Genomic DNA, 49,953 nt, shown 5'->3' with positions numbered 1-49,953 from the left:
CAGGTCGTGGTGGACCTGGAGTCCAGGCCCGCGCAGGCCATCGAGGGCATCGCCTACTTCACGGTCTCCGAACTCCTCCAGAACGTGAGCAAGCACGCCAGGGCCACGCGCGCCTCGGTCGACGTGTGGAGGACGGCGGACCGGCTGATGCTCCAGGTCTCCGACGACGGGCGGGGCGGGGCCGGGGTCTCGGTGGGCAGTGGTCTGGCCGGGCTGACGGAGAGGCTGGACGCGGTGGACGGCATCCTCGTCGTCGACTCCCCCGCCGGCGGCCCGACGACGATCACGGCCGAGTTGCCCTGGCGGGGCTGACACCCCCGGCTCCGTACACGGGTGCCGCGTACGGAGCCGGCGGACGAGCCGGAGCCGCAGTGCCCCGGCCGCCATCACGGCGGCCGGGGCACTGCGGCGCGTCCGGGGGGACCGGAACCGCCGGCACGGCCCATCCGGGCCCCGATGCTGGAATGCTGGGTACACAGGGCGGCGCGCACATCGGCGTACGCGGCAACACCGACAGTGGGGGACACAAGGTCGTGGAGGAAAGAGTGCGAGTCGTCATCGCCGAGGACTCGGTGCTGCTCCGGGAAGGGCTCACCCGGCTGCTGACCGATCTCGGGCACGACGTCGTCGCGGGGGTGGGGGACGCGGAGGCGCTGATCAAGACGGTGCACGACCTCGCGGGACAGGACGCGCTGCCGGACGTGGTCGTCGCCGATGTGCGGATGCCGCCGACCCACACCGACGAGGGAGTCCGGGCGGCGGTGCGACTGCGCAAGGACTACCCGGACATCGGGGTGCTGGTGCTCTCGCAGTACGTCGAGGAGCAGTACGCCACCGAGCTGCTGGCCGGCAGCAGCCGGGGGGTCGGCTATCTGCTGAAGGACCGGGTCGCCGAGGTCAGGGAGTTCGTGGACGCCGTGGTGCGGGTGGCGCAGGGCGGGACCGCCCTGGACCCGGAGGTGGTGGCGCAGTTGCTGGGCCGCAGCCGCAAGCAGGACGTGCTGGCGGGGCTCACGCCGCGTGAGCGGGAGGTCCTGGGCCTGATGGCGGAGGGACGTACGAATTCGGCCGTCGCCCGGCAGCTGGTGGTCAGTGACGGAGCGGTGGAGAAGCACGTCAGCAACATCTTCCTGAAACTCGGCCTGTCACCCAGTGACGGGGATCACCGGCGTGTTCTCGCTGTTCTCACTTATCTGAACTCGTGACAAAGCGATGATCTACTCGCGATGATCTGGATGATCGGCCCGTAGTCGAGCGTGCCTCAGGACCAGGACGAAAGGGTGAGTGCCGAGGGGCTTCGTCCAGCGATCGAAGGGTCCGGAGAAATATGGCAGAACGGGATGCATTCATGTCTCACAAACGCGTCCACCATATGACCGGTCCGAGGAAGGCGACCCTTACAGAAGTAGGGTGGGGCCTGGACCGCCGGCGGGCCGGCCGGTCCCGAGCCGCCGCCCCGAGGGAGGTCCAGTTCAGTGACCAGCCAGGTCAGTAGCCCAGCCGGAAAGTCCGATGAGGCCAGCGAGGCTGTCGTCGGGGAACAGCGTCCCCCGCACGTCGAGCGTGCGGGCGCCGCCGAGAAGGAAATCCGCCGTCTGGACCGGGTGATCATCCGTTTCGCGGGTGACTCGGGTGACGGCATGCAGCTGACGGGTGACCGCTTCACGTCGGAGACGGCGTCGTTCGGGAACGACCTGTCGACGCTGCCGAACTTCCCGGCCGAGATCCGGGCGCCCGCCGGGACGCTGCCGGGCGTGTCGTCGTTCCAGCTGCACTTCGCGGACCACGACATCCTGACGCCGGGCGACGCGCCGAATGTGCTGGTCGCGATGAATCCCGCCGCTCTGAAGGCGAATATCGCCGACGTCCCGCGTGGCGCGGACATCATCGTGAACACGGACGAGTTCACGAAACGTCCGATGGCGAAGGTCGGATACGCCGAGTCCCCTCTGGAGGACGGTTCACTCGAGGCCTACAACGTGCATCCGGTGCCTTTGACGACCTTGACCATCGAGGCGTTGAAGGAGTTCGGTCTTTCCCGCAAGGAGGCCGAACGGTCGAAGAACATGTTCGCACTCGGCCTGTTGTCGTGGATGTACAACCGTCCGACGGAGGGGACGGAGGCGTTCCTGCGGTCGAAGTTCGCGAAGAAACCGGTGATCGCCGAGGCGAATGTGGCGGCGTTCCGGGCCGGCTGGAATTTCGGTGAGACGACGGAGGACTTCGCCGTCTCGTACGAGGTCGCGCCGGCGTCGCAGGCCTTCCCGACGGGTACCTACCGCAACATCTCGGGGAATCTGGCCCTGTCGTACGGGTTGATCGCGGCGGGCCGGCAGGCGGATCTGCCGGTGTACCTGGGTTCGTATCCCATCACCCCGGCGTCCGACATCCTTCATGAGCTGAGCCGGCACAAGAACTTCGGCGTCCGGACGTTCCAGGCGGAGGACGAGATCGCCGGGATCGGTGCGGCGCTGGGGGCGGCGTTCGGGGGTTCCCTGGGGGTCACGACGACCTCGGGGCCGGGGGTGGCGCTGAAGTCGGAGACGATCGGGCTGGCGGTGTCGCTGGAACTGCCGCTGCTGATCATCGACATCCAGCGGGGCGGGCCGTCCACGGGTCTGCCGACCAAGACGGAGCAGGCGGATCTGCTGCAGGCGATGTTCGGGCGCAACGGTGAGGCGCCGGTGCCGATCGTGGCGCCCAGGACCCCGGCGGACTGCTTCGACGCGGCCCTGGACGCCGCGAGGATCGCGCTGACCTACCGGACTCCCGTGTTCCTGCTCTCGGACGGGTACCTGGCCAACGGCTCCGAGCCGTGGCGGATCCCCGAGACCGACAGCCTCCCCGATCTGCGGACCCAGTTCGCGACCGGCCCGAACCACGAACTGGCTGACGGCACCGAGGTGTTCTGGCCCTACAAGCGGGACCCGCAGACCCTGGCGCGCCCGTGGGCGGTGCCCGGCACGCCGGGTCTCGAGCACCGGATCGGCGGCATCGAGAAGCAGGACGGCACGGGCAACATCTCCTACGACCCGGCCAACCACGACTTCATGGTCCGCACCCGCCAGGCGAAGATCGACAACATCGAGGTCCCGGACCTGGAGGTCGACGACCCGGCGGGCGCGAGCACCCTGGTGGTGGGCTGGGGCTCGACGTACGGGCCGATCACGGCGGCGGTCCGCCGGCTCCGCGCGGCGGGCGAGACCATCGCACAGGCCCACCTGCGCCACCTCAACCCCTTCCCCCGGAATCTGGGTGAGGTGCTCGGGCGTTACGACAAGGTCGTGGTCCCGGAGATGAATCTGGGCCAGCTGGCGATGCTGCTGAGAGCCAGGTACCTCGTCGACGCCCGGAGTTACAACCAGGTCAACGGCATGCCCTTCAAGGCCGAGCAGCTCGCCACCGTCCTCAAGGAGGCCATTGATGCCTGACGCCAACGAACTTCTCCAGCTGGTCCCCAGAGCCGAGGGCAAGCAGTCCATGAAGGACTTCAAGTCCGACCAGGAAGTGCGCTGGTGCCCGGGCTGCGGCGACTACGCGGTCCTCGCCGCAGTGCAGGGCTTCATGCCCGAACTGGGGCTGGCCAAGGAGAACATCACCTTCGTCTCCGGCATCGGCTGCTCCTCCCGTTTCCCGTACTACATGAACACCTACGGGATGCACTCCATCCACGGCCGCGCCCCCTCCATCGCGACCGGGCTGGCCACCTCCCGCCGCGACCTGTCGGTCTGGGTCGTCACCGGCGACGGCGACGCCCTGTCCATCGGCGGCAACCACCTCATCCATGCCCTGCGCCGCAACGTCAACCTCAAGATCCTGCTGTTCAACAACCGGATCTACGGGCTCACCAAGGGCCAGTACAGTCCCACCTCCGAGGTCGGAAAGATCACCAAGTCGACGCCGATGGGCTCGCTGGACGCACCGTTCAACCCGGTCTCCCTGGCCCTGGGCGCCGAAGCCTCCTTCGTCGCCCGCACCGTCGACTCCGACCGCAAGCACCTCACGAGCGTGCTGCGGGCCGCGGCCGACCACCCCGGCACCGCGCTGGTCGAGATCTACCAGAACTGCAACATCTTCAACGACGGCGCCTTCGAGGTGCTCAAGGACAAGGAACGCGCCGAGGAGGCGGTCATCCGCCTCGAACACGGCAAGCCCATCCGCTTCGGCGCCGGAGGGGCGAAGGGTGTCGTCCGCGACCCCCTCACCGGCGACCTGGCCGTCGTGGCGGTCACCGAGGACAACCAGTCACAGATCCTCGTCCACGACGCCCACAACCCCAGTCCCACCACCGCGTTCGCCCTCTCCCGCCTCGCCGACGCCGACACCCTGCACCACACGCCCATCGGCGTCCTGCGCAGCGTCGAGCGCCCTGTCTACGACGCCCTCATGTCCGACCAGCTCGACACCGCGATCGAACAGCAGGGCAAGGGCGACCTCAGCACCCTGCTGGCCGGCAACGACACCTGGACCGTCGTCGGCTGATCCGCCGTCACCCCTGGTGCCCGGGGCCCGGAGCCGATCGGCTCCGGGCCTCGTCGTATGCCGCGCGCGCCGACTCGACCTCGTCCACCCGGCGCTCGGACCACCGGGCCAGCGCCCAGACCCGGTCGGCGGCCTCCCTGCCGAGCGGGGTGAGCGAGTAGTCCACGCGGGGCGGTATCACCGGCTGCGCGTCCCGGTGGACGAAACCGTCGCGCTCCAGCGTCTGGAGGGTCTGGGCCAGCATCTTCTCGCTGACACCGCCGACCGTGCGGCGCAGCTCGCTGAAGCGGTACGAGCGTTCCAGCAGCGCGGCCAGCACGAGCACGCCCCACCGGCTGGTGACGTGTTCGAGGACGAGCCGGGAGGGGCAGTTGCGCTGGTTGACGTCAGGGCGGTGGCCGCCCACCTCGTCCAGGATGCTCACTGTCACACCAGTACCTTACTTCAAAGTGGGTACTTTCTAGAAGTTAGTACCCCTCTTAGGGTGAGTGCTGTTCCACTCGCGGATCAGCACCCCAGGAGAGAAACCCCATGAGCATCGTCGTCACCGGAGCCACCGGCGCCCTCGGCCGTCTCGTCGTCGAGCGGCTGCTCGACACGGTCCCGTCCGGCCAGGTCGTCGCCGTCGTCCGCGACAAGGAGAAGGCCGCCCCGCTCGCCGCCCGGGGCGTCGAGCTCCGCATCGCCGACTACGACCGCCCCGAGACCCTCGCCGGAGCCTTCCGGGCCGGCGACCGCGTGCTGCTGATCTCCGCCCACGAGGTCGGCAGGCGCGTACCGCAGCACACCGCCGTGATCGACGCCGCGAAGGCCGCGGGTGTCGCCCAGCTCGCGTACACCGGCGTACTGGGCGGCCCCGACGCCGACTTCCTGCTGGCCGCCGAGCACAAGGTGACCGAACAGCTCATCCTGGACTCCGGGCTCCCCCACACCTTCCTGCGCAACGGCTGGTACACCGAGAACTACACGGCGAACCTTGCGCCCGTCCTGGCGCACGGCACCGTCGTCGCGAACGCCGGCGACGGGCGCGTCGCCTCCGCCGCACGGGCCGACTACGCGGCCGCGGCGGCCTCCGTGCTGACCGGGGAGGGGCACCTCGGCGCGGTGTACGAACTGAGCGGCGATGTGGCCTGGTCGCTGGCCGAGTACGCCGCCGTGGTGTCCGCCGCGACCGGCAGGGAGATCACCTACAGCAGCGTCCCGGCTGCGGCGCACCACGGGATCCTCGTCGGAGCCGGCGTACCCGAGTCCTTCGCCACGATCCTCGTCGACGTCGACGAGGCCATCGGGCGCGGCCTGCTCGCGGGGACGAGCGGCGACCTGGCCCGCCTGACCGGCCGGCCGACCACTCCCCTGGCCGAGACGGTCGCCGCCGCGGTCGCGGACGCCTGAGCAGGGACGACCCGCGCTTGTCACGACCGTTCCCATGAGACGGCAATGACAGACGGGCCCCTCCGGCGCTACCTTCGTGCAGTCGGCCCAACGTCGACGCGGGAGTGCCGGGAGGGCCTGTGAAGGGGAAGAACGAACAGCGGGCAGGCCTGCTGTACGGAATCGGCGCGTACGGGATGTGGGGCCTCGTCCCCCTCTTCTGGCCGCTGCTGGAACCGTCGGGAGCGGTGGAGATCCTCGCCCACCGGATGGTGTGGTCTCTGGGCGTCGTCGGTGCCGCCCTGCTGTTCCTGCGCCGCTGGGCGTGGATCGGCGAGCTGATACGGCAGCCCCGGCGACTGGGACTGATCGCGATCGCCGCGACCGTGATCTCGGTCAACTGGGGCCTCTACATCTGGTCCGTCAACAACGGCCACGTCGTCGAGGCGTCCCTGGGCTACTTCATCAATCCCCTGGTCACGATCGCCATGGGTGTCCTGCTGCTCGGCGAGCGACTGAGGCCGGTCCAGTGGACCGCGGTGGCGACCGGCTTCGCGGCGGTGCTCGTGCTGGCCGTCGGCTACGGGCAGCCGCCGTGGATCTCCCTGGTACTGGCCTTCTCGTTCGCCACCTACGGCCTGGTGAAGAAGAAGGTCGGCATGGGCGGCCTGGAGTCCCTGGCCGCCGAGACCGCCGTGCTGTTCGTGCCCGCGCTCGCGTTCCTGCTGTGGCTCGGGGCGAGCGGCGACGCGACGTTCCTGGCCGGTGGCGCGGGGCACGGAGCACTCCTCGCGGCGACGGGACTGGTCACCGCGATCCCGCTCGTCTGCTTCGGCGCCGCGGCGATCCGGGTCCCGCTGTCGGTCCTGGGCCTGCTGCAGTATCTGGCGCCGGTGTTCCAGTTCGCGCTCGGCATCCTCTACTTCCACGAGGCGATGCCGCCCGAGCGGTGGGCCGGCTTCGCACTCGTCTGGGTGGCGCTGATGCTGCTGACCTGGGACGCCCTGAGGACGGCCCGGCGCACGCGGGCGGAGGCGCTTCGTCTGGCCGTACGGGCGGCGGAGGCGGCGGCACCCATCGGCACACCTTCCGCTTCCGCCCCGGGTGTGAACGCTCCGACCAAATAATTACCCAGTTGCTTTTTTGACTCGGTTACGTTTCCCTGAGGGGACGACACGGACCGAGGAGCACGCATGACCGACGTACTGATCGTGGGGGCGGGCCCCACCGGACTGACACTCGCCTGCGATCTCGCCAGACGGGGCATCGGCGTCCGCGTCGTGGACAAGTCGCCCGAGCACCCGCGCAGCTCGCGGTCCAAGGGCCCCAACCCCCGCTCCCTCGAGGTGCTGGAGGACCTGGGGGTCGTCGAGGCGGTGCTGGCGGCGGGTTCGCCGCCCCTCCCCATGCGCAAGTACCGCGACGGGGTGCGGATCGCCGACACCGACCCGTACGCCGGGTGCGCGCCGACGCCGGACGCGCCGTACGACCGGGGCCGGCTGATCGCCCAGTGGCGGCTGGAGGAGATCCTGCGGGACCGCCTCGCCGGGTACGGCGTGGCCGTGGAGACGGGCACCGAGGTCGTCGGCCTCACGGAAGGCGACGGGGCCGTGAGGGTCTCCTTCGCCGGCGGTTCCACCGCGGGCGCGAGGTACGTGGTGGGCTGCGACGGTGCGCACAGCCGCGTACGGAAGCTGCTCGGCGTCCCCTTCGACGGGGAGACGGACGAGGAACAGGTGATGGTCTGCGGCGACGTCGAGATCACCCCGGGAGTCCTGGACCGGGGGCTGTGGCATCAGTGGTTCGACGCGGACGGCGGGGTCATGCTCTGCCCGATCCCCGGCACCCGGGCGGGCTGGTGGTACCAGTCGGGCCCGGAGCGGGACGCCGGGGGCCGGCCCCTCCCGCCCTCCCTCGAAGGGTTCAGGCGGCTCTTCGCCCGGCACGCCCGCCTTCCCGCCGGGCACCTCACCCGGGCCACCCTGCTCTCGACGTACCGCGTCAACGTGCGCATGGTGGACCGCTACCGGGTGGGCAGGGTCCTCCTGGCCGGGGACGCCGCCCATGTGCACGCGATCGCGGGCGGCCTCGGCATGAACACCGGCATCCAGGACGCGTTCAACCTCGGCTGGAAGCTCGGCCAGGTGCTGCGGGGGCGGGCGGGCGCGGAGCTGCTGGACACCTACGAGGAGGAGCGGCTGCCGGTCGCCGCCTGGACGCTGGACCTCACCTCGGAGCGGCTGCGAGCCACGCTGGAGGCGATCAGGGTGCCGGGCGGCGGACTCGACACCGCGATCACCCCGTCGACGACGGGACTGGACCGCGGATACCGGTGGAGCCGCCTCGCCCGCCCCGGGGGCGGCGGCGCCGTACGGTCGGGCGACCGCGCCCCGGACGCCCCGTGCACCGAGGCGTCGACCGGTGCCCCGACCCGGCTGTTCCGGGTGTTCGCCGGTCCGCACATCACCGTGCTGGGCTTCGGGGCCGGCGCGGAGCAGGCCCTCGGGGAGGCGGCCGCGGCCCACGGCGACACGGTGCGGACCCTGCGGGTGTACGGCGCCGGGGACCCGGCGTCCGGGACGGCCGTCGCGGGCACGGGCGCCCTGCTCGACCGCGAAGGGCACGCCCACGCGGCGTACGGCATCACCGGCGACACGGTCGTCGTGGTCCGGCCGGACAACCACGTGGGGCTGATCGCGGACGCGGCCGACCACGCCGCGGTGAGGCGCTGCCTCGATGTCCTGGACAAGGCCGGGAAGCCGGATCCGATGAGGGGTGCAGACATGGTGGACGGCACTCGTAAAGGCTGATTGAGTGCCCGGGTGGGGACCATCCTGAAGGACATGAGGCACGTTCAGTGGCATGAGCTGCGCCATGCCCAGGGCTCCGCCTCCCGGGTCCCCGGGACGCTTTCGCGGATCGCCTGGGGCGACAGCGAGTCGGCCGAGGACGCGCTGAGCGATCTGGGGCAGTGGATAGGCGCCATGGCCGTGTTCGACGCGACCGTCGCCACGGTGCCGTTCCTGTGGGAACTCGCGGCCACGGAGACCGTGAAGGACCGCGCGGGAGTACTCGGGCTGCTGGGGACGATCCTCGCCCACGACCACGCGCACCACCCGGAGTGGGCCAGGGACGCGCATCTCGCGGTCCTGGCGGGCCGGGCGACGGCGGAGCGGCTGACGGCGGACGCCGATCCGGGGGTCAGCGCGGCGGCCGGGGCGCTCCTGGCCGCGTGCGGCGCCCACGTCTGCGGGGCGTGCCCGGTGCGGTGAGACGCGGGCCGGCCGGGCGTGGCCACCTGTGGCGTGCGAGGAATCAGCCCGGGTTCCGGCGTGCCCGTTGCCCCACCGTTCGGGTAACCAGTACAAACGGTTTTCATGACACTGCACTGGAAGGTCGTCATCGACGCCACCGACCCGCACGCCCAGGCGGACTTCTGGGCCGAGGCACTCGGCTATCTCGTCGAGGACAACAGCGCCCTCATCGAGGAACTGCTCACCGTGGGGGCGGTACCGGAGGCAGCCACGGTCGAGCCGCACGGCCGCCGCGCGTGGCGCGATCTCGCCGCGGTGCGGCATCCGGACGATCCGTACGAGGAGAAGAGCGGGACCGGCCTCGGGCGCCGCCTCCTCTTCCAGCGCGTACCGGAGCCCAAGACGGTGAAGAACCGCCTCCACCTGGACGTGCACACGGCGTCCGGGCAGCGCGAGGCCGAGTCGGAACGGCTGGTGGGGCTGGGGGCGAGCGTGCTGCGTGTCGTCGATGAGCCCGGCGGCTCGTGGCAGGTGCTCCTGGACCCGGAGGGCAACGAGTTCTGCGTGCACTGACCGGGGTGACCGGCCGCGCGGGCCGGCGGCGTACGGCGGGAGGGCGGTCTCTCTAGGCTGACCTCATGTTCACGCCACTCGCCGCTTACACCCTCGTCGCCACGGACCTGGACGGCACGCTCCTGCGTCCCGACGACACCGTGAGCCCGCGTTCCCGCACCGCGCTCGCCCGCGCCGCCTCGGCCGGAGCGCAGCACCTCATCGTCACGGGCCGGCCGGTGCCCGGCATACGCGCCCTGCTCGCGGACCTCGGTTACACCGGCCTGGTGGTCTGCGGGCAGGGGGCGCAGGTGTACGACGCCGGGGCGGCACGCATGCTGAGCTCGGTGACGCTGGACCGGGAGCTGGCCGACACCGCACTCGGCAAGATCGAGGCCGAGGTGGGGCAGGTGTTCGCCGCCGTGGACCAGGACGGCGCCGACGGCATGACCCTGATCGAGCCGGGGTACCGCATGCCGCACCCCTCGCTCCCCGCACAGCGGGCCGGGCGCCGCGCGGACCTGTGGGCGGCGCCGGTCATCAAGGTCCTGATACGCCACCCGCGGCTGACGGACGACGAACTGGCCACGGCCGCCCGCATGGCGGTGGGCGAACTGGCGTCCGTCACGATGGCGGGCCCGGGGACGGTGGAGCTGGCACCGTACGGCGTCGACAAGGGCACCGGGGTCTCCCTGGCCGCCGGACTGCTGGACCGTGACCTCGCCGGCGCGGTGGCGTTCGGCGACATGCCCAACGACCTGCCGATGTTCCGCCTCACGGGCCACCGGGTGGCGATGGCCGGCGCGCACGAGGAGCTGCGTGCCGCAGCCGACGAGATCACGCTCTCCAACAGCGAGGACGGCGTCGCGGTGGTCCTGGAGCGGCTCTTCACCTGAGCACCGGACGCCTTCGAGGGACCTGGCCGGAAACCGTCCCCCAAATTCCATGCACATGCATATGATGCATGCGCTGGTAAAAGTCGCACGCACACTGCTGGGGGACTCCATGGCCACACGCACCTTCCTCTTCCTGCTCGGCAGCAGCCGCGCCGACGGCAACACCGGGACGCTCGCCCGGCTCGCGGCCGAGCAGCTCCCGGCGGGCACGGAGCAGCGGTGGCTGGACCTGCGGGACCTCCCGCTGCCCGACTTCGAGGACCGGCGGCACGCGGACGGCCACACCGCTCCCACCGGTCACGCCGCGACCCTGCTGGAGGCGACACTCGCCGCCACCGACGTCGTCGTCGCCTCACCGCTGTACTGGTACGCGGTCTCCACCTCCACCAAGCGGTACCTGGACCACTGGTCGGGCTGGCTGGAGACCCCCGGGGTCGACTTCCAGCGACGGATGGCCGGCAAGACCCTGTGGGGTGTCACCGCACTCGCGGACGCCGACCCGGCGGCCGCCGAGCCCCTCGCGGGGACACTGCGGAATTCGGCGCGCTACCTCGGGATGCGCTGGGGCGGGGTACTGCTGGGCAACGGCAGCAAGCCCGGCGACGTGCTGTCGGACACCGGGGCCACGGCGAGGGCCAAGACGTTCTTCAGCTGACGCGCCCCGGAGCGGACGCCCCACCCGGAGCCGGGGCGGCGGCGGCGCCACCCGGGACGGAAGCGTCACCCGAGGTGGAGGCCTCACGCCGGACGGGGGCGCCACCCGCCCCGTCCGCCGCAGCCGCTCCCTCGTCGCCGGCGGCGAGGGACCGCAGGACGTGGGCGACCAGTGAGGCGATCGTCGCCTCGTCCTGGGCCGGCTTCCTCAGCACGTGCCGGTAGTAGACGGGGCCGTAGAGCAGCTCCACCGCGAGCGGCAGATCGGCGCCGGCCGGGATCTGCCCCTGCTCCTGGGCCTGCCGCAGGCGCCCGACGGCGGCCTCGAAGCGGGGCTGGACCAGCTGTTCGAGTACGGCCCGCGCCAGGTCGTCGTCGTAGTGCATCTCCGACAGGATCCCGGCGTAGGCCGGACCGTACGGAGGCGTGGAGACCAGCTTCACCGCGCCGTAAACGTGCGTCCGCAGATCGGCCGCGATGTCGCCGGTGTCCACGAACGGTGTCGCGCCGATGAACACCTCGGCGAACGCCTCGAGGATGACCGCGCCCTTCGACGGCCACCACCGGTAGATCGTCTTCTTGCTCACGCCGGCCCGCGCCGCAATCGCCTCGACGGTGACCCGGCCGTAGCCCTTCTCCGTACACAGCTCCAGGGCGGCGTCCAGCGTCGCCCGTCGCGACCTCTCGCTGCGGCGCAGGGAACTCGGCGATGTGATCATTCGGTGAGCATAGGGGGATTCCACCCACCGGTTGTTGACAGGGCGTCGCCAAAAGTCGAACAATGACCTGGCTGGAAACGGAACGTACCGTGTCGTCACGTTCCGTGCAGCAGACCGTTCGTGCCGTTCGTGCCGCGACGAGCCGATCGGGGGACGGCTCGACCGGCCGACGGTGCGGACGGCCCGTGTCGGCGCCCTCAGACGCTGATGTCCTTCGTCGTGAAGCGCGCCCAGGCCGCTGAGCCGAACACCGCCGCGTACACCGCCTGGAGTCCCAGGTTGCTGACCATCTCGTCCCAGCGGACCGGATCGCGCAGCAGGTCGGTGAAGGACAGCCAGTAGTGCGGGAAGAGATACGGATGGATTCCGTCGAGCTGCGGCATCGTGTCCAGGATCTGCACGGTGATCAGCACCCCGACCGTGGCGGCCATCGCGGCGATCCCGCTGTCGGTGAGCGTCGAGATGAAGAGGCCCAGCGCGGCGAAGCCGGTGAGGGACACCGCCACGGTGACCGCGATCAGGCCGGCCCGGAGCAGTCCCTCGCCGAACCCGATCCTGGTCCCCGAGATCGTCGTGACCTCGCCGACGGGGAAGAGCAGCGCCCCGGCCGCGAGTGCCGACACCGCCACGACCAGGGTGGCCACCAGGCAGAACACCAGTACCGACGCGTACTTCGCGCACAGCAGCCGGGTCCGGCCCGCCGGTGCGACCAGCAGATAGCGCAGAGTGCCTCCGCTCGCCTCACCCGCGACGGAGTCCCCCGCGATGACGCCGACGGCCATCGGGAGGAAGACGGGCAGCGTCGCGGAGATCGACGCGAAGACGAGGAACAGCCCGTTGCCGGTGATCTGGGAGAGGAACGCGGGACCGCCCCCGCCGTCGCCGGGCCCTCCCCCGGAGCCGTCGCCCGTCTCCACGCGGACGGCGATCCCGATGAGGACGGGCACGGCCGCCAGGACACCGAGCAGGGCCAGGGTGCGCCACCGGCGGAGCGTGGTGGCCAGCTCGGAGCGGAGGATGCCCAGGGCCCACAGCCGGCGCGGGGCGCGGGCGGCACGCACCGCCGTGAGTTCAGCCTGCGACATCGAATCCCTCTCCGGTGAGTGCGACGAAGGCGTCTTCCAGCGAGCCCCGCTCGACACCGAAGGCGCGTACGCGCACTCCGCCGCGCACCAGGGCGGCGTTGATGTCCGCGAGTTCCACCTCGCCCGGCGGCGCGTCCGCGCTCACCCGGGCCCCGTCCGTCATGAGGCCCGTCGCCCCGTGTGCGGTGAGGATCCGGGCGGCGTCGCCGGGATCGGGGGTGGTGACGGTGAGCCGTCCCCGCGCACCGGCGGCGAGCGTGGCCACCGGGCCCTGCACGAGGAGCCGGCCACGGGCCATCACCGCCGCGTGGGTGCAGACCTGCTCGATCTCGTCGAGCAGGTGGGAGGAGAGGAAGGCGGTGGTGCCCTCCGCCGCCAGCTCCCGGACCAGCGAGCGGATCTCGCGCATGCCCTGCGGGTCGAGACCGTTGGTCGGTTCGTCCAGTACGAGCAGTCTGCGCGGCCGGAGAAGCGCGGCGGCGATCCCGAGGCGCTGCTTCATCCCGAGTGAGTAGGCCCTGGCCTTCCTGCCGGCCGCCGCGGTGAGCCCGACCCGGTCCAGCGCGGCCTCCACCCGGGCGCGCCGGGTGCGCGGATCGGCGGCCGGATCGGCGGAGTCGAAGCGTACGAGATTGCCGCGGCCCGTCAGGAACCCGTACAGCGCGGGGCCCTCGATGAGCGCGCCGACCTGCGGGAGCACCGCGCGGGAGGCGGCCGGCATGGGGCGGCCCAGGACGTGTGCGGTGCCCGAGGTCGGTTCGACGAGCCCCATGAGCATCCGGATCGTGGTGGTCTTGCCGGAACCGTTGGGCCCGAGGAAGCCGAAGACACTTCCGGCGGGGACCGCGAGGTCGAGACCGTCGACGGCCGGCTGCCCGCCCCGGTAGCGCTTGGTGAGCCCGCGCGTTTCGATCACCGTGCCGGGCTCCGGCCCGGTGTCCGGCTCCGCCGCCGCGTCCGCTGTGTCGGTCATGAGCACTCCCGGTCCTGTCCCACCGTGTCCGGCCCCGCGTCGGGCCCCCACGTCCGCGCCACGCGTCCCTCCCCCGGGCGCGCGCCCCGTCGCACGGACCGCCCCGCCGTACGGAGCGTACGACGGGGCGGTCCGTGGGATGCGTCCTACTTGGCGGTGTCGGCCGCCTTCACCAGGGCGTCCTTGGTGACCGCTCCGACGTAGACCTTGCCGTCGTCCGTCAGCAGCGCGTTGACCAGCCGCGTCTTGAAGACGGTGCCCGAACCGAAGTCGCCCGTGACCTTGTCGCCGAGCGCGTCCAGGAACTGCTGCGCCTGCGCGGGCACGTCGCCGGAGCCCTGGGCGGGCAGTCCCGCACCTCCCGGGACGTCGATCTCGGCGACGGCGGTCCAGCCCTCGCCGATGACGTCGAGGCCCTTGAAGCCCTCCAGCGCGCTCAGGTCCTTGCGGGCCTCGTCCGCCGCGCCGTCCTTCTCCGCCCCGGCCTCGAGCTCGTCGGCCTCGGTCACCTCGGCACCCTTGGGCGGGGTGAACGAGAAGGAGGAGGCGTCGGGCTTCGCGAAGTCCACATCGGTGAATCCGGCGTCGACCGCGGCCTTGCCTCCGCTGCTCGGAGCCAGGGTGAACTTCAGGGGCACACCGGTCGAGGCGTCGACCGCGACCGTGACGGAGCCGACCGTCGAACCGGACTGCTTCGGCTTGATCACGAGCTTGTAGGCGTCGCGCCCCGCCACCTGGGCCGTGCCGCCGACGGTGACGGACGTGGTGTCGCCGGCAGCGGCGAGCGCCTCCTCGGCGAGTTCCTTCGGAGTGGCCGGCATGCCCTCGGGCGCCTTGTGCTTCCCGGCCTCCCCGTCCGCGCGCCCCTTCCCGTCGGACTTCGCGTGGTAGACCTCGTTGCTCTCGCTGTCGTATCCCCAGACGTCGTCCCCGTTGTGGACGAGGCTGTACTCGGAGCCCTCGCCGAGGATGGAGAGCCGCTGCTTGTCGGGGCCGTCCGCCGCGATCCGGAGCGTGTGCGTGCCGGAGGCGAGCTCCATCAGCTTGGCGTCGGGGGACGCGCTCGACTCCCCTGCCGCCGGTCCCTGTCCGGCGCCCGGGGCGAAGGAGCCCGCGAGTCCGCCGAGTGACGGGATACCGAGATCGGTGGTGATCTTCACCGTGCCGGAGAGCTGCTCCTCGTCCGACGCGGCGATCTTCTCGATGAGTTCCTGGGCGGTGATGTCCGGCAGTTCCGGGTCGCCGGAGTCCGCGAGGGCCGGGACGAGCCCGATCGTCGCCGCCGCCACTCCCGCCACCGCGAACGGGACGATGTAGCGTGCCGCCTTCCGGCGGCCCACGACAGTGCCCGTGGCCTCGCCGTTGGTCTCCGCGCTGTCGTTCGGTGCCATGTGTGCTCTACCTCCGTGGTCGGCGGCTGCCATCCCGTTGCACGTGCCCACTCCCCGCCGCCATTCTCACCCGATGTGGTCAGGAGTGGTTGTCATCCATCTGACCAAATCGGGCGGGGAGAAGCGTCAGCCCTCGGGAGCAACTGGGCGTACCTCTCCGGGATGACCCGGAGGGTCCGCGGTCCGCCGGGCCCTTAGGGGTCCGCCGCGTCCTGGCCGGGCCCCCGGGTCCGAACGGGTCAGCCGGCGCGGTGCACCACGGCGTCGCACAGCTCTTCCAGCGCGGCCTTCGCGTAGCACTCGGGCAGCGGGGCCAGCGTCGCCCGGGCCTCCTGGGCGTAGCGGACGGTGTCGCGGCGGGCCTGTTCGAGCGCCGGGTGGGCGCGGAGCCTGCGCAGGGCCTCCGCGAGCCGGGCGTCGTCGCCGAGGTCGCCGTCCAGCAGCTCCACGAGCTCCTGGTCCTCCCGGCGGCCCTCGGCCGCCGCCCGCGCGCGCAGGTGGAGGACCGGCAGGGTGGGAATGCCCTCGCGCAGGTCGGTGCCGGGCGTCTTGCCCGACTCGTGGGAGTCCGAGGCGATGTCCAGGACGTCGTCGGCGAGCTGGAAGGCGATGCCGAGGCGTTCGCCGTACTGGGTGAGGATGTCGACGACCGACTCGTCGGCCCCGGCCATCAGGGCGCCGAACCGTCCGGACACGGCGACCAGCGACCCGGTCTTGCCGCCCAGCACGTCCATGTAGTGGTCGACGGGGTCGCGTCCGTCGCGAGGGCCGGCGGTCTCCAGGATCTGACCGGTGACCAGGCGTTCGAACGCCTCCGCCTGGATGCGGACGGCCTCCGGCCCGAGGTCGGCCAGGATGTGCGAGGCGCGCGCGAAGAGGAAGTCGCCCGTCAGCACGGCCACGGAGTTGCCCCAGCGGGTGTTGGCGCTGTCCACCCCCCGGCGCACGTCCGCCTCGTCCATCACGTCGTCGTGGTACAGCGTCGCCAGGTGCGTCAGCTCGACGACCACGGCCGAGGGGACGACACCCGGCGCGTCCGGGTCACCGAACTGGGCCGCGAGCATCACCAGCAGGGGCCGGAAACGCTTGCCCCCCGCGCTGACGAGGTGCTGCGCGGCCTCTGTGATGAACGGGACCTCGCTCTTGGTGGCGTCCAGCAGCCCCGCCTCGACAGCGGCCAAACCGGCCTGGACATCGGCCTCAAGAGCCTGGTCCCGCACGCTCAGTCCGAACGGCCCGACGACGGTCACGAGGGGATCTCCTGTCTGCTGACGCTCACACGGATTGTCGATGTGTCGCTGTCCTCACTCAACTCAGCGTATCCGGTCCCCTTTGGATCACCGTGGGCGCCTTCCCGCCACCGCCGGTATGTTCGGCATCAGCTCATACGATCAGGAGTTGTCGCTTTGTCCCACGCCCCGGCCGGTACCGAACCGGCTCAGCCGCCGCCCGAAGACGATCACGCGTTCTTCGGCCAGCCCCGGGGTCTGATGACCCTGTCCGGACTGGAGGTCTGGGAACGCTTCTCGTTCCTCGGGATGCAGGCCATCCTGGTCCTCTTCTTCGCCGACACGGTCTCCGACGGCGGTATGGGCATGGACCCGGGCACCGCCGCCTCCGTGTCCGCCGCCTACGGCACCCTCGTCTACCTCGTCTCCGTCGCCGGCGGCTGGCTGGCCGACCGGATCCTCGGTTCCTACCGCGCGGTGCTGTACGGCGGCGTCCTCATCGCGTGCGGCCACTACGCCATGGCCGTGCCCACCGCCACGATGACCTGGGTGGGGCTGGGCCTGATCAGCGCCGGGACCGGCCTGCTCAAGCCCAACGTCGCCTCGATGGTCGGCAAGCTCTACCGCACCGAGGACCAGCGCCGCGACGCCGGCTTCGCGCTCTACTACATGGGCATCAACATCGGTGCCTTCGCCGGCCCGCTGGTCACCGGATGGCTCGGCGAGCACGCGAGCTGGCACTGGGGGTTCTCGGCCGCCGCCGTCGGTATGACGTTCGGCCTGATCCAGTACGTCGCCGGCCGCCGTCACCTGGCCGGGCGAAAGCACACGGCGGAGTACGCCCTGGCGCCCGGCCCGATGCGCCGGGCCGTGCTGACCATCGCGGCCGGCATCGCGGTGGCCGCCCTGGTGGCGACGGCCCTGGCGCTGGCCGGCTGGCTGACGATGGACCGGTTCGTCGACGTCCTGACCCTCGTCTCGGTGATCGCGCCCGTCGTGTACTTCGTCGTGATGTTCAGGAGCCCCCGGGTCACCCCGGAGGAGCGCGGCAGGCTCCGGCCGTACGTCGTGCTGTTCCTGGCCTCGGTCGTCTTCAACTTCATCCTCTTCCAGGCGTACTCGACGATGATGCTGCTCGCCTCGACGAACGCCCGTACGGAGATCTTCGGCTTCCACTTCCCGGCGAGCTGGTACGCCTCGGCGCTGGGGGCCTTCGAGGTCGCGCTGGCGCCCGTCGTCGCAGCCGTCTGGGCCCGGATGGGGCCCCGCCAGCCGCACGCCTCGAACAAGATCGCGATCGGGGTGATCCTCGGCGGGCTGTCCTTCCTCCTGATGGTCATCCCGACCTCGGGCCACGCCGACGACACCTACCGGATGGCCGCCTGGTGGATCGTCGGTTCGTACCTGCTGCTCGGCCTCGGCGACATCCTGCTGGAGACCTCCGGTATGTCCGCCACCACCAAACTCGCCCCCAAGGCGTTCGCCAGCCAGACGATGGCGCTGTGGTTCCTGTCCCTGGCTCTCGCCAACGGCATCCAGGCACAGATCGTGAAGCTCTACGGCGAGGTCTCCAACCCCGCCTACTTCGGTGTCAATGGCGCCATCGCGGTGGCGGCCGGTGTGGCCGTCATCGCCGCCGCTCCCTGGCTGAAGCGCACCATGCACCCCGTCCACTGAGGTACCGCCATGCACATCCGCACCGATTTCCCGTACGAGACCACTCACGAGGACCTCTACATCCCCCTCGCGGACGGCACCCAGCTGTACGCCAGGATCTGGCGGCCGGTCACCGACGAACCGGTGCCCGCGCTGCTGGAGTACCTGCCCTACCGGCTCAGTGACTGGACGGCGCCGCGCGACTGGCAGCGCCACCCCTGGTACGCGGGCCACGGCTACGCCTCCGTACGCGTGGACGTCCGCGGCCACGGCAACAGCGAGGGCATGCCGGGTGACGAGTACGACGCGACGGAGCTCGCGGACGGGGTCGCCGTCGTGCACTGGCTGGCGCGGCAGGAGTGGTGCTCCGGCCGGGTCGGCATGTTCGGCATCTCCTGGGGCGGCTTCAACTCGCTCCAGATCGCGGCGCTCGCGCCGGAGCCGCTGAAGGCGGTCGTCACCGTGTGCTCGGCGGACGACCGCTACGACAACGACGTCCACTACATGGGCGGCTCCGTCCTCGGTGTGGACATGCACGCGTGGGCCTCCACCATGCTGGCCTTCGTCTCCCGGCCCCCGGACCCTGCGGACGTCGGCGACGACTGGCGGGACATGTGGCTGCGCCGGCTGGAGAAGGTGGAGCCCTTCATCCACACGTGGCTGGCCCACCAGACGCGGGACGACTACTGGAGACACGGCAGCGTCTGCGAGGACTACGGCGCCATCGAGGCGAAGGTCCTCGCGGTGGGCGGCTGGCACGACCCGTACCGCGACACCGTCCTGCGCCTGGTGGAGCACCTGGATCCGGGGCAGGTGCGCGGGCTGATCGGCCCCTGGTCGCACCAGTACCCGGACCGGGGCCTCCCCCCGGGGCCCGCGATCGGCTTCCTCCAGGAGACGCTGCGCTGGTGGGACCAGCACCTCAAGGACCAGGACACCGGGGTGATGAACGAGCCCTTGCTGCGGTCCTGGATCAGCGGCTCGCACCGTCCCGCCACGGTCTACGAGACGCTGCCGGGCCGCTGGGTCGGTGACGCGAGCTGGCCGTCCGGGAACGTCGCTCCGGTCGCGTACGGACTCGAGGGCGGGCCGCAGACCGTCCGCTCACCGCAGCAGACCGGGCTGGACGCGGGCCGCTTCTTCCCGTTCGGCAACGACGCCGACCTGCCGCCCGACCAGCGGGACGAGGACGCCAAGTCGGTGTGCTTCGAGTTTCCCGTCGAGGACGCCCCGATCGAGATCCTCGGCCGTCCACAGGTGACACTCCTGATCCGGATGGACGTACCGCGCGGCCAGGTGGTCGCCCGGCTCTGCGACGTGGCCCCGGACGGGGCCTCCACCCTGGTGACCCGGGGGGCCCTCAACCTGGCCACCCGCCACGGGCGCGACCGCGCGGAGGACTGGCCCGTCGGGGAGACCGAGTACGTCACCTTCGAGCTGAACGGCATCGGGCACACCTTCCCGCCCGGCCACCGCATCAGGCTCGCCGTCTCCTCCTCGTACTGGCCGTGGATCTGGCCGCAGGCCGGTTCGGCGGGCTTCACGCTCGAGGCGGAGGGCAGCCTCGTCGAGCTCCCGGTCCGCCGGCACACCGAGGATCCCGCGATCACCTTCGGCGAACCGGAGCAGGCGGAGCCGCTCGGCGTCGTCTTCCCGGTCACGCTCGACGAGCAGCGCCCCGAGCGCCTGGTGGTCCGTGACGTCGCCAGGGGCGAGTGGCGTCTGGAGGTCGATCCGCGCTACGGCGGCACGCGGGTCTACCCCGACGGGCTGGAGTTCACCGAGGACGCGCTGGAGACGTACACGATCCAGGAGGACGACCCGCTGTCCGCCCGGGCGCGCTCGGACTGGACGATCCGGCTGCACCGGCCCGAGATGTCCTGGGACGTACGGATCGAGACGCGTTCGGAGACGAGTGCGGACGCCGACGACTTCATCACGTCCAACGAGGTCGTATGCAGGGACGGTGACGAGATCGTCTTCCACCGGACCTGGGAGAAGAGGATCCCCCGCACGGCGGGCTGACCGGGGTTATCACATAACTTTCCGGGCATTACGCCTACTTGAGGCACTGCCGCCGACCGGCGAAGCCGACGTAACGTGTTCCTCAAGCGACTGGAAAGGGGCAGCGACAGATGCCCGAGCAGAGCAGCCCGCTCGACCTGGCCGAGGGCGATCCCTTCGGTCCGCACAACCTTCCGTACGGAGTGTTCTCCATCCCGGGACACCCCGAGGACCGGAGGGTCGGAGTCCGTATCGGCGCACACGTGCTGGACGCCGGGGCGGCGGCACACGCCCTCGGTTCGCCGTACGCCAGACTGCTGGCGCAGCCGAGCCTGATGCCGCTGCTGGCGGCCGGCCGCACCGCGTGGCGGGATGTGCGCCGGGCACTGACGGCGTGGGTGACGGTGCCGTCCCACCGCCCGGACCTGGAACCGCTGCTGTACCCGCTCGACTCGGTGACCCTCCACCTGCCGTACGAGGTCGCGGACTACGTCGACTTCTACGCCAGCGAGCACCACGCCACCAACGTGGGGAGGATCTTCCGGCCCGACGGGGCGGCCCTCACCCCCAACTGGAAGCACCTGCCCATCGGCTACCACGGGCGGGCCGGGACGGTCGTCGTATCCGGTACGGACGTGGTGCGTCCCTCCGGGCAGCGCAAGGCGCCGTCCGACCCCGTCCCCGTCTTCGGCCCGTCGGTGAAGCTGGACATCGAGGCCGAGGTCGGCTTCGTCGTGGGCGTCCCCTCGGAGCAGGGCTCTCCCGTGGCGCTCGGTGACTTCCGCGAGCACGTCTTCGGGCTCTCCCTGCTCAACGACTGGTCGGCGCGGGACATCCAGGCCTGGGAGTACGTGCCGCTGGGCCCGTTCCTCGGCAAGTCCTTCGCCACCTCCGTGTCGGCGTGGGTCACCCCGCTGGAGGCACTGGAAGCGGCCCGCACGGCGCCGCCCGCGCGGGACGCCGAGCTGCTCCCCTACCTGGAGGACGCGGACGACGAGGAGCCGGGCGGCTTCGACATCCGGATCTCGGTGGCGATCAACGGGCAGACCGTCTCCGAGCCGCCGTTCGCCTCCATGTACTGGACCGCTGCCCAGCAGCTGGCACAGATGACGGTGAACGGCGCCTCGCTGCGCACGGGCGATCTCTACGGTTCGGGAACCGTCAGCGGCCCGGAGCCGGGGCAGCGCGGCTCCCTCCTCGAACTCACGTGGAACGGCCGCGATCCGCTGGACCTGGCGGAGGGCAAGCGGACCTTCCTGGAGGACGGCGACACCGTCACGCTGACCGCCTGGGCGCCCGGACCGCACGGCACCCGGGTGGGGCTCGGCGAGGTCACCGGACGGATCACGGCCGCGCCGTGAGCGACACCGGGCTCGCGCTCCCCGGGGAACTGCTGCTGCTCGCCCTGGATCCGGTCCGGGGCAAGCCGTACTGCCGGGGCAGGTCCCTGGAGTACGGCGTCGCCGGGGCCGTACTGGCGGAGCTGGAGCTGCGGGGGCATGTCGCCGGGGAGCGCGGCCGGGTGGTGGTCGTGAACCCCCTGGACCCGCCGGATCCGCTGCTCGCGGTGTTCCTGCGGAGCCTCCCGCCGCCGGGCAAGGGCAGGTCCGGCTCGGGGGTGGCGGCCCGGCGCTGGGTACGGCAGTCGGGGCGGAGGGCCGAAGGGCTGTATCTGGACGCGCTGACCGAGCGGGGTGTCCTGCGCAGGGAGACCCACCGCTTCCTCGGCCTGTTCCCCTACCACCGCCACCCGGCGGGCCCCGCCTCCCCGGCGCAGCTGGTGCGGCAGCGGTTCGAGAACTCGCGGGCGGCAGGCTTCCCCGACCGCCGGAGCCGGCTGCTCGCGGCCCTGGCCGCGGCGGTGGAACTGCCGTCGGTGGTGAGGCGGGGCGACCGCCGCTCGCGCGCGGCGGCGCGGGCCCTGGTCCGCGAGGAGTGGCCGGCGTCGGCCGTGCACCACAACGTGCGCCAGGACAAGGCCGCCGGGGCCGGGGGCGGGGACGGCGGCGGGGGCGGGGGCGACTGAGCCCTCCGGGTGTCCGAGGGGTGGTCGTACCGGGTGGCAGATCTTCGCACGTCGAGCGAGAAGTAGCTGGTCACAGGCGTGCGGCCGGTGTCCTCAGGTGGCGCAACACTGCGGCAACACCATCGCGCGGAAGCCGTCGGTATGGTCCTGCGCATGCCATCCGAACGCATCCGTGAGCACACCGTGCCCGTCGCCGCCGCCCGTCGGCGCCGGCTGCGCGCGGACCACGCACGGCTGCTGGCCGACCTGTTGCGCCATCAGGTGCGTACAGGGGGCTTCCCGGGTGGTGTGCTGCCCTTCGAGGACGCGATCGGCCGTGACTACCGCGTCTCGCGCAACACCGTCCGCCAGGCCCTGGACCTGCTGCGCGCCGAGGGCCTGGTGGAACGTCAGCCGGGCGTCGGCACCGTCGTCGTCAGCGAGAGGTACCCGCACCGCCTGGACCGGCTCCAGGGACTGGGCGAGACCCTCCGCGAACACGGCCGGGTCACCAACGAGGTGCGTACCGTCGGCCCCGTCCCCGCACCGGGGCCGGTGGCGCGGCGGCTCGGGATCGCTGAGCACACCGACGTGCTCTACATCGAGCGGCGCCGGCTGCTGAACGGGCTGCCGCTCTCCCTCGACCTCACCTACGTGCCCATGGACATCGGGACCGGCCTGCTCGGCTGCGACCTGGAGAACACCGACGTCTTCCGGCTGCTGGAGACCCTCACGGGGCAGCCGCTCGGCACGGCCGAGATCACCATGGAGGCCGTCAACGCCGACGCGCACTCCGCGGCCGTGCTGGAGACCCCGCGGGGCTCCGCCGTCCTGATGCTGGAAAGGCTGACCCACCTCGCGGACGGCCGGCCCGTGGACCTGGAGTTCATCCGGTTCCGTGGCGACCGCATCAGCATGAGCGGCCTGCTGCGCAGAGCCGACTGACCCCCTCCTCAGCCCACGACACCCCCCTCTTACCTGGAGACCGCCATGCCTCTGGCGCCCCAGCGGGCCGACGTGCCCGTGACCGTCGACGAGTCCAAGTGCATCGACGGCTGCACCCTCTGCGTCGACATGTGTCCGCTCGACTCGCTCGCCATCCATCCGGACAGCGGCAAGGCGTACATGCACGTCGACGAGTGCTGGTACTGCGGCCCGTGCGCCGCCCGGTGTCCCACCGACGCGGTCACGGTCAACATGCCCTACCTCCTCAGGTGAAAGGCCCCTCCTCCCATGCGACGCACGGCAATCCGTACCGCCGGGGCCCTGCTGGCCCCCGCCCTGCTCGTCCCGCTCACGGCGGGATGCGGCGGCGAGGCGGGCGCGGGTGACGGCGACACGGTCACGGTGACCGTCGGCTATCAGTCCAGGACCATCAACACCGTCACTGCGGGCACCCTGCTGCGCTCGCTCGGCTACTTCGAGGACGAGCTGCGCGCCCGGGGCGAGCGGGACGGCGTCACGTACGAGGTGAAGTGGCAGGACTACGCGACCGGGGCCCCGATCACCGCCCAGATGACCGCCGGGAAGATCGACATCGGCTCGATGGGCGACTTCCCGCTGCTGATCAACGCGGCACGCGGCACACAGCTGAACCGTCCGACCAAGCTGGTCTCCGTCACCGGTTACAACCTGCGCGGCGGTCTCAACACCGTGGTGACCGGCCCCGACTCGGGCCTCGGCTCCCTGGAGGACCTCCGGGGCAGGAAGGTCTCCACGAGCGTCGGCTCGGCCGCCGACGGAACGCTGGTCCGCGCGCTCCAGCAGGCCGGGCTCGATCCGGAGAAGGACATCCGCAAGCTCAACCAGCAGCCCGCGGTGGGGGCGTCGGCCCTCCAGGCAGGCAGCGCCGACGCCCTGTCGCAGTTCGTGGCGTGGCCCGGACTGCTGGCCTTCCAGGGCCGGGCGAAGGCGCTCTACGACGGGGCCGAGCTGAATCTTCCGACCTTCCACGGGGTCACCGTCGTCGAGGACTTCGCGAAGAAGCGGCCCGCCGCGCTGGAGGACTTCCTCCGGGCGCAGGGCCGGGCCACGGAGTACCTGCGCGCGCACCCGGTGGCGGCCTCCGAGTCGGTGGCGAAGGCGACGGGTCTGCCGGCCGAGGTCGTCCACCTCTACAACGGCGCCCAGGGCATCGCCACGTTCGACACGACACTGAAGCCCGCGCTGGTGGCCGCGCTCAGGAAGGACGTCCCGGTCCTGCGCTCGGCGAAGCTGGTGGGGGACGTGGACGTCGACTCGTTCGTCGACGAGCAGTACGTCAAGCGCGTCCACGGTTCCGCCTACGCGAAGGCACGGGCCGCCGGCCCGCCCGCCACCCGTGGCGGCGAGGTCTGGCTGAAGGGCCAGGACACCACGTCGGCGTTCGCGACCCCCGCCGAGGTCCTGCGGTACACAGCCGGGCACGAGGGCCGGGTCAGGGCCGCGTACGTCCCCGACGCGGGCACCGGGACCCTGTGGTTCGCGGACCGGGCGGTGTGGGTGGCGGACGGGCCCGAACTGAGGCCGTACGTCACCGGGTCCGCCGCCCGCGCGGACGTCGCCGCTCACCCCGGCGCACGGGTCGTCCCGTACGCCACCGCGCTCGAACTGGCCCGCGCGTCATGAGGGCACGGCGGTGGTCCCTCGCACTGCGGACGCTGTCCCTGGTGGCCGCGCTGGGCCTCTGGCAGCTGCTGACCTCCTACGACGTCAATCTGTGGCTGCGCTTCGAGCAGTTCCCGACGGTGACCGACGTGGCCCGGGCGTTCGGGGCCCGGCTCGGCAGTGACGCGTACTGGCAGGACCTCACGGACAGCCTGACCCGGATCGTCACCGGCTTCGCCCTGGCCGCCGTCCTCGGCATCACGGTCGGCACGGCCGTCGCGCGGTCCCGGATCGCCTCGGACCTGCTGGGGCCCGTCCTCGAGGTGGTCCGCCCGGTGCCGGCGATCGCCCTGGTGCCCGTGGCGATCCTGCTCTTCCCCAGCAACGAGCAGGGCATCGTCTTCATCACCTGCACGGCGGCGTTCTTCCCCGTCATGGTCTCCACCCGGCACGCGGTGCGGGCGCTCACCCCGGTGTGGGAGGAGGCGGTCCTGACCATGGGCGGCGGCCGGTGGCGGATCCTCGGCTCCGTCGTCCTGCCCGGCGCGCTCCCCGGCATCCTCGGCGGGCTCTCCGTCGGCATCGGGGTGTCGTGGATCTGTGTGATCTCCGCCGAGATGATCTCCGGCGAGTACGGGGTGGGCTACCGCACCTGGCAGGACTACACGGTCGTCGACTATCCGGGGGTCTTCGTCGGCATGGCCACGATCGGCCTGCTCGGCTGGATCACCTCGACGGCGGTGGAGGTGCTGGGCCGCCGGCTCACGCGGTGGCTTCCGCGTACGGAGGGCAGCCGTCCTCCGTCCCCCGTGCGGCACCGGCACCCGGTCGTCCTTCCGGCGGCGGCGCCGGTCCCCCTGACGAAGGAGCGGGTGCGCCCATGACCACGACCACTCCCCCGGGGCTCCGGCTGACCCTGCGCGGCGCGGTGCTCGGCCGGGCCGGGGCACCGGTGCTCGACGGCATCGACCTCGACGTCGTGCCCGGCGAGATCCTGGCGGTCGTCGGACCGTCCGGCTGCGGCAAGTCCACACTGCTGCGCACCCTGGCCGGGCTGCTGCCCGCCCTCGGCGGCGAGGTCACCCAGGACGGCGAAGCGATCACCGCACCCCGCGCGGAGCGGGCCCTCGTCTTCCAGGACGACGCGCTGCTGCCGTGGCGCACGGTGCGCGCCAACGTCGAACTCCCCCTGGCCATCCGGGGCGTCCCGCGCGCCGAACGCCGGGCGCGCGCCGAGCACTGGCTGACCGGGGTCGGCCTGGACGGCCACGGCGCGAAGCTCCCGCACCGGATGTCCGGCGGTCAGCGCCAGCGCGTCCAGCTGGCCCGTGCCCTGGCGGCCGAGCCGCGCGCGCTCCTGATGGACGAGCCCTTCGGGGCACTGGACGCCCAGACCAGGGCGGGGATGCAGCAGCTGCTCGTCGACGTCCTCGGCGGCACGGGCGCCACGGTCGTCTTCGTCACGCACGACGTGGACGAGGCGCTGTTCCTCGGCGACCGGGTCGCACTGCTGCCCACCGGGCGCGTCCTGGGCGTACCCCGTCCGCGCGTACGCGCCGCGCACACCGACCCGGCGACCGTCGCGCTGCGCCGCGAGGTCCTCGAATCGCTCACCCCCAACCCCTGAACTCGCCGCTACCCACGGATCTCTTCACCACCCACGGAAAGGCCCGACCGTGCAGATCCCCGCCCTCGCCGACGCCGAGGAACTCTCCTGCGACGTGCTGGTCGTCGGGGGCGGCACGGCCGGCACGATGGCCGCGCTCACCGCCGCCGAGCACGGCTCCTCCGTCCTGCTGCTGGAGAAGGCGCACGTCCGGCACTCGGGCGCCCTCGCCATGGGCATGGACGGCGTCAACAACGCGGTGATCCCCGGCCGGGCGGAACCCGACGACTACGTCGCCGAGATCACCCGGGCCAACGACGGCATCGTCGACCAGTCCACCGTCCGCCGGACCGCCGAACGCGGATACGCGATGGTGCGGCGGCTGGAGTCGTACGGGGTGAAGTTCGAGAAGGACGAGCACGGGGAGTACGCCGTCCGGCAGGTGCACCGCTCCGGCTCGTACGTGCTGCCCATGCCCGAGGGCAAGGACGTCAAGAAGGTCCTCTACCGGCAGTTGCGGCGCAGGGAGATGCGGGAGCGGATCCGGATCGAGAACCGGGTGATGCCGGTCCGCGTCCTCACCGGGGACGACGGCCGGGCCATCGGCGCGGCGGCCTTCAACACCCGTACCGGGTCGTTCGTCACCGTGCGCGCCGGGGCCGTCGTCCTGGCCACCGGGCCGTGCGGACGCCTCGGACTGCCGGCGTCCGGCTACCTCTACGGGACGTACGAGAACCCCACCAACGCGGGGGACGGCTACGCCATGGCCTACCACGCGGGGGCGGAGCTGACCGGCATCGAGTGCTTCCAGATCAATCCGCTGATCAAGGACTACAACGGACCGGCCTGCGCCTACGTGGCCAATCCCTTCGGCGGCTACCAGGTGAACCGGCACGGCGAGCGGTTCGTGGACTCCGACTACTGGTCGGGGCAGATGATGTCCGAGTTCGCGGCGGAGGTCGCCTCGGACCGGGGACCGGTCTACCTCAAGCTGAGCCACCTGCCCGAGGAGTCCGTCAGCGCCCTGGAAGGCATCCTGCACTCCACCGAGCGCCCGACGCGCGGCACGTTCCACGCGAACCGGGGCCACGACTACCGCACCCACGACATCGAGATGCACATCTCCGAGATCGGCCTGTGCGGCGGCCACTCGGCCTCCGGGGTCCGCGTCGACGACCGGGCCCGCACGACGGTGCCACGCCTGTACGCGGCCGGGGACCTGGCCTGCGTCCCGCACAACTACATGATCGGCGCGTTCGTCTACGGCGACCTGGCGGGCGCCGACGCCTCGCGGTACACGGCTCACGAGGGCGAACTGCCCGCGGACCAGCTGCGCGAGGCGCACGAGCTGGTCTACCGTCCGCTGCTCAACCCGGAGGGCCCGCCGCAGACCCAGGTCGAGTACAAGCTGCGCCGGTTCGTGAACGACTACGTGGCACCGCCCAAGTCGGGGGCGCGGCTCTCGCTCGCACTGGAGCACTTCGAGCGGATGCGTACGGACATCGCGGAGATGGGGGCGACCACCGCGCACGAGCTGATGCGGTGCGCGGAGGTGAGCTTCATCCGGGACTGCGCGGAGATGGCGGCGCGCTCCTCGCTGGCCCGCACGGAGTCCCGCTGGGGTCTGTACCACGAGCGCACCGACCATCCGGAGCGCGACGACACCGACTGGTTCCACCACCTCGACCTGCGCAAGTCGGCTACCGGAGCGATGGAGTTCACGGCCCGGCCGGTGGCGCCGTACCTCGTGCCGGTGGAGGGCTTCGACCCGGTCGGCGGTCCCTCCCGGGAGCTCGGCGAGGTCCAGGCGGAGCAGGTCGCGACGGCCGGGGCGCGGGAGTCGGCGCCTACGGGTTCCACGGCGCCCGTACGCTCCGGGGCCTTCACCACGGCTTCGTCCGGACCCTCCCCCCGCATCCTCGAACTCCTCGCGCTGGCCGAGGAACAGCCCGAGCTGCCGGACCTCGCACCGTACCTGGCCGACGCGGACCCCGCGGTCCGGCGGGCCGCCGTGGCCGCGCTCACCGAGTCGACGCCGGGGGGCGCGGGGCCCGCGCTGGCCGCCACGCTCGCGGACCCCGCCCCGTCGGTGCGGGCGGCGGCCGCCGCCTCCCTGCGGGAGCTGGTCGAGGTACTGCCGGCCGAACCGGCCCTGCGCGGACCGCTGGTGGCGGCCCTGGGCTCGGACGACCCCGTCGTACGGTCCACGGCGCTGGACACCCTGCGGGCGCTGCGGCTGGGGGACGCGGAACTGTTCGCGGGCACGCTCGGCGATCCCGACATCGACGTACGCGTCCACACGGTGAGCGCCCTGGTCTCCGTGGACGCGACCGGTCTGCTGGCCGGAGCCGCGACCGACCCGTCCCGGGAGGTCCGGGTGGCCGTGGCGAAGGGCCTGGCGGCCACGCGTGCCCCGGGCCCGGAACCGCTGGCCCCGCTGCTCGACGACCCCGACCCGCTGGTGCGGGCGGCGGCCCTGGGTGCGCTCGCGGCCACCGGGTGCCCTGAGCCGTACGCCGCTCAGGCCACCGCTGCGCTGGCGGACCGCGCGTGGCAGGTCCGGGCGGGGGCTGCGACGGCGCTCTCCTCGGCGGACCCGGCTTCCGCGGTCGGCCCACTGGCCGGAGCGCTCGCCGACGTGAACGCCGACGTACGCAAGGCGGCGGTCCTGGCTCTGCTCCACCACACGTCCCACGAGGCGGTCCGGGAGGCCCTTTCGGGCGTGCTCACGGACGCGGACGCGGATGTGCGCGCGTACGCGGCCAGGGGTGTGGGGGTCGACGACGCGTGACTCGCTCATACGTCTGAGCGGCCATGATCGGTTCTCGCCGGATACGCTGAACGGACCCGCGAGGCTTCGTCCCATGGGAGCACTGATGAGCCTCGAACCCGAGGCCCCCGAGCCGCGGTGGGCGGTCCCGCCCGTGGGCGGCTGGACCGCCGATGACCTGGACACACTCCCGATCTGTCGCGATCGAGGTCGTCTCCGACGAGTCCGTCACCCGTGACCGGGAGACCAAGCCCGTGAAGTACGCGCGGGCGAGGATCCCGCACTACTGGCGGGTGGAGAACCAGGACGGCCGGGCGGTCGTCTACGTCTTCGAGCTGGAGCCCGCGACCGGCGCGTACACCTCCACGGGGATCTTCCACGACCGGATGAAGGTCTCCACGCCCTTCCCCGTCGATCTCGACCTGACCACGATCGTCTCCCGCCGCAGGCCGGCGGACCCCCGATAACGCCCGCGCCACCCGGGCTCACTCGAACTCCGGCGGCTCCTCGTCCCAACCGAACTCGGGGTCCGCGTCCCGCACCGCCGGGCGGGCCGCCGGCACCGCGGCCCCGGCCGGTGCGGGGGTCGCTTCCCGAGCGGCGGCAGGGCCCGTGTCTCCCAGCCCCGCCAGCACCTCCAGCACGCCCTCGCCGTACGTCGCGAGCTTCTTCTCGCCGAGTCCGCTGACCCCGCCCAGCTCAGCCAGGGTCGTGGGGCGCAGGGCGGCGATCTCCCTCAGCGTCGCGTCGTGGAAGATCACGTACGCCGGGAGGCCCAGCTCCTTGGCCTGGGCGCCGCGCCAGGCGCGCAGCGCCTCGAAGACCGGGACGGCCTCCGCCGGCAGGTCGGCCACGGCCGCCGCCGGCTTCGCCTTGCGCTCGCCCGTCCCGCCGGACCGGGTCGTGGGCCGCTTCGGCTCCTTGCGGAGCAGCACCTCGCGCTCCCGGCGGAGCACCGATCCGGACTCCTCCGTCAGCACCAGCGTGCCGTACTCCCCCTCGACGGCGAGCAGCCCCTGGGCCAGCAGCTGGCGCGCCACGCCCCGCCACTCCGCCTCGGCCAGCTCGTCGCCGATCCCGAAGACCGAGAGCTGGTCGTGGTCGAACTGGATGACCTTCGCGGTCCTGCGCCCCAGCAGGATGTCGATGATCTGACCGGCCCCGAACTTCTGGTTCCGCTCCCGCTTCAGCCGCACGATGGTGGACAGCAGCTGCTGGGCGGCCACCGTGCCGTCCCAGGTCTCGGGCGGAGTGAGACAGGTGTCGCAGTTGCCGCAGGCCTGCTCGCCGGGCTCCTGGCCGAAGTACGTCAGGAGCTGGGCCCGCCGGCACTGCACCGTCTCGCAGAGCGCCAGCATCGAGTCGAGGTGGGAGGCCGCCCGGCGCCGGAACGCCTCGTCGCCCTCGCCGCCCTGGATCAGCTTGCGCTGCTGGACGACGTCCTGGAGGCCGTACGCCATCCAGGCCGTGGACGGCGCCCCGTCACGCCCCGCGCGACCGGTCTCCTGGTAGTAGCCCTCGACGGACTTCGGCAGGTCGAGGTGGGCGACGAAACGCACGTCGGGCTTGTCGATGCCCATGCCGAAGGCGATGGTCGCGACGACGACCAGGCCCTCCTCGCGCAGGAAGCGGGACTGGTGAGCGGCGCGGGTCCCCGCGTCGAGACCCGCGTGGTAGGGCACGGCCTCGATGCCGTTGCGGCAGAGGTACTCGGCGGTCTTCTCCGTCGAAGCGCGCGAGAGGCAGTAGACGATGCCCGCGTCACCCGCGTGCTCCTCCTTGAGGAAGGTGAGCAGCTGCTTCTTCGGGTCGGCCTTCGGCACGATGCGGTACTGGATGTTGGGCCGGTCGAAGCTGGCCACGAAGTGCCTGGCGTCGGGCATGCCCAGGCGCTGGGTGATCTCCCGGTGCGTGGCGTCGGTCGCCGTGGCCGTCAGTGCGATGCGGGGCACGTCGGGCCAGCGCTCGCCCAGCACGGACAGGGCCAGGTAGTCGGGGCGGAAATCGTGGCCCCACTGGGCGACGCAGTGCGCCTCGTCGATGGCGAAGACGGAGATCTCACCGCGTGCCAGCAGCGAGAGCGTCGAGTCGAGGCGCAGCCGCTCCGGGGCCAGGTACAGCACGTCGAGCTCACCGGCGACGAACTGGGCCTCCATCGACCTGCGCTCGTCGAAGTCCTGGGTGCTGTTCATGAAGCCCGCACGGACACCGAGCGCGCGCAGGGCGTCCACCTGGTCCTGCATGAGCGCGATCAACGGGGAGATCACGATGCCCGTACCCGGCCTGACCAGGGCGGGGATCTGGTAGCAGAGCGACTTCCCGCCACCGGTGGGCATGAGCACCACAGCATCGCCGCCCCCGACGACGTGCTCGATCACCGCCCCCTGCTCACCACGGAACGCCTCGTACCCGAACACCCGGTGCAGCGTCTGCTGCGCGGCGCTCTCGGTCGTCACACTCATCGTTCCGCCCGTCCCGTTCCGTCCTTCACTCATCCCCAGCAACCATAGGCGCCGCGTACGACAACGCCGGACGGGCCCGGTTTCGCGGCCCTTCCGGCGTCGTCGTCGCGCTGCTCCGTGCTACCGCACGAACACCCCCGCCTGCCCCGCCAGGTCGAGGAAGTACTGCGGGGCCAGGCCGAGCACCAGGGTCACGGCGACACCGACACCGATCGTGGTCATCGTCAGCGGGGACGGGACGGCGACCGTGGGGCCGTCCGCCTTCGGCTCGCTGAAGAACATCAGGACGATGACCCGGATGTAGAAGAACGCGGCGATGGCCGACGAGATCACACCGACCACCACGAGGCCGCCCGCGCCGCCGTCCGCCGCCGCCTTGAAGACGGCGAACTTGCCGGAGAAGCCCGAGGTGAGCGGGATGCCGGCGAAGGACAGCAGGAACACCGCGAAGACGGCCGCCGTCAGCGGCGAGCGCCGGCCGAGGCCGGCCCACTTCGACAGGTGGGTCGCCTCGCCGCCGGCGTCCCGTACCAGGGTGACGACGGCGAAGGCACCGACCGTCACGAAGGAGTACACCCCGAGGTAGAAGAGGACCGACGAGACGCCCTCCGGACTGGCCGCGATGACACCGGCGAGGATGAAGCCCGCGTGCGCGATCGAGGAGTAGGCCAGGAGGCGCTTGATGTCGGTCTGGGTGATCGCGACGATCGCCCCGCCCAGCATCGTGACGATGGCGACGCCCCACATGACGGGCCGCAGGTCCCAGGTGAGACCGGGCAGCACCACGTACAGCAGGCGCAGCAGCGCCCCGAACGCGGCGACCTTCGTGGCCGCGGCCATGAAGCCGGTGACCGGGGTCGGGGCGCCCTGGTAGACGTCCGGGGTCCACATGTGGAAGGGGACCGCGCCGACCTTGAACAGCAGGCCCATGAGGAGCATGGCCCCGCCGATCAGCAGCAGCGCGTCGTTGCCCATGGTGCCGGCGAGCGCCGGGTCGACCTGCTGTACGTCGCCGTCGACGACGTTCGCGATGCCCGCGTACGAGACGGTGCCCGCGTATCCGTAGAGCAGCGCGATCCCGAAGAGCAGGAACGCCGAGGAGAAGGCGCCGAGCAGGAAGTACTTCACGGCGGCTTCCTGGGACATCAGCCGCTTGCGGCGGGCGACGGCGCACAGGAGGTAGAGCGGGAGGGAGAAGACCTCCAGCGCGATGAAGAGCGTCAGCAGGTCGTTGGCCGCGGGGAAGACCAGCATCCCGGCGACGGAGAACAGGGCGAGCGGGAAGACCTCGGTCGTGGTGAAACCCGCCTTGACCGCCGCCTTCTCCCCCTCACTGCCGGGCACCGACCCGGCCTGCGCGGCGAAGGAGTCCACGCGGTTGCCGTGCGCGGCCGGGTCGAGGCGCCGCTCGGCGAAGGTGAAGACGGAGACCATGGAGACGAGCAGGATGGTGCCCTGGAGGAACAGGGCGGGACCGTCGACGGCGACGGCTCCCATGGCCGCGATGTGCGCGTTCTCCGTGGCGTATCCGTCGGCTGCGAGTCCGACGACCGCGGCGAAGGCGGCGGCGATCGCCACGACCGTCAGGAACACCTGGGTGGTGTACCGGGCCCGTCGCGGGACGAACGCCTCCACCAGGATCCCGAGGACGGCGGCGCCGACCACGATCAGGACGGGCGCCAGTTGGGCGTACTCGATGGTCGGAGCGGTGAACTTGTCGCCCGGTGCGGCCGATGTCACCCCGCCCGCCGTCGTCCACAGGCTGTGGACAGCTGTTGCGCTCACTTGGCGGCCTCCACCTCGGGCTGGGGGTCCTTCTTCTGTACGTCGTGCATGGTGTGCCGCACCGCCGGGTCGACGACGTCCGTGACCGGCTTCGGGAAGACGCCCAGGAAGATCAGCAGGGCGATCAGCGGAAGGGCCACGGCCAGCTCACGGACCTTGAGGTCGGGCATGCCCCCGATCCCCTCCCTGACCGGTCCCGTCATCGTCCGCTGGTAGAGGACCAGGACGTAGAGCGCGGCGAGCACGATGCCGACGGTGGCGATGACGCCGGCCACCGGGTAGGCGCTGAACACGCCGACCAGGACCAGGAACTCACTGACGAACGGGGCGAGACCGGGCAGCGAGAGGGTGGCCAGGCCGCCGATGAGAAAGGTCCCCGCCAGGACGGGAGCCACCTTCTGGACCCCGCCGTAGTCGGCGATGAGCCGCGAGCCCCGACGGGTGATCAGGAATCCGGCGACCAGCATCAGCGCCGCCGTCGAGAGACCGTGGTTGACCATGTAGAGCGTGGCGCCCGACTGGCCCTGACTCGTCATCGCGAAGATGCCGAGCACGATGAAGCCGAAGTGCGAGATCGACGCGTAGGCGATGAGCCGCTTGATGTCGCGCTGGCCTACGGCGAGCAGGGCGCCGTAGACGATGGAGACCAGCGCCAGGACGATGATGACCGGCGTCGCCCACTTGCTGGCCTCCGGGAACAGCTGGAGGCAGAAGCGGAGCATCGCGAAGGTGCCGACCTTGTCGACGACCGCGGTGATCAGGACGGCCACCGGCGTGGTCGCCTCCCCCATGGCGTTGGGCAGCCAGGTGTGCAGCGGCCACAGCGGGGCCTTCACCGCGAAGGCGAAGAAGAACCCGAGGAACAGCCAGCGCTCCGTGGAGGTGGCCATGTCCAGCGACCCGTCGGCCCGGGCCTCGGCGATCTCGGAGAGCGAGAAACTCCCCGCGACGACGTAGAGCCCGATGACGGCGGCCAGCATGATGAGCCCGCCGGCCAGGTTGTAGAGGAGGAACTTCACGGCCGCGTAGCTGCGCTGCGTCGCCGCGTTCTCGTCGCTGCCCGCGTGCGCCCGGTCCCCGAAGCCGCCGATGAGGAAGTACATCGGGATGAGCATGGCTTCGAAGAGGATGTAGAAGAGGAAGACGTCGGTGGCCACGAAGGACAGGATCACCATCGCTTCCACCATCAGGATCAGGGCGAAGAAGCCCTGGGTGGGGCGCCAGCGGGAGCTGTTCGTCTCCAGAGGATCGGCGTCGTGCCAGCCCGCGAGGATGACGAAGGGGATCAGCAGCGCGGTGAGCGCGAGGAGCGCCACCCCGATGCCGTCGACGCCCAGTTCGTAGCGGACACCGAAGTCCGCGATCCAGGCGTGCGATTCGGTGAGCTGGTAGCGGTCGCCGCCCGGTTCGAAGCGGGCGAACACGACGCCGGCCAGGACGAGCGTCGCCAGCGAGACGCCCAGGGCGAGCCACTTGGCGGCGGTGCGCCGCGCTGCCGGGACGGCGGCGGTGGCGATCGCGCCGATCGCCGGGAGCGCGGCCGTCACTGTCAGGAGGGGAAAGGACATGGGATCAGACCGCCCTCATCAGCAGGGTCGCGGCGATGAGTACCGCCGCGCCGCCGAACATCGAGACCGCGTAGGAGCGGGCGTAGCCGTTCTGCAGTTTGCGCAGCCGGCCGGAGAGCCCGCCCATCGAGGCGGCCGTGCCGTTGACGACGCCGTCGACCAGGGTGTGGTCGACGTAGACCAGGGAGCGGGTGAGGTGTTCTCCGCCGCGGACCAGGACCACGTGGTTGAAGTCGTCCTGGAGGAGGTCCCGGCGGGCCGCCCTGGTGAGCAGCGAGCCGCGCGGGGCGACGACGGGGACGGGCCTGCGCCCGTACATGGTCCAGGCGATGGCCACACCGATGACCAGTACCACCATCGTGGCGACGGTGACGGTGGTCGCGCTGACCGGGGCGTGCCCGTGGTCGTGCCCGGTGACGGGCTCCAGCCAGTGCACGAAGCGGTCGCCGATCGAGAAGAAGCCCCCGGCGAAGACCGACCCGAAGGCCAGCACGATCATCGGGATCGTCATGGACTTCGGTGACTCGTGCGGATGCGGCTCGTTGCCCTGGGCGTCCGGCTGCCAGCGCTTCTCGCCGAAGAACGTCAGCAGCATCACGCGCGTCATGTAGAACGCGGTGATGGCGGCGCCCAGCAGCGTGACCGAGCCGAGGATCCACCCCTGGGTGCCGCCCTTGGCGAAGGCCGCCTCGATGATCATGTCCTTGGAGAAGAAGCCCGACAGACCGGGGAAGCCGATGATCGCGAGATAACCGAGACCGAAGGTCACGAAGGTGACCGGCATGTACTTCCGCAGGCCGCCGTACTTCCGCATGTCGACCTCGTCGTTCATGCCGTGCATGACCGAACCGGCGCCGAGGAAGAGTCCGGCCTTGAAGAAGCCGTGCGTGACCAGGTGCATGATCGCGAAGACGTACCCGATGGGGCCCAGTCCCGCGGCGAGGATCATGTAGCCGATCTGCGACATCGTCGAGCCGGCGAGGGCCTTCTTGATGTCGTCCTTCGCGCAACCGACGATCGCACCGAAGAGGAGCGTGACGGCTCCGACGACCACGACGACCAGCTGGGCGTCGGGCGCCGCGTTGAAGATGGCGCCGGAGCGGACGATGAGGTACACGCCCGCGGTCACCATGGTGGCGGCGTGGATCAGGGCCGAGACCGGGGTCGGGCCCTCCATCGCGTCACCGAGCCAGGACTGCAGCGGTACCTGCGCCGACTTGCCGCAGGCGGCGAGCAGCAGCATCAGCCCGATGGCGGTGAGCTTGCCCTCGCCGGTGTCCCCCGTCGCTTCGAGCACCGGCCCGAAGGCGAACGTGCCGAAGGTGGTGAACATCAGCATGATCGCGATGGACAGGCCCATGTCGCCGACCCTGTTGACCAGGAAGGCCTTCTTGGCGGCGGTGGCCGCGCTGGGCTTGTGCTGCCAGAAGCCGATCAGCAGGTACGACGCCAGTCCGACACCCTCCCACCCGACGTACAGCAGGAGGTAGTTGTCGGCGATGACCAGGACGAGCATCGCCGCGAGGAACAGGTTGAGGTAGCCGAAGAAGCGGCGGCGCCGCTCGTCGTGCTCCATGTAACCGATGGAGTAGATGTGGATCAGGGTGCCCACACCGGTGATCAGCAGGACGAACGTCATCGACAACTGGTCGAGCTGGAAGGCCACGTCGGCCTGGAATCCCTCGACGGGGATCCAGCTGTACAGCGTCTGGTGCAGGGCCCGGTCCTCGGCGCCCTTGCCGAGCATGTCGGTGAAGAGCACGGCACCGATGACGAACGACGCGGCGGCGAGCGCCGTGCCGATCCAGTGTCCGGCCCGGTCGAGCCGGCGACCGCCGCAGAGCAGGACCGCCGCTCCGAGCAGGGGCGCAGCGACCAGCAGCGCAATCAGGTTTTCCACGAATCCGACCCCTTACAGCTTCATCAGGCTGGCGTCGTCGACCGAGGCCGAGTGGCGGGAGCGGAACAGCGACACGATGATCGCGAGCCCGATGACGACCTCCGCGGCGGCGACGACCATCGTGAAGAACGCGATGATCTGGCCGTCGAGGTTTCCGTGCATCCGGGAGAACGCGACGAGCGCGAGGTTGCAGGCGTTGAGCATCAGCTCGATGCACATGAACACCACGATCGCGTTCCGCCTGATCAGCACGCCGGAGGCGCCGATCGTGAACAAAAGGGCCGCGAGGTAGAGATAGTTGACCGGATTCACTTGGCGACCTCCTCCTCTTCCTCGGCGTGGTCACGAGGCCCGCCGTCGCGGCCGAGCCGCTCCTCGGAGCGCTGCTCCAGCGCCTTGAGGTCGGCGAGCGACTCACTGGAGACATCACGGATCTGGCCGCGCTGCCGCAGCGTCTGCATGACGGTGAGCTCGGACGGGGTGCCGTCCGGAAGCAGTCCCGCGATGTCCACGGCGTTGTGCCGGGCGTAGACACCGGGAGCGGGCAGCGGCGGCAGGTGGCTGCTGCGCACCCGCTCCTGGGACAGCTCACGCTGGGTCTTGGCGCGCTCGGTGCGCTCGCGGTGCGTGAGCAGCATCGCGCCGACGGTCGCGGTGATCAGCAGGGCGCCGGTGATCTCGAACGCGAACACGTACTTGGTGAAGATCAGGTTGGCGAGGCCCTCGACGTTGCCGCCGTGCCGGGCGTTCGCCGTCCCCAGACCGTTGAAGGTCCTCAGCGACGCCTGCCCGATGCCGGCGATCAGCAGGATGCCGAAGCCGAGTCCGCAGGCGGCGGCCAGCCAGCGCTGGCCCTTGAGCGTCTCCTTCAGCGAGTCCGCCGCCGTGACGCCGACGAGCATGACCACGAAGAGGAACAGCATCATGATGGCGCCGGTGTAGACGACGACCTGGACGATGCCCAGGAAGTAGGCGCCGTTGGCGAGGTAGAAGACCGCCAGCACGATCATGGTGCCGGCGAGTGACAGCGCGCTGTGCACCGCCTTCTTCATCAGGACGGTGGCGAGTGCGCCGATGACCGCGACGGTGCCGAGGATCCAGAACTGGACCGCCTCGCCCGTCGAGGTGGCGGTGGCCGCCGCGGCCAGGGTGGCGCTCACGCGTCCACCTCCTTGTCCGCTTCTCCCTTGGAGACGGCGGCCTGACGCTCCGTGCCGGGAGCCGCCTCGGTCACCAGGCCCCGGTAGTAGTCCTGTTCGTCCATGCCGGGGTAGATCGCGTGCGGACTGTCGACCATGCCGTCCTCGAGCCCCGCGAGCAGTTCGTCCTTGGTGTAGATGAGACTCTCGCGCGTGGTGTTGGCGAGCTCGAACTGGTTGGTCATGGTCAGCGCCCGGGTGGGGCACGCCTCGATGCAGAGCCCGCAGAGGATGCAGCGCGCGTAGTTGATCTGGTAGACGCGGCCGTAGCGCTCGCCCGGGGAGTAGCGCTCCTCGTCCGTGTTGTCCGCGCCCTCGACGTAGATCGCGTCCGCCGGGCACGCCCAGGCGCAGAGCTCGCAGCCGACGCACTTCTCCAGCCCGTCCGGGTGACGGTTGAGCTGGTGCCGGCCGTGGAAACGCGGCGCCGTCACCTTCTGCGTCTCCGGGTACTGCTCGGTCAGCCGCTTCTTGAACATGGCCTTGAAGGTCACGCCGAAGCCGGCCACAGGATTCTGGAACTTCTCCCCTGAGGGTTCTGATGACTCAGACACCGTCGGCCTCCCTTCCGTCACTCGAACTTCCGGTATCCACCTGATCGTCGCTCCGGGTGTCCGGCCCGCCACTGGCGACGAGCTCCCGCTCGCGCCGTGGACGGCGGCGCGGCACCGGCGGCAGGGTCTGGCCGGGCAGCGGCGGCACGGGGAATCCGCCCGCCATCGGGTCGAACGCCGGCTCGGGACCGGCCGCCTCCTCGGCGGCCTTGGCCTTCCGGTCCCGGAAGACGTCGACGACGAAGGAGAGCAGCAGGACCGCGATCACGGCACCGGCGACGTACAGCAGGATCCTGGAGTAGTCGTAGCCCTCGTTGTTCATGGCCCTGACGGTGGCGACCAGCATCAGCCAGACCACGGAGACCGGGATCAGGACCTTCCAGCCGAGCTTCATCAGCTGGTCGTAGCGGACGCGGGGCAGCGTGCCGCGCAGCCAGATGAAGAAGAAGAGGAGCAGCTGCACCTTGAGGACGAACCAGAGCATCGGCCACCAGCCGTGGTTCGCCCCCTCCCAGAAGGTGCTGACCGGGTACGGAGCCCGCCAGCCGCCCAGGAACAGGGTCACGGAGACCGCGGAGACGGTGACCATGTTGACGTACTCGGCGAGCATGAACATCGCGAACTTGATCGAGGAGTACTCGGTGTTGAAGCCGCCGACCAGGTCGCCCTCGGACTCGGGCATGTCGAACGGGGCGCGGTTGGTCTCGCCCACCATCGTGACGATGTAGATGATGAAGGAGACCGGCAGCAGGAGGACGAACCAGCGGTCCTCCTGCGCGGCCACGATCTCCGAGGTCGACATCGAGCCCGAGTAGAGGAACACGGAGGCGAAGGCGGCGCCCATCGCGATCTCGTAGCTGATCATCTGGGCGCAGGACCGCAGGCCGCCGAGCAGCGGGTACGTCGACCCGGAGGACCAGCCGGCCAGCACGATGCCGTAGATGCCGACGGAGGCGACCGCGAGGATGTAGAGCATCGCGATCGGCAGGTCGGTCAGCTGCATCGTCGTGCGGTGGCCGAAGATCGAGACCTCGTTGCCGGCCGGGCCGAACGGGATCACCGCGATCGCCATGAACGCCGGTGCGGCGGCCACGATCGGGGCCAGGATGTAGACCACCTTGTCGGCCCGCTTGACGACGACGTCTTCCTTCAGCATCAGCTTGATGCCGTCCGCGAGGGACTGGAGCATGCCCCAGGGGCCGTGCCGGTTGGGGCCGATGCGCAGCTGCATCCAGGCGACGACCTTGCGCTCCCACACGATGGAGAACAGCACGGTCACCATCAGGAACGCGAAGCAGAACACCGCCTTCACGACGACGAGCCACCAGGGGTCGGTGCCGAACATCGAGAGGTCCTCGGCCGCGAGGACGGTGCCCCGCGGCGCCGCGGCGAGTTGGGCGAGGCCGGTCACTCTCCTACCTCCGTTGTCATGACGTGGGAGCCCGGGGCGGCCGGACCGATCCGGACCAGTCCGCCCGGCTGGGCGCCGGTGTCGGCGGGGACGCCCCGGCCGACGGAGTTGAGCGGCACCCACACCACCCGGTCCGGCATGTCGGTGACCTCCAGCGGGAGTTCGGTGGTGCCGGCGGGGCCGGTGACGGCCAGCAGGTCGCCGTCCTTCACCCCGGACTCCGCGGCGGTGACCGGGGAGAGCCGGGCGACGGCCGCGTGCCTCGTACCGGCCAGCGCCTCGTCGCCCTCCTGGAGCCGGCCCCGGTCGAGCAGCATCCGGTGGCCCGCGAGGACCGCCTCGCCGTCGCCGGGCCGGGGCACCGGACGGGACGCGGCCCGCGGGTCCTCGGCGTGGCCGCCCTGCCATCCGCCGAGGCGGTCCAGCTCACGGCGGGCCGCCCTCAGGTCGGGCAGCGCGAGGTGTACGTCGAGTGCGTCGGCCAGCATGTGCAGCACCCGCGCGTCGGTGGGGCAGAGCGTCCGGGGCAGCTGCTCGGGCTTCAGCGCGGCCTCGAACATCCGTGCCCTGCCCTCCCAGTTGAGGAAGGTCCCGGGCTTCTCCGGCACGGCCGCGACGGGGAGGACCACGTCGGCGCGCTCGGTGACCGCGCCGGGGCGCAGCTCCAGCGAGACCAGGAAGCCGACCTCGTCCAGCGCTTCCAGGGCGCGGGCCGGGTCGGGGAGGTCCTCGGGGTCGACCCCCGCGACCAGCAGCGCCCCCAGTTCGCCGGTGGCCGCGGCCTCCACGATCTGGCCGGTGTCACGGCCGAAGCGCGCCGGGAGTTCGGCGACGCCCCAGACGGACGCCACCTCCTCCCGCGCCCGGGGATCCGTCGCGGGACGGCCGCCGGGCAGCAGCGACGGGAGCGCGCCCGCCTCCAGTGCGCCCCGCTCGCCGGCCCGGCGCGGGATCCACACGAGTGCGGCGCCGGTCGCCGCGGCGGCGCGCACCGCGGCGGTCAGCCCGCCGGGAACACCGGCGAGCCGCTCCCCCACCACGATCACGGCGCCCTCGCCGCGCAGCGCCTCGGCGGCGACCTCCCCGTGTCCTTCCAGGCCGACCCCGCCCGCGAGGGCGTCCAGCCATTCGGTCTCGGTGCCGGGGGCGGCGGCGAGGAGCGTGCCGCCCGCCTTCTCCAGGCCCCGGCTGGCGTGCGAGGCGAGCGCGAACGTCCGCTGCCCGTGCTTGCGGTGGGCCTTGCGGAGCCGCAGGAAGACGCCGGGCGCCTCCTCCTCGGACTCGAAGCCGGCCAGCAGGACGGCCGGCGCCTTCTCCAGCGCGGTGTACGTGATCCCGCCGCCGTCCAGGTCGCGTCCGCGCCCGGCCACCCGCGCGGCGAGGAAGTCGGCCTCCTCACCGCTGTGGACGCGGGCCCGGAAGTCGATGTCGTTGGTGCCGAGGGCGACCCGCGCGAACTTGCTGTACGCGTAGGCGTCCTCGACGGTCAGCCGGCCACCGGTGAGCACGCCCGTCCGGCCGTGCGCCGCCGAGAGGCCGGCGGCGGCGGCTTCCAGTGCCTCGGGCCAGCTCGCCGGCTCCAGCACCCCCTGCGCGTTGCGCACGAGCGGTGTGGTGAGCCGGTCGCGCTGCTGTGCGTAGCGGAAGCCGAAGCGGCCCTTGTCGCAGAGCCACTCCTCGTTGACCTCGGGGTCGTTGGCGGCGAGCCGCCGCATGACCTTGCCGCGCCTGTGGTCGGTCCGGGTCGCACACCCGCCGGCGCAGTGTTCGCACACCGAGGGCGTCGACACCAGGTCGAAGGGGCGGGAGCGGAACCGGTACGCGGCCGAGGTCAGGGCCCCGACCGGGCAGATCTGGATGGTGTTGCCGGAGAAGTACGACTCGAAGGGGTCGCCTTCGCCGGTACCGACCTGCTGGAGCGCGCCGCGCTCGAGCAGCTCGATCATCGGGTCGCCGGCCACCTGGTTGGAGAACCGGGTGCACCGTGCGCAGAGCACGCACCGTTCGCGGTCCAGCAGCACCTGGGTGGAGATGGGGACGGGCTTCTCGAAGGTGCGCTTCTTCCCGTCGAAGCGGGAGTCGGCGCCGCCGTGCGACATCGCCTGGTTCTGGAGCGGGCACTCACCGCCCTTGTCGCAGACCGGGCAGTCCAGCGGGTGGTTGATGAGCAGGAGCTCCATCACCCCCTTCTGGGCCTTCTCCGCGACGGGCGAGGTGATCTGCGACTTCACGACCATGCCGTCGGTGCACGTGATGGTGCAGGAGGCCATCGGCTTGCGCTGGCCCTCGACCTCGACGATGCACTGCCGGCAGGCGCCGGCCGGGTCGAGGAGCGGGTGGTCGCAGAAGCGCGGGATCTCGATGCCGAGGAGCTCGGCGGCGCGGATGACGAGGGTGCCCTTGGGCACGCTGATCTCGATGCCGTCGATCGTGAGCGTGACGAGGTCCTCGGGCGGAACGGCCGCCTCGCCGCCCCCGGAGGGCGCACTCGTGGTGACTGTCATGCGTTCACCCCCCGGTGAGCGTTCTTGTCGTCGTCGGCCCAGAGGGTCGACCTGGCCGGATCGAAGGGGCAGCCCCTGCCGGTGATGTGCTGTTCGTACTCCTCGCGGAAGTACTTCAGCGAGGAGAAGATCGGCGAGGCGGCGCCGTCGCCGAGGGCGCAGAACGACTTGCCGTTGATGTTGTCGGCGATGTCGTTGAGCTTGTCGAGGTCGGCCATCTGGCCGTTGCCCGCCTCGATGTCGCGGAGCAGCTGGACGAGCCAGTAGGTGCCCTCACGGCACGGCGTGCACTTGCCGCAGGACTCGTGGGCGTAGAACTCGGTCCAGCGGGTGACCGCGCGCACCACGCAGGTCGTCTCGTCGAAGCACTGCAGCGCCTTGGTGCCGAGCATGGATCCGGCGGCGCCGACGCCCTCGTAGTCCAGTGGGACGTCGAGGTGTTCGTCGGTGAACATCGGGGTGGACGAGCCACCGGGTGTCCAGAACTTCAGGCGGTGCCCGGCCCGGATGCCGCCGCTCATGTCGAGCAGCTGGCGCAGGGTGATTCCGAGCGGGGCCTCGTACTGGCCGGGGCTGGTGACGTGCCCGCTGAGCGAGTACAGCGTGAAGCCCGGGGACTTCTCGCTGCCCATCGACTTGAACCAGTCCTTGCCCTTGTTCAGGATCGCGGGAACCGAGGCGATGGACTCGACGTTGTTCACGACGGTGGGGCAGGCGTACAGACCGGCGACCGCGGGGAAGGGCGGGCGAAGCCGGGGCTGGCCACGTCGCCCTTCGAGCGAGTCGAGCAGGGCGGTCTCCTCGCCGCAGATGTAGGCACCCGCGCCCGCGTGCACCGTGAGTTCCAGGTCGAGTCCCGAACCCAGGACGTTCGTCCCCAGGTAGCCCGCCTCGTACGCCTCACGCACGGCCTCGTGCAGCCGCCGCAGCACGGGGACGACCTCGCCGCGCAGGTAGATGAAGGCGTGCGACGAGCGGATCGCGTAACAGGCGATCACGATGCCCTCGATGAGGCTGTGCGGGTTCGCGAAGAGGAGCGGGATGTCCTTGCAGGTGCCGGGCTCCGACTCGTCGGCGTTGACCACGAGGTAGTGCGGCTTGCCGTCGCCCTGGGGGATGAACTGCCACTTCATCCCGGTGGGGAACCCGGCTCCCCCGCGTCCGCGCAGACCGGAGTCCTTGACGTACGCGATGAGGTCGTCGGGTGACATGGCCAGGGCCTTGCGCAGTCCCTCGTACCCGTCGTGGCGGCGGTAGGTGTCCAGCGTCCAGGACTCCGGCTCGTCCCAGAAGGAGGAGAGGACCGGTGCCAGGAGCTTCTCCGGGCTGGTCCCGTTCTGGTCGATCTCGGCTGCCAAGGTCATCACTCCCCCTCCTCGGCGGCGGGCCCGGCCGGGTGCTCCGGGTCGGAGGCCGACGTCTTCTGCGGTGCGTCGTGCGAGCTGAGGTGCTCGGTCGGCGACGGGTCGTGGGGCGCGGTGTCCTGCGGCCCGGCGTCCCGGGGGGTCCCGCCCCTCGGTCCGACGACGCGTGTCTGCGACGAGGCCTCGCCCCTGGCGAGCTTCAGTCCGGCCAGGGAGGCGGCGCCGGCGCCGCCGCTCGCCTCGACGGCGCCGGGGCGCCGGTCGGGGAAGCCGGCCAGGATCCGGGCCGTCTCCTTGTACGTGCACAGAGGCGCGCCCCGGGTGGGCTCCACGGTCCGGCCGGCGATCAGGTCGTCGACGAGCTGTGTGGCGCTCTCCGGCGTCTGGTTGTCGAAGAACTCCCAGTTGACCATCACGACGGGCGCGAAGTCGCAGGCCGCGTTGCACTCGATGTGCTCGAGGGTGACCTTGCCGTCCTCGGTCGTCTCGTGGTTGCCGACCCCCAGGTGGTCCTTGAGCCGGTCGAAGATGGCGTCGCCGCCCATGACCGCGCACAGGGTGTTGGTGCAGACCCCGACCTGGTAGTCACCGCTCGGACGGCGCCGGTACATCGTGTAGAAGGTGGCGACCGCGCTGACCTCGGCGGTGGTGAGGCCGAGCTGGTCGGCGCAGAACGCCATGCCCGTACGGGAGACGAACCCTTCCTCCGACTGCACGAGGTGCAGCAGCGGCAACAGTGCCGAGCGGCTGCCGGGGTAGCGGGCGATCACCTCCTTCGCATCCGCTTCGAGCCGGGCGAGCACCTCGGCCGGGTAGGCGGGGGCGGGGAGCTGCGGCATCCCCAGGCTGACTTCTTGGTTGGCTGCGGTCACCGGTCGACGCCTCCCATCACGGGGTCGATGGACGCGACGGCGACGATGACGTCGGCGACCTGGCCGCCCTCGCACATCGCCGCCATGGCCTGGAGATTGGTGAAGGACGGGTCGCGGAAGTGGACCCGGAAGGGGCGCGTGCCGCCGTCCGAGACCGCGTGCACGCCGAGTTCGCCCTTGGGCGACTCCAGGGCGGTGTACGTCTGCCCGGCCGGGACCCGGAAGCCCTCGGTCACCAGCTTGAAGTGGTGGATCAGGGCCTCCATGGAGGTGCCCATGATCTTCTTGATGTGGTCGAGCGAGTTGCCGAGTCCGTCGGGGCCGAGCGCGAGCTGCGCGGGCCAGGCGATCTTCTTGTCCCCGACCATGACCGGGCCCGGCTCCAGCCGGTCCAGGCACTGCTCGACGATCCTGAGCGACTGGCGCATCTCCTCGAGACGGATGAGGAAGCGGCCGTAGGCGTCGCAGGTGTCCGCGGTGGGGACGTCGAAGTCGTACGTCTCGTAGCCGCAGTAGGGATCGGTCTTGCGCAGGTCGTGCGGGAGTCCCGCGGACCTGAGGACCGGGCCGGTGGCGCCGAGCGCCACGCAGCCGGTCAGGTCGAGGTACCCGACGTCCTGCATGCGGGCCTTGAAGATGGGGTTGCCGGTCGCGAGCTTGTCGTACTCCGGCAGGTTCTTCTTCATGGTCCTGACGAACTCACGGAGCTGGTCGATCGCACCCATGGGCAGGTCCTGGGCGAGACCGCCCGGCCGGATGAACGCGTGGTTCATCCGCAGGCCGGTGATCAGCTCGAAGAGGTCGAGGACGAGTTCACGGTCGCGGAAGCCGTAGATCATGATCGTCGTGGCGCCGAGTTCCATGCCCCCGGTGGCGATGCACACCAGGTGCGAGGAGATCCGGTTGAGCTCCATCAGGAGCACCCGCAGGACGGTGGCGCGGTCGGGGATCTGGTCCTCGATGCCGAGGAGTTTCTCCACCCCGAGGCAGTACGCCGCCTCGTTGAAGAACGGCGTCAGGTAGTCCATGCGCGTGACGAAGGTGGTGCCCTGCGTCCAGTTCCGGAACTCGAGGTTCTTCTCGATGCCGGTGTGGAGGTAGCCGATGCCGCAGCGGGCCTCGGTGACGGTCTCGCCGTCGATCTCCAGGATCAGCCGCAGCACGCCGTGCGTGGACGGGTGCTGGGGGCCCATGTTGACGATGATGCGTTCGTCGTCCGACTTGGCGGCGGACTCGACGACCTCGTCCCAGTCGCCGCCGGTGACTGTATATACAGTCCCCTCGGTCGTGGCGCGGGGTGTCGAGTGCGGCGTTGCGTGGGGAGTGGTCATCAGCTGTACGACCTCCGCTGGTCCGGAGCCGGGATCTGGGCGCCCTTGTACTCGACGGCGATGCCGCCGAGCGGGTAGTCCTTGCGCTGCGGGAAGCCCTGCCAGTCGTCCGGCATCATGATCCGGGTGAGGGCGGGGTGCCCCTCGAAGACCAGCCCGAAGAAGTCGTACGCCTCGCGCTCGTGCCAGTCGTTGGTCGGGTAGACCCCGACCAGGGACGGGACGCGCGGGTCACTGTCCGGGACGGAGACCTCGACGCGGATCAGCCGCCCGTGGGTGAGCGAACGCAGGTGGTGGACCGCGTGCAGCTCGCGTCCCTTGTCCCCCGGGTAGTGGACTCCGCTGACGCCCGTACAGAGCTCGAAGCGCAGGGCCGGGTCGTCACGCAGGGTGCGGGCGACCTGGACCAGGTGCTCGCGTGCGATGAAGAAGGTGAGTTCGCCCCGGTCGACGACCGTCTTCTCGATGACGTCGTCCGGAAGCAGGTCCTGTTCCTCCAGGGCCCCTTCCAGTTCGTCGGCGACTTCGTCGAACCAGCCGCCGTACGGCCGGGAGGCGGCGCCCGGCAGGGTCACCGTGCGGACGAGTCCGCCGTATCCGGAGGTGTCGCCACCGTTGTCGGCGCCGAACATCCCCTTGCGTACGCCGATGACCTCACCGGCGTCGTCCCGCGGGGCGGGCACCTGGCCGCTGTTCGTGTTCATCTCGTCGCTCACCGCAGCAGCCCCTTCATCTCGATCAGGGGGAGCGCCTTGAGGGCCGCCTCCTCCGCCTCGCGGGCGGCCTCCTCCGCGTTGACCCCGAGCTTGGAGCCCTGGATCTTCTGGTGGAGCTTGAGGATGGCGTCGATCAGCATCTCGGGGCGCGGCGGGCACCCCGGCAGGTAGATGTCGACCGGGACGATGTGATCAACACCCTGGACGATGGCGTAGTTGTTGAACATCCCGCCCGATGACGCGCAAACCCCCATGGAGATGACCCACTTGGGGCTCGGCATCTGGTCGTAGACCTGGCGCAGGACGGGAGCCATCTTCTGGCTGACCCGTCCCGCGACGATCATCAGGTCCGCCTGCCGCGGCGATCCGCGGAAGACCTCCATCCCGAAACGGGCCAGGTCGTACCGCCCGGCACCGGTCGTCATCATCTCGATGGCGCAGCAGGCGAGGCCGAAGGTGGCAGGGAAGACGGACGACTTCCGTACCCAGCCGGCGGCCTGCTCGACAGTGGTCAGCACAAAGCCGCTCGGCAGCTTCTCTTCGAGTCCCATGGTGTGCCCCTCAGCCCCTCAGTCCCATTCCAGGCCGCCCCGGCGCCACACATACGCGTAGGCGACGAAGACGGTGAGCACGAAGAGCAGCATCTCCACGAGCCCGAAGATCCCCAGGGCGTCGAAGGTGACCGCCCAGGGATAGAGGAAGACGATCTCGATGTCGAAGACGATGAACAGCATCGCCGTCAGGTAGTACTTGATGGGGAAACGGCCGCCTCCGGCTGGAGTGGGGGTGGGTTCGATGCCGCACTCGTACGCTTCGAGCTTTGCTCGGTTGTACCGCTTCGGGCCGATAAGCGTGGCCATGACCACGGAGAAGATCGCAAACCCTGCCCCGAGGGCGCCGAGCACGAGGATGGGCGCGTAGGCATTCACGCTCCTCGCTCCTTCCAGTCGTCCTTGACCGTTGGACCGCATCGGGCGACCGGCTCGCCACCTCACCAAGATCGTGCACATGTGAGGCAGTTCACAAGCCCGACTGCCCCGCATCCTATGCCTGCCGTCCTGTGATCTGCGACACGGGGTACGTCACCGTCTTTGTGATCTCCACCACCTCCCGAACGATCATGAAGTCGGGTGAGCGGTGATCTACGTACGCGAAGCGGCCGAGCAGTTACGAGACGTGACATTTGGCTGCGTTATTGCTGGTCAAAGCTGTGGTCCTCTATCAATGGTAGGCACCTACACGCAAATTGGCGATGGACGCGGAGAGGGTGATATGGGCATCCGCCGCAGTTCGCCCCACCCGGAAGAGGGGCGGACCGGATCCAGGTGGACGGTGGCCTTGCGCATCCGTTCACTAACTCTCCGCGCGCGGTGTCGTGATGAGGGGGAGGGAGGGGGCGGACCCGTCTGCCACCGGACTGCCGCCGCACGGCTCGCACGGGAACGCGCCCTCGCGCGTGAGGGCGCGAGCGAGCCGGGCTCCCAGCCGGCCGGAGTCGCGAAGCCACCGAGCCGCCGAGTCGCGGACTCGCCGCGTCGCGGGGCGGGGTGAGGGCGAGGGGCGGGCCGGAGTCACCCACGCGCCGGGGCCCTCACCGGGCGGCGGACGGCCGTCCGGGGTGACCGCGGGAGGCGAACCCGGGACACGGGTGGGCGGGGTGGCCGCGGGGCGGCGGCGGACGAGGTGGCCGCGAGGTGGAGGACGCATCCCTTCCCGGTCGGCCCACCCGCCGAAAGGAGCCGACACGGACCGGACATGACTCACCAATAGGTCACGGGGCGACAAGTGGCGGGCACGCCCCGGGGCCGGGGCGGACGGACACGGAGCCCGAATGCGGGCGGGGGCGCGCGGTTGCCTCTCACAGGAGACCCATACTGTGACCTGCATCACTCCACGAGCGCCGCAAGAAAAGCGGGCTTGGCCAACCGTGTGAACGGATGGTAAGCGACGGGCAATTCGGGCGTATTGAAAGAACGCCGTGATCACAGCCGTGCACACCTGCGCCCGTTTTGTCCGTTAGGGCGTCAATAAGGCCCCGCAATAAGCGGATTCATAGGTTCCGAACGTAACTGTGTCGCAACACACGTTTCTTGATGGGACCCCTACAGCCCTGATAGCGCTAGTACTCATGTCCCACACCGCTCACATACCCAGCCACCGGAAGCCCCGCCAGAGCGCCTCGAAGACGGCGCTGCGGGCAGGAGTTGCCGGTGGCGTCCTCAGCACCATCGCGGTCGCGGGTGCCGCCGGTCCGGCCCAGGCCGAGCCGGTCACCCAGACCATCGAGATGCCCACCATCACCGCTGGGCTCTCCACCTCCGTCGCCGCGTCCGCGCAGGCGACCCAGGCGGTCGCTCTCGACCTCGCGACACAGGCGCAAGAGGACGCGGCGGCCGAGACCGCGGCCAAGACCGCCAAGAAGGCCAAGGCCGAGGCGGTCCGCAAGGCGGAGGCCGTGAAGAAGGCCGAGGCCGCCGCCAAGGCGAAGGCCGAGGCCGCCGAGCGCGCGTCGCGCTCCACCGAGCGCACCACGCTCAGCGCGTCCTCCGGTTCTTCCGGCTCGTCCGACTCCTCCCCCTCCTTCTCGTCGTCGAACGCCACCGGGTCGGCCGCGTCCGTCATCGCGTTCGCGCAGTCCCAGATCGGTGACGCGTACGTCTCCGGCGGCACCGGCCCGAACTCGTGGGACTGCTCGGGTCTGGTCCAGGCCGCGTTCGGCTCGGTGGGCATCGACCTGCCGCGCGTCTCGCAGAGCCAGTCGACCGCCGGCACCCAGGTGTCGCTCGACAACCTCCAGCCCGGCGACATCCTGTACTGGGGCGGTGCGGGCAGCGCCTACCACGTCGGGATCTACGTGGGCGGCGGCCAGTTCGTCGGTGCGCAGAACTCCAGCACGGGCGTCGTGCAGCAGTCCCTGGACTACGACCCGCCGTCGGGCGCCGTCCGCGTTCTCTGATTCACAAGCTCCGCGCGCCTGAGCACGACGGCGGGCCCCCCCCCCCCCCCCCGGGGGGGGGGGCCCCCCCCCGGGGGGGGGGGGGGGGCCGCCCCCCC

The 49,953-nt window shown here is 71.0% G+C and carries 42 protein-coding genes and 2 pseudogenes; 23 read left to right on the top strand and 21 right to left on the bottom strand.

Translation table 11 applies throughout. The features are described from left to right. The 4 genes from ACHFIV_RS01800 to ACHFIV_RS01785 all read left to right on the top strand — a co-directional run. A partial coding sequence (locus tag ACHFIV_RS01800) for a sensor histidine kinase (protein ID WP_398962489.1) occupies positions 1–312 on the top strand: 312 nt, incomplete at its 5' end. A gap of 233 nt (positions 313–545) precedes the next feature. Then, a complete protein-coding gene (locus tag ACHFIV_RS01795) occupies positions 546–1,205 on the top strand; it encodes a response regulator (protein WP_398962499.1) in 660 nt (219 codons plus the stop codon). Between the two features lie 270 nt (positions 1,206–1,475). Then, positions 1,476–3,431: a 2-oxoacid:acceptor oxidoreductase subunit alpha gene (locus ACHFIV_RS01790; RefSeq protein ID WP_398962486.1), complete on the top strand. Its 1,956-nt coding sequence runs from the start codon at positions 1,476–1,478 to the stop codon at positions 3,429–3,431. Further along, positions 3,424–4,482: a 2-oxoacid:ferredoxin oxidoreductase subunit beta gene (locus tag ACHFIV_RS01785; protein ID WP_398962484.1), complete on the top strand. Its 1,059-nt coding sequence runs from the start codon at positions 3,424–3,426 to the stop codon at positions 4,480–4,482. Before ACHFIV_RS01790 ends, ACHFIV_RS01785 begins: the two co-directional genes overlap by 8 nt. 7 nt (positions 4,483–4,489) lie before the next feature. On the opposite strand, the gene ACHFIV_RS01780 is transcribed toward ACHFIV_RS01785, so the two are convergent. After that, complete coding sequence (locus tag ACHFIV_RS01780) at positions 4,490–4,912, bottom strand: winged helix-turn-helix transcriptional regulator (RefSeq protein WP_398962481.1); 423 nt, start codon at positions 4,910–4,912, stop codon at positions 4,490–4,492. Positions 4,913–5,013: 101 nt separating this feature from the next. Here ACHFIV_RS01780 and ACHFIV_RS01775 point away from each other — a divergent pair, with 101 nt between their 5' ends. The 7 genes from ACHFIV_RS01775 (at position 5,014) to ACHFIV_RS01745 (ending at position 11,210) form a co-directional block, all read left to right on the top strand. Further along, on the top strand, positions 5,014–5,874 hold the full coding sequence (locus ACHFIV_RS01775; protein WP_398962479.1) for an SDR family oxidoreductase: 861 nt from the start codon (positions 5,014–5,016) through the stop codon (positions 5,872–5,874). A 119-nt stretch (positions 5,875–5,993) separates the two neighbouring features. Next, complete coding sequence (gene rarD, locus ACHFIV_RS01770; RefSeq protein ID WP_398962476.1) at positions 5,994–6,980, top strand: EamA family transporter RarD; 987 nt, start codon at positions 5,994–5,996, stop codon at positions 6,978–6,980. A gap of 66 nt (positions 6,981–7,046) precedes the next feature. After that, complete coding sequence (locus ACHFIV_RS01765) at positions 7,047–8,663, top strand: FAD-dependent monooxygenase (protein WP_398962474.1); 1,617 nt, start codon at positions 7,047–7,049, stop codon at positions 8,661–8,663. Between the two features lie 33 nt (positions 8,664–8,696). Beyond that, positions 8,697–9,125: a hypothetical protein gene (locus ACHFIV_RS01760; RefSeq protein WP_398962471.1), complete on the top strand. Its 429-nt coding sequence runs from the start codon at positions 8,697–8,699 to the stop codon at positions 9,123–9,125. 105 nt (positions 9,126–9,230) lie between these two features. Next, positions 9,231–9,680 (top strand): VOC family protein, encoded by a 450-nt coding sequence (locus ACHFIV_RS01755; protein ID WP_398962469.1) that lies wholly within the window; start codon positions 9,231–9,233, stop codon positions 9,678–9,680. A gap of 65 nt (positions 9,681–9,745) precedes the next feature. After that, entirely contained in the window at positions 9,746–10,555 is an 810-nt protein-coding gene (locus ACHFIV_RS01750) for an HAD-IIB family hydrolase (protein WP_398962466.1), read from the top strand. 109 nt (positions 10,556–10,664) lie between these two features. Then, complete coding sequence (locus ACHFIV_RS01745) at positions 10,665–11,210, top strand: flavodoxin family protein (RefSeq protein WP_398962463.1); 546 nt, start codon at positions 10,665–10,667, stop codon at positions 11,208–11,210. A gap of 139 nt (positions 11,211–11,349) precedes the next feature. On the opposite strand, the pseudogene ACHFIV_RS01740 reads toward ACHFIV_RS01745, so the two are convergent. The 5 genes and pseudogenes from ACHFIV_RS01740 to ACHFIV_RS01720 form a co-directional block, all read right to left on the bottom strand. Continuing rightward, positions 11,350–11,928 (bottom strand): annotated as a pseudogene (locus ACHFIV_RS01740) (TetR/AcrR family transcriptional regulator); the annotation flags it as partial. 197 nt (positions 11,929–12,125) lie between these two features. Beyond that, positions 12,126–13,013, bottom strand: a complete 888-nt coding sequence (locus tag ACHFIV_RS01735) for an ABC transporter permease (RefSeq protein WP_398962460.1) — start codon at positions 13,011–13,013, stop codon at positions 12,126–12,128. Continuing rightward, on the bottom strand, positions 13,000–13,986 hold the full coding sequence (locus ACHFIV_RS01730) for an ABC transporter ATP-binding protein (protein WP_398962457.1): 987 nt from the start codon (positions 13,984–13,986) through the stop codon (positions 13,000–13,002). Before ACHFIV_RS01730 ends, ACHFIV_RS01735 begins: the two co-directional genes overlap by 14 nt. Before the next feature lie 146 nt (positions 13,987–14,132). Continuing rightward, positions 14,133–15,377 carry an outer membrane lipoprotein carrier protein LolA gene (locus ACHFIV_RS01725; RefSeq protein ID WP_398962454.1) on the bottom strand — a complete coding sequence of 415 codons (1,245 nt, stop codon included), beginning with the start codon at positions 15,375–15,377 and terminating at the stop codon, positions 14,133–14,135. Positions 15,378–15,616: 239 nt separating this feature from the next. Beyond that, complete coding sequence (locus ACHFIV_RS01720; RefSeq protein WP_398962452.1) at positions 15,617–16,627, bottom strand: polyprenyl synthetase family protein; 1,011 nt, start codon at positions 16,625–16,627, stop codon at positions 15,617–15,619. Positions 16,628–16,783: 156 nt separating this feature from the next. On the opposite strand from ACHFIV_RS01720, the gene ACHFIV_RS01715 reads away from it, so the two are divergent. From ACHFIV_RS01715 to ACHFIV_RS01665, 11 genes and pseudogenes are all read left to right on the top strand, one after another. Beyond that, the gene (locus ACHFIV_RS01715; protein WP_398962449.1) at positions 16,784–18,283 is read left to right on the top strand and encodes a peptide MFS transporter; all 1,500 of its coding nucleotides are present in this window, start codon (positions 16,784–16,786) and stop codon (positions 18,281–18,283) included. A 9-nt stretch (positions 18,284–18,292) separates the two neighbouring features. Continuing rightward, positions 18,293–20,287, top strand: coding sequence for a CocE/NonD family hydrolase (locus ACHFIV_RS01710; protein WP_398962447.1), 1,995 nt, complete (start codon positions 18,293–18,295; stop codon positions 20,285–20,287). Positions 20,288–20,397: 110 nt separating this feature from the next. After that, positions 20,398–21,627, top strand: a complete 1,230-nt coding sequence (gene fahA / locus ACHFIV_RS01705) for a fumarylacetoacetase (protein WP_398962444.1) — start codon at positions 20,398–20,400, stop codon at positions 21,625–21,627. Then, a complete protein-coding gene (locus tag ACHFIV_RS01700; protein ID WP_398962442.1) occupies positions 21,624–22,292 on the top strand; it encodes a GOLPH3/VPS74 family protein in 669 nt (222 codons plus the stop codon). Before fahA ends, ACHFIV_RS01700 begins: the two co-directional genes overlap by 4 nt. Positions 22,293–22,445: 153 nt before the next feature. Beyond that, complete coding sequence (locus ACHFIV_RS01695; RefSeq protein ID WP_398962439.1) at positions 22,446–23,216, top strand: GntR family transcriptional regulator; 771 nt, start codon at positions 22,446–22,448, stop codon at positions 23,214–23,216. A 45-nt stretch (positions 23,217–23,261) separates the two neighbouring features. Continuing rightward, on the top strand, positions 23,262–23,489 hold the full coding sequence (locus ACHFIV_RS01690; protein ID WP_398962436.1) for a ferredoxin family protein: 228 nt from the start codon (positions 23,262–23,264) through the stop codon (positions 23,487–23,489). Positions 23,490–23,504: 15 nt separating this feature from the next. Then, positions 23,505–24,878: an ABC transporter substrate-binding protein gene (locus ACHFIV_RS01685; RefSeq protein ID WP_398962433.1), complete on the top strand. Its 1,374-nt coding sequence runs from the start codon at positions 23,505–23,507 to the stop codon at positions 24,876–24,878. Beyond that, complete coding sequence (locus tag ACHFIV_RS01680) at positions 24,875–25,741, top strand: ABC transporter permease (protein ID WP_398962430.1); 867 nt, start codon at positions 24,875–24,877, stop codon at positions 25,739–25,741. The genes ACHFIV_RS01685 and ACHFIV_RS01680 overlap by 4 nt, the downstream gene beginning before the upstream one ends. Continuing rightward, positions 25,738–26,484 (top strand): ABC transporter ATP-binding protein, encoded by a 747-nt coding sequence (locus ACHFIV_RS01675; RefSeq protein ID WP_398962427.1) that lies wholly within the window; start codon positions 25,738–25,740, stop codon positions 26,482–26,484. Before ACHFIV_RS01680 ends, ACHFIV_RS01675 begins: the two co-directional genes overlap by 4 nt. A 49-nt stretch (positions 26,485–26,533) precedes the next feature. Continuing rightward, a complete protein-coding gene (locus tag ACHFIV_RS01670) occupies positions 26,534–29,254 on the top strand; it encodes a fumarate reductase/succinate dehydrogenase flavoprotein subunit (protein ID WP_398962424.1) in 2,721 nt (906 codons plus the stop codon). A gap of 85 nt (positions 29,255–29,339) precedes the next feature. After that, positions 29,340–29,700 (top strand): annotated as a pseudogene (locus tag ACHFIV_RS01665) (Uma2 family endonuclease). An 18-nt stretch (positions 29,701–29,718) separates the two neighbouring features. Here ACHFIV_RS01665 and recQ read toward each other — a convergent pair. The 15 genes from recQ to ACHFIV_RS01590 all read right to left on the bottom strand — a co-directional run bounded on the left by recQ (position 29,719) and on the right by ACHFIV_RS01590 (position 47,828). Further along, positions 29,719–31,695 (bottom strand): DNA helicase RecQ, encoded by a 1,977-nt coding sequence (gene recQ, locus ACHFIV_RS01660; protein WP_398962497.1) that lies wholly within the window; start codon positions 31,693–31,695, stop codon positions 29,719–29,721. Between the two features lie 120 nt (positions 31,696–31,815). Then, positions 31,816–33,480 (bottom strand): NADH-quinone oxidoreductase subunit NuoN, encoded by a 1,665-nt coding sequence (gene nuoN, locus ACHFIV_RS01655; RefSeq protein ID WP_398962422.1) that lies wholly within the window; start codon positions 33,478–33,480, stop codon positions 31,816–31,818. Next, positions 33,477–35,048, bottom strand: a complete 1,572-nt coding sequence (locus ACHFIV_RS01650) for an NADH-quinone oxidoreductase subunit M (protein WP_398962419.1) — start codon at positions 35,046–35,048, stop codon at positions 33,477–33,479. Before ACHFIV_RS01650 ends, nuoN begins: the two co-directional genes overlap by 4 nt. 4 nt (positions 35,049–35,052) lie before the next feature. Continuing rightward, positions 35,053–36,948 carry an NADH-quinone oxidoreductase subunit L gene (nuoL, locus tag ACHFIV_RS01645; RefSeq protein WP_398962417.1) on the bottom strand — a complete coding sequence of 632 codons (1,896 nt, stop codon included), beginning with the start codon at positions 36,946–36,948 and terminating at the stop codon, positions 35,053–35,055. A gap of 12 nt (positions 36,949–36,960) precedes the next feature. Then, the gene (gene nuoK / locus ACHFIV_RS01640; RefSeq protein WP_033297526.1) at positions 36,961–37,260 is read right to left on the bottom strand and encodes an NADH-quinone oxidoreductase subunit NuoK; all 300 of its coding nucleotides are present in this window, start codon (positions 37,258–37,260) and stop codon (positions 36,961–36,963) included. Beyond that, the gene (locus tag ACHFIV_RS01635; protein WP_398962412.1) at positions 37,257–38,108 is read right to left on the bottom strand and encodes an NADH-quinone oxidoreductase subunit J; all 852 of its coding nucleotides are present in this window, start codon (positions 38,106–38,108) and stop codon (positions 37,257–37,259) included. The genes nuoK and ACHFIV_RS01635 overlap by 4 nt, the downstream gene beginning before the upstream one ends. Continuing rightward, a complete protein-coding gene (gene nuoI / locus ACHFIV_RS01630) occupies positions 38,105–38,701 on the bottom strand; it encodes an NADH-quinone oxidoreductase subunit NuoI (RefSeq protein ID WP_398962409.1) in 597 nt (198 codons plus the stop codon). The genes ACHFIV_RS01635 and nuoI overlap by 4 nt, the downstream gene beginning before the upstream one ends. Beyond that, the gene (nuoH, locus tag ACHFIV_RS01625) at positions 38,694–40,112 is read right to left on the bottom strand and encodes an NADH-quinone oxidoreductase subunit NuoH (protein WP_398962406.1); all 1,419 of its coding nucleotides are present in this window, start codon (positions 40,110–40,112) and stop codon (positions 38,694–38,696) included. The genes nuoI and nuoH overlap by 8 nt, the downstream gene beginning before the upstream one ends. After that, positions 40,109–42,616 (bottom strand): NADH-quinone oxidoreductase subunit G, encoded by a 2,508-nt coding sequence (locus ACHFIV_RS01620; RefSeq protein ID WP_398962403.1) that lies wholly within the window; start codon positions 42,614–42,616, stop codon positions 40,109–40,111. Before ACHFIV_RS01620 ends, nuoH begins: the two co-directional genes overlap by 4 nt. Then, on the bottom strand, positions 42,613–43,983 hold the full coding sequence (gene nuoF / locus ACHFIV_RS01615; RefSeq protein WP_398962400.1) for an NADH-quinone oxidoreductase subunit NuoF: 1,371 nt from the start codon (positions 43,981–43,983) through the stop codon (positions 42,613–42,615). Before nuoF ends, ACHFIV_RS01620 begins: the two co-directional genes overlap by 4 nt. Beyond that, entirely contained in the window at positions 43,980–44,819 is an 840-nt protein-coding gene (gene nuoE / locus ACHFIV_RS01610) for an NADH-quinone oxidoreductase subunit NuoE (RefSeq protein ID WP_398962494.1), read from the bottom strand. The genes nuoF and nuoE overlap by 4 nt, the downstream gene beginning before the upstream one ends. A gap of 29 nt (positions 44,820–44,848) precedes the next feature. Continuing rightward, positions 44,849–46,183 (bottom strand): NADH-quinone oxidoreductase subunit D, encoded by a 1,335-nt coding sequence (locus ACHFIV_RS01605; protein ID WP_398962399.1) that lies wholly within the window; start codon positions 46,181–46,183, stop codon positions 44,849–44,851. After that, positions 46,183–46,887, bottom strand: coding sequence for an NADH-quinone oxidoreductase subunit C (locus ACHFIV_RS01600; RefSeq protein ID WP_398962492.1), 705 nt, complete (start codon positions 46,885–46,887; stop codon positions 46,183–46,185). Before ACHFIV_RS01600 ends, ACHFIV_RS01605 begins: the two co-directional genes overlap by 1 nt. 8 nt (positions 46,888–46,895) lie before the next feature. Further along, a complete protein-coding gene (locus ACHFIV_RS01595) occupies positions 46,896–47,450 on the bottom strand; it encodes a NuoB/complex I 20 kDa subunit family protein (RefSeq protein ID WP_014154689.1) in 555 nt (184 codons plus the stop codon). 18 nt (positions 47,451–47,468) lie between these two features. Next, positions 47,469–47,828, bottom strand: coding sequence for an NADH-quinone oxidoreductase subunit A (locus ACHFIV_RS01590; RefSeq protein WP_003992243.1), 360 nt, complete (start codon positions 47,826–47,828; stop codon positions 47,469–47,471). 1,199 nt (positions 47,829–49,027) lie between these two features. Between ACHFIV_RS01590 and ACHFIV_RS01585 the strand changes: the two genes are divergently transcribed. Beyond that, the gene (locus ACHFIV_RS01585) at positions 49,028–49,855 is read left to right on the top strand and encodes a C40 family peptidase (protein WP_398962395.1); all 828 of its coding nucleotides are present in this window, start codon (positions 49,028–49,030) and stop codon (positions 49,853–49,855) included. Positions 49,856–49,953 lie beyond the last annotated feature (98 nt).

Origin of the sequence: Streptomyces sp. ALB3, assembly GCF_044385685.1 — a bacterium.
Lineage (GTDB): Bacteria > Actinomycetota > Actinomycetes > Streptomycetales > Streptomycetaceae > Streptomyces.
This window is presented reverse-complemented; position numbering and strand designations above follow the sequence as displayed.

Coding starts and splice junctions, on each gene's coding strand:
- ACHFIV_RS01785 (WP_398962484.1), top strand. CDS start 3,424: ATGCCTGACGCCAACGAACTTCTCCAGCTGGTCCCCAGAGCCGAGGGC.
- ACHFIV_RS01775 (WP_398962479.1), top strand. CDS start 5,014: ATGAGCATCGTCGTCACCGGAGCCACCGGCGCCCTCGGCCGTCTCGTC.
- ACHFIV_RS01765 (WP_398962474.1), top strand. CDS start 7,047: ATGACCGACGTACTGATCGTGGGGGCGGGCCCCACCGGACTGACACTC.
- ACHFIV_RS01760 (WP_398962471.1), top strand. CDS start 8,697: ATGAGGCACGTTCAGTGGCATGAGCTGCGCCATGCCCAGGGCTCCGCC.
- ACHFIV_RS01755 (WP_398962469.1), top strand. CDS start 9,231: ATGACACTGCACTGGAAGGTCGTCATCGACGCCACCGACCCGCACGCC.
- ACHFIV_RS01750 (WP_398962466.1), top strand. CDS start 9,746: ATGTTCACGCCACTCGCCGCTTACACCCTCGTCGCCACGGACCTGGAC.
- ACHFIV_RS01745 (WP_398962463.1), top strand. CDS start 10,665: ATGGCCACACGCACCTTCCTCTTCCTGCTCGGCAGCAGCCGCGCCGAC.
- ACHFIV_RS01735 (WP_398962460.1), bottom strand. CDS start 13,013: ATGTCGCAGGCTGAACTCACGGCGGTGCGTGCCGCCCGCGCCCCGCGC.
- ACHFIV_RS01730 (WP_398962457.1), bottom strand. CDS start 13,986: ATGACCGACACAGCGGACGCGGCGGCGGAGCCGGACACCGGGCCGGAG.
- ACHFIV_RS01725 (WP_398962454.1), bottom strand. CDS start 15,377: ATGGCACCGAACGACAGCGCGGAGACCAACGGCGAGGCCACGGGCACT.
- ACHFIV_RS01710 (WP_398962447.1), top strand. CDS start 18,293: ATGCACATCCGCACCGATTTCCCGTACGAGACCACTCACGAGGACCTC.
- fahA (WP_398962444.1), top strand. CDS start 20,398: ATGCCCGAGCAGAGCAGCCCGCTCGACCTGGCCGAGGGCGATCCCTTC.
- ACHFIV_RS01695 (WP_398962439.1), top strand. CDS start 22,446: ATGCCATCCGAACGCATCCGTGAGCACACCGTGCCCGTCGCCGCCGCC.
- ACHFIV_RS01690 (WP_398962436.1), top strand. CDS start 23,262: ATGCCTCTGGCGCCCCAGCGGGCCGACGTGCCCGTGACCGTCGACGAG.
- ACHFIV_RS01685 (WP_398962433.1), top strand. CDS start 23,505: ATGCGACGCACGGCAATCCGTACCGCCGGGGCCCTGCTGGCCCCCGCC.
- ACHFIV_RS01680 (WP_398962430.1), top strand. CDS start 24,875: ATGAGGGCACGGCGGTGGTCCCTCGCACTGCGGACGCTGTCCCTGGTG.
- ACHFIV_RS01675 (WP_398962427.1), top strand. CDS start 25,738: ATGACCACGACCACTCCCCCGGGGCTCCGGCTGACCCTGCGCGGCGCG.
- recQ (WP_398962497.1), bottom strand. CDS start 31,695: ATGAGTGTGACGACCGAGAGCGCCGCGCAGCAGACGCTGCACCGGGTG.
- ACHFIV_RS01650 (WP_398962419.1), bottom strand. CDS start 35,048: ATGTCCTTTCCCCTCCTGACAGTGACGGCCGCGCTCCCGGCGATCGGC.
- ACHFIV_RS01620 (WP_398962403.1), bottom strand. CDS start 42,616: ATGACAGTCACCACGAGTGCGCCCTCCGGGGGCGGCGAGGCGGCCGTT.
- nuoE (WP_398962494.1), bottom strand. CDS start 44,819: ATGCCGCAGCTCCCCGCCCCCGCCTACCCGGCCGAGGTGCTCGCCCGG.
- ACHFIV_RS01605 (WP_398962399.1), bottom strand. CDS start 46,183: ATGACCACTCCCCACGCAACGCCGCACTCGACACCCCGCGCCACGACC.
- ACHFIV_RS01600 (WP_398962492.1), bottom strand. CDS start 46,887: ATGAACACGAACAGCGGCCAGGTGCCCGCCCCGCGGGACGACGCCGGT.
- ACHFIV_RS01595 (WP_014154689.1), bottom strand. CDS start 47,450: ATGGGACTCGAAGAGAAGCTGCCGAGCGGCTTTGTGCTGACCACTGTC.
- ACHFIV_RS01585 (WP_398962395.1), top strand. CDS start 49,028: ATGTCCCACACCGCTCACATACCCAGCCACCGGAAGCCCCGCCAGAGC.